This is a genomic window from Thalassovita mangrovi, from assembly GCF_009857745.1.
Lineage (GTDB): Bacteria > Pseudomonadota > Alphaproteobacteria > Rhodobacterales > Rhodobacteraceae > Thalassobius > Thalassobius mangrovi.
In genome coordinates, this window is the sequence record NZ_WWEN01000002.1 from 622,679 (window position 1) to 677,658 (window position 54,980).

Genomic DNA, 54,980 nt, shown 5'->3' on the forward strand with positions numbered 1-54,980 from the left:
ATCGCTGCCCATGACGGCAGCCTGGAGGACGTGCACGGCATCGGGCCGCGCAAGGCGGCGGCGATCCGGGCGTCTTTGTCGGCGATGCTGGCGCGGCGGTCGCGGCGCGGCGAGGAGGAACACGAGGAACCGCCCGTCGCGGCATTGCTGGAGGTCGACCGCAGTTACCGGCAGCAGGCCGGGGCGGGCAGCCTGCGGACGATCGCGCCGCGCCGGTTCAACCCCGACGGCGAGGCCTGGCTGCCGATCCTGCACGAGGAACGCGACGGCTGGGATTTCACCGCGCTTTATTCCAACACCGCGCTGGCGCATGACCTGGGGCGGACCCGCGACTGGGTGGTGATCTATTTCGCCAGGCCCGGCGGGCGCGAACATGTGCGCACGGTGGTCACCGAAACCCACGGGCCGCTGGAAGGGTCGCGCGTGGTGCGCGGCCGCGAGGCGGACTGCCGGGCGCATTATTTCGACGGCTGAGCGGGGACTGAATGTTGCGGATCATGTCCAGGATTTTCGGCAAAGACGGGCCCCGGCATGGCGCGGGAGGGCGGGAGATGCCGCAATGGGTCCTGCAAAGGAAACCGGGGCATCCGGGGTCCCCCATGACTGCGGTTTGTACCGAGCGAGACGCATTCGTGCTTCTGAAGTCTCCGGACCAGAGAACGGAGCAACCCGCGAAAGTTCTGGTCAAGATCGGCGACCACGCGGTGGCGTTTCGGGGAACGCCTGAGGCGTTGTGGCTCAGGCCGTTTCCCGACCGGCTGGAACTGGTCATCGACGAGGCCGGCGTCTGGTTCCGGCATTACCTGGAGGAATACACGGTCGCGCCGAGCAAGTTCAAAAACCGCGCCGAGCAGAGGATGTTTCTGAAGGTCCTGAAAGAGGGACTTTTTCATCAGGCCAGCATGGGGAGAGATGGCATTACGCGGCCCATTGTTCCGGTTTTCACCAAAAATTTCAGAAAGAAACTGAGGTCGGGGGCTTATATCGGTGGGTGAAGACGATTGGGTCCTGCAAAGGAAACCGGGGCATCCAGGATATCCTCTCACCGCTGTTTGTGCCGCGCGTGATGCCTTGGTGTTTCTGATGAGGCCGGACCAGAGAACGGAGGATCCTGCGAGAGTTCTGGTCAAGATCGGCGACCATGCGATGGCGTTTCGGGGAACTCCGGAGGCGCTGTGGCTTGTGACATCGGGTGACCGGCGAGAACTGGTCATCGACGAGGCCGGGGTCGGGTTCCGGCATTACCTGGAGGAGTACACGGCGGCGCCGAGCAAGTTCAGGAACCGGGCCGAGCAGCGGATGTTTCTGAAGGTCCTGGAAGAGGGCCTTTATCAGTATCATTCCCCCGATGGGAGTCATAACCGCAAACCAATCGTGCCGATTTTTACCAAGAATTTCAGGAAGAAGTTGTTGTTGGGGGCTTATATCGGTCGGTAAGCCGCGCTGGTTCTCACGCCCCCAACCACTCCCCGACCAAGGCGTCGAGCCCGGGCCAGTCGGTATAATCTTTGTCCTGGTCCAGGTCGGCCTCCGGGTCCTTCTTGCCCAGGATGCGGCGCATGGCGAAGCGGGTGAAGACGTCATACTGCGACGGCAGGTAGGCGCCCGCGATCTGTTCGACCCGGCCCGGGGTCCAGCCGGTGGCGTCCTGGAAATCGGCGAGGATCTTGTCGAGCCCGCGCCAGTCCTCGGCGTCGTGGCCGGCGGCGGCGAGCGAGACCGAGAGGAACAGCGACGGCTTTTCGCCCAGCTTTGCTGCATATTTCGCCGCGAATTCGGAGATGCCGCGCTGGTAATGGCCGACATGGATCGAGGCGGCGAGGATTGTGCGGTCGAAGCGGGACAGGTCGATGTCGTCGGCATCGTCGATCCGGGCCAGTTCGACCATGTGGCCCATATCGGCGATCCGGTCGGCGACATGGCGGGCGATCCTGCGGGTTTGGCCTTCGGTGGTGGCGTAGCTGACCAGAACTTTCATGACGTCCCTCCTGTGCAGTTCACGGGGAGGAATAACGCGGGCACGCGCCGGGCGCATTGATGCGGGTCAAATGGGGGAATTCGGAGGCCCGGCGCTATCCGGAACGAACCAGAGGGCCGCGCCCTCCCTCGGGTGGGCGCTCCGACATTTCGCAGGCAGCGCTTTATCCCGACGCCCCGGACGACGCCTGAACATGCCGCGCCATCACCAATGCGCCCTCCCAAGGGGGAGGGAGGGCGCGGCCCGGCGGCGCGATGCGCCGCTGTTCGGGCCAAATCCGCTACCGAAACAGGCCCGGCGATAAAAAAGCCCGGCACGTGGCCGGGCTTTCTCGGGTCAGCAAAGAATACGCTTGAAGGGAGCGCTCACTCGGCGGCCTGAATCTCGCCGCTTTCGATCTGTTCGCGTTCGATGGATTCGAACAGCGCCTTGAAGTTGCCTTCGCCGAAGCCGTCGTCGCCCTTGCGCTGGATGAATTCGAAGAAGATCGGCCCGATCACGGTTTTCGAGAAGATCTGCAGCAGGATCCTGGTTTCGCCGCCATCGACCACGCCTTCGCCGTCGATCAGGATGCCGTGTTTCTTCATCCGCTCGATCGGTTCGTCGTGATCATGAACCCGGGTTTTCGACAGGTCGTAATAGGCGTCGTTGGGGCCGGGCATGAACTTGATGCCGTTATCCGCGATGGCGTCGGTCGAATTGTAGATATCGTCGGACCCGACCGCGATATGCTGGATGCCTTCGCCCTTGTATTTCTTCAGATAGCTGACGATCTGGCCGGTTTCGCCGCGGTCTTCGTTGATCGGGATGCGGATGCGGCCGCAGGGCGAGGTCAGGGCGCGGGAAAACAGCCCGGTGAACTTGCCCTCGATATCGAAGAAGCGGATTTCGCGGAAGTTGAACAGGTCGCCGTAGAACTTGAACCACTTGTCCATGTTGCCCTTGAACACGTTGTGGGTCAGGTGGTCGAGGTAATAGAAACCGACGCCCTTGGGCTTCGATTGGCACAACCAGTCGAATTCTTCGTTATAGGGCGAGGTGTCGTGATACTGGTCGGTGAAATAGATCAGCGATCCGCCGATGCCCTTGATCGCGGGCCAGTCCAGCGTCTTGTCGTCCCCTTCATAGGGTTCGGCGCCCATCTTCACCGCGTGATCGAAGGCGTGCTGCGCGTCCACCACGCGCCAGCCCATCGCCGGGGCGCAGGGGCCGTGTTCCTCGACGAACTTGCTGGCGAAGCTGCCGGGTTCGTCGTTGAGGATGTAGGTGATGTCGCCCTGCTGCCAAAGTTCCACGTTCTTGGTCTTGTGCTTGGCGACCTTTGCGTAGCCCATCTTGGTGAACAACTCGCGCAGCTCATCGGCGTTGGGATGGGCGAATTCGACGAATTCGAACCCGTCGGTGCCGGCCGGGTTTTCGGGGCTGATCTTGGCTTGCGGGGCGTCGTGCGGGAAAGGTCCCATGCGCGTGTTCTCCTGTTGGGGTCATTGTTGTGTTAAAGATACAGGCAGATGGGGCGGGAATTTGCGCATTCTTCATGTGATTTCGCGGTTGCCATGCGCGTTTGTCGCATTAGTTTGAAGAAAAACGGTGAAAACGCGCATATGCTTGATGAAACGGATCAGCGGCTGCTGGCCGCGCTGCAAAAAAACGCCCACCTGACCGCGCAGGAGCTGTCGGAGATGCTGAACCTGTCGGCCAGCCAGGCCGGGCGGCGGCGGCAGCGGCTGGAGGCGGAGGGCTATATCGTCAATTACGCCGCCCGGCTGGACCCGAAGCGGCTGGGGCTGAACGTGCAGGCCTTCGTGCAGGTGCAATTGGGCACCCACGGGCCGGACCAGGCGAAAAGCTTCGCCAGCCTGATCGGGCGGCGCCCCGAGGTGATCAGCGCCTGGACCCTGACCGGCGATGCCGATTACCTGCTGCGGGTCTATTGCGCCGATCTGAGCGCGCTCAACCAGCTGATCCACGAAGTATTGCTGCCCCACCCCGCCGTGTCCCGCGTTCAAAGCCAGATCGTGATGGACCAGTTCAAACAAGACGCCCCCCTGCCGACCTGAAAGGCCGACCCTAGATCATGCACGAGTTTCTTTTTGCCGCTTCCATCTACCTTCTTGCCGCCGTGATCGCGGTGCCGCTTGCCGCCCGGCTGGGGCTGGGATCGGTGCTGGGATACCTGACGGCGGGGATCATCATCGGCCCGGTATTGGGTCTGGTGGGCGCGGAAACCCGCGACCTGCAGCATTTCGCGGAATTCGGCGTCGTCATGATGCTGTTCCTGATCGGGCTGGAACTGGAACCGCGCGCGCTGTGGGACATGCGGCACAAGCTGATCGGGCTTGGCGGGCTGCAGGTGGGGCTGACCACGGCGGCGATGATGGCGCTGTCGATGGGGCTGGGGCTGGAATGGCGCCCGGCGCTGGCGGTGGGGCTGATCTTCGCGCTGTCCTCGACCGCGATCGTGCTGCAGACCCTGTCGGAAAAGGGGCTGATGCAGACGGGCGGTGGGCGGTCGGCGTTTTCGGTCCTGCTGACGCAGGATATCGCGGTGATCCCGATGCTGGCGCTGCTGCCGCTGCTGGCGCTGTCGCCGGCGGTCAGCATCCAGCAAGACGGGTCGATCGCGCGCGGCGGCGATCACGCCGAGGAGGCGCATAACGCGCTGTCGCTGGTCGAGGGATTGCCGGGCTGGGGCGTGACGCTGGTCACGCTGGGCGCGGTGGCGGTGATCATCCTGGCGGGGATTTTCCTGACGCGGCCGCTGTTTGCCTTCATCCACCACGCGCGGCTGCGCGAGATGTATACCGCGCTGGCGCTGCTGATCGTGCTGGGGATCGCGCTGGTGATGACCTCGGTCGGGCTGTCGCCCGCGCTTGGCACCTTCCTGGCGGGGGTGGTCCTGGCCAACAGCGAATTCCGCCACGAGCTGGAAAGCGATATCGAGCCGTTCAAGGGGCTTTTACTGGGCCTGTTCTTCATCACCGTGGGCGCGGGCATCGATTTCGAGGTCTTGCTGCGCGAACCGATGGACCTGATCGGGCTGACGCTGACCGTGCTGCTGGTCAAGGGGGCGATCCTGTACCTGCTGGCACTGCTGTTCCGGCTGAAGGGGCGCAGCAAGTGGCTGTTCACCCTGTCGCTGGCGCAGGCAGGGGAATTCGGCTTCGTGCTGCTGTCCTTTTCGCGCCAGCAGGACGTGTTGCCCGGCGGGCTGGTCGACCGGCTGTCGCTGGTGGTGGCGCTGTCGATGCTGGCGACGCCCTTGTTGTTCATCATCTACGACCTGCTGTCGAAAACCATCGGCGAGGGCGACAAGCCCGACCCGGACGAGATCGACGAACAGGGGCCGGTGATCATCGCCGGGATCGGCCGGTTCGGACAGATCGTCAACCGGCTGGTGCAGTCGAGCGGGTTCAAGACGGTGGTTCTGGACCACGACATGGACACGATCCGGCTGATGCGGAAATTCGGCTTCAAGGGATTCTTCGGCGACCCGACCCGGCCCGAGCTGTTGCACGCGGCGGGGCTCAGGCAAGCGCGGGTTCTGGTGGTGGCGCTGGACGATCCGGCGGCGGCGGCGCGGCTGGTGGCGTTTGCCCGGCGCGAGAGGCCGGACCTGCATATCATCGCGCGGGCCCGCGACCGCACCCATGTGTTCCAGCTTTACGCCGCCGGGGCCAACGACATCGTGCGCGAAACCTTCGACAGCAGCTTGCGCGCCGGGCGTTACGTGCTGGAAAACATCGGGCTGACCGAGTTCGAGGCGGCGGAGGCCGAGAAGGTGTTTTACCACCACGACCGGGTGGCGATCCGCGAACTGGCGCAGGTCTGGGACCCGAAAATCCCCTCGGCGCAGAACCCGGCCTATGTGAAACGGGCGCGGCAGCTGGACAAGGACCTGGAAACCGCGCTGCTGTCGCAGCTGGAAAAGCGCGAGGCCGAAGGGGACTGACGCGCGCCCGCGCGGGCGCGCCTTTCCCGGGCCATAGCCCGGGAAAGAGGGGGCGCTGCCCCCGCCGTTGAAAATCCTTTGGATTTTCAACGACTCCCCCGGGATATTTATGAACAGAAGAAGAGCTTAGGCGTCGGAGACGCCTGCCTCGGCGAAAGTGGCCATGCCGGAATGGCAGGCGATCGCGCCTTTCAGCACGCCGATGGCGAGCGCGGCGCCCGAGCCTTCGCCGAGGCGCAGGCCGAGGGAAAGCAGCGGGTCCTTGCCGAGCTTTGCGAGCAGCGCCTGATGCGCCGCCTCGGCGCTGGCATGGCCCGCGACGCAATGATCGAGCGCACCCGCCTCGGTCGCCTGCAGGCAGGCGGCGGCGGCACAGCAGATGAAGCCGTCGAGGATCACCGGGATACGCAAGGCGCGGGCACGGGCGATGGCCCCGGCCATCGCCGCCACTTCGCGCCCGCCGAGACGGCGCAGCAGTTCGATCCCGTCGCCCTTCCCGCCATGCAGCGCGACCGCTTCGGCCACCACGCGGGTCTTGTTGGCGAGCCCCGCATCGTCGACGCCGGTGCCGCGGCCGGTCCAGTCATCCGCCGCACCGCCGTAAAGCGCATGCGCGATGGCCGCCGCCGAGGTGGTGTTGCCGATGCCCATTTCGCCGGCGACCAGCAGGTCGGTGTGCTCGCTCACCGCGTTCCAGCCGGTGAGCAGCGCCTCGGTGAGTTCAACCTCAGTCATCGCCGGGCCTTGAGTGAAATCCGCCGTCGGCGTGTCGAGCGACAACGCGTGCACCCCCAGCGAGGCGCCGAAAGCGTTCGACAGCTGGTTGATCGCGGCGCCGCCATGCTGGAAATTCAGCACCATCTGTTCGGTCACCTCTGCCGGGAAGGCCGAGACGCCCTGCGCCGTCACCCCGTGATTGCCCGCGAAGATCACCACCTGCGGCGCGGCCAGCTGCGGCCGCGGATTGCCGCGCCAGCCGGCATACCAGATCGCCAGGTCCTCCAACCGACCGAGCGCCCCCGGCGGCTTGGTCAGCTGGCCGTTGCGCGCCTCCGCGTCCTTGCGGGCGCTTTGATCGGCGGCAGGGGCTTGGGCCAGAAGCGCGCGGAAGTCGTCGAGGGTCTGGAAGGCTTGGGTCATCGTGGGGTCCTTTTTCCTTTGTTGCCTGTTTATCCCAATGTTATCGGGGGGCAAGGAATAGATTGGGCCCATTCGATGCACGAAAACGACACGGCCGGAACGGCGCTGCGGGATATGGCGGTGGCGGTGGGGTTGCTGACCCGGCTGCCGCTGCGCCTGTCCGATGGGGCTTATGCGCGCGGCGCGCGGGCCGCCTGGGCCTATCCGCTGGCCGGGGGGATTGTCGGCGCGGTGGCGGCGGTTGTGGCTGCCGTGGCGCTGTGGCTGGGGCTGTCGGTTGAACCTGCGGCTTTGCTGGTGTTGCTGGCGCTGGTGATGGTCACCGGGGCGATGCACGAGGACGGGCTGGCCGATAGCGCCGACGGGTTCTGGGGCGGCTGGACCCGCGAACGGCGGCTGGAAATCATGAAGGACAGCCATATCGGGTCCTATGGCGTGATCGCGCTGATCCTGTCGCTGGCCGCGCGCTGGTGGGGGCTGTCGGTGCTGCTGGGGCAGGACGGCGGGCTGTGGGCGCTGGTGGGCGTTGCGGCGCTGTCGCGGGCGGGGATGCCGGTGCTGATGGCTTGGTTGCCCAATGCGCGCGACGGCGGGTTGTCGAAGGCGCAGGGGCGGCCCGAGGCGCGGGTGACGCTAATCGGATGCGGCGTGGCCTTGGCGGTGGCGGTTTTGTGCACCGGCTGGGCGGCGGTCGGGCTGGCGGTTCTGGCGGCGCTGGCGGTGGCCGGGGTTGGGCTGTTGGCCAAGGCCAAGATCGGCGGGCAGACCGGGGATGTGCTGGGGGCCAGCCAGCAGGTTTGCGAAGTGGTGCTGTTGCTGGCGCTGAGCGTTTCCTGAAGGGAAGTGTGCCGGGCTGAAGCCCGGCCTACGGGCAGGCGGTGGATCATGGCTCTGCCCGGTTGAAAGCAGGCAGACCGGGCAGCGGCCGACCGCGGGTGGGCGCACATACCTGTGTGGTTGGCAGTTTATCGTGCCGCCACTTCCACCGCTTTAGTATCGCTCAGACAGTGAAGAAGCGCCCGCCCGGGGGGCGGTCGGGCGCTGCCCGGCGGCGCAGAGCGCCGCTATTCGGGCTGGATCCTGTATTCGGATCGGGCTGGCTCGTGTAATCGAGCGGATGCCCCACCCAGCCAAAGAAAAAGCCGCGTTCCCGAAGGAACGCGGCCTTTCATTTCCAGATGCCCGGCGCTTAGGCGGCGCGCGATACCAGAACGTCGTCGACCTTCTTGGCGGCGGCCACTTCATCCCCGCCCGACACGGCGGCGACTTCACGGGTCAGCCGTTCCAGAGCGGCCTCGTAGAGCTGACGCTCGGAATAGCTCTGTTCGCGCTGATCGTCGGTGCGGTGCAGGTCGCGCACCACTTCGGCGATGGCGATCAGGTCGCCCGAGTTGATCTTCTGTTCGTATTCCTGGGCGCGGCGCGACCACATGGCGCGTTTCACCTTGGCCTTGCCCTTCAGGGTCTTCATCGCCTGGCTCACCACGTCGGGGGACGACAGCGACCGCATGCCGATCTCGGTGGCCTTGTTGGTGGGAACCCGCAGGGTCATCTTGTCCTTTTCGAAGGAGATCACGAAAAGTTCCAGCTTGATGCCGGCGATTTCCTGTTCCTCGATCGACATGATCTGACCGACACCATGTGCCGGGTACACCACGTAATCGTTCGGGCTGAATTCAGATTTCTTCGTTTTGCTCATGCAATCCTTCCTCGCAAGGACGGCCGAACCGGAGCGACAAAAATCCCGGCGAGGTATCACGATACGCTCGTCTTTTGGAAAAATGGCGCAAAATAATCTCACCGCTGGCAGATGCGCGGGAAGATCAGGTCAGGCAGTCTTCGTCATGTATTTGTCTTATACCACAAAAATCGCCTTTTCGGAAGCGCCCGCATCGGGGCTCCCTGTGAATCTGGGCAGGATTCAGCCGTAAAACGGCGATTTTTTACCGAATGGACGCAATTTCGCGCCTAAACGGGCGAATCAGCCGGCTCAGTTGCCTTCGCCGGGCTTTTCCGAGAAGTATTTGTTCACCTTGTCCGGCTCGCCGTCGCGTTCTTCATAGCCCGGCAGCGGGTCTTTCTTTTCGATGATGACCGGCCAGAGTTCGGAATATTTGCGGTTGAACTCGACCCATTTTTCCATTTCCGGCTCGGTGTCCGGGCGGATCGCGTCGGCGGGGCATTCCGGTTCGCAGACGCCGCAATCGATGCATTCATCCGGGTGGATCACCAGCATGTTCTCGCCTTCATAGAAGCAGTCCACCGGGCAGACTTCCACACAGTCGGTGTATTTGCAGGCGATGCAGTTATCGATCACGACGTAAGTCATATCAGTCTCTCATCTTTACAACGTGTTGAAGGAGTTAAATCAGCCCCCCCGATCATTCAAGCTCCCGCGTGCGATCAAGGTCGATCTTTCGCCGATCGCGCTTGGTCGGACGCCCCTTGCCTTCGAAACGCGGCGCCGGCGGAACGTCGTCCTTCGGTTCGCTCAGATCGGTATAGAGCGCCTGTGCCTCGGGGGCCGGTCCGCGCCGTTCGCCGAGGGCCTCGATCCGCACCACGCGGATGGCGCTGCCCTGCGGGAAGGTCAGCACGTCCCCTGCCCCGACGGCTTGCGCAGGCTTCGACACCTTGGCGCTGTTGACCCGGACATGACCGCCCGAAACGATCTTGGCGGCGAGGCTGCGCGTTTTGAAAAAACGCGCATGCCACAGCCACTTATCCAGTCTCAGCTTCGGTTTCGCTTCGCTCACGCGGCCCCCTTGCGCCGGGGTGTCAACCGGGGTTTCAACGGGCTCAGGATTTGTCCTTCAGCCCCATCAGCGCGGCGGCGAAGGGGTTGTCCGGATCGATCGGCTTGTCCTTCTTGGGCGGCCGGGCCTCGAAGCTCTTGGCGCCTTTCGGACCGCCACGGGGCTTGCCGTCACGCGGCTTGCCCTTGCCGCGCGGCTTGCCGCCGGGCTTGGCCTGGCCACGGTCGGGCTGACCGCGCCCCTTGCCGCGATTGCGCGGCCCCTGCGACCGTCGGCCCCAGGTGAAGGTGTAGAAGACCTCGATTTCCGGCTCGCCCTCGGCGGGCTGCGATTCGGCCGCCTCGGGCGCCGCGACCGCTTCGGGAGCGGCAACCTCTTCCGGCTTCGCTTCTTCCTGCGGGGCCTCTTCCGGCGCTGCCGCTTCGGCCTCGGCCGGGGCTTCTGCCACTTCCGCTTCCGCAGCCTCTGCCGGGGCTTCCTCGGCGGCGATCGGTTTGACCTTCTCGCGCTCGCCCTTTTCGGCGTTGTAGCCCAGCCCCTGCATCAGGTCGGCGAACTGTTCCAGCGTCATGCCGGTGATCGACAGCATGTCGGGCTTGGCCTCGAAACCGCCGCGGCTGTCCTCGGCGCGCAGCAGGTCGGCCAGACGTTCCAGCATGTCGATGCGGATCGCGCGTTCGCCCGCAACGCGGTAGCCCGACATGGTGTCGTAGCCTTCCGGCGCGTGGGTGTCGGTCGGCACGGTGACCAGGCCCGGCGGCGGCGCTTCGGGGAACACGTCAAGCCCGTTGGCCAGCGACCACAGCACCAGGCGCAGACGGGTCGGCGCCGGTTTCAGCAGCAGCGGCATGAAGATGGTGAACTGGCCAAAGCGGATGCCATGCTTGCGCAGCGCGCCGCGGGCGTCCTGATCCAGCGCCTTGACCTCGTCGGCCACGGCCGCGCGCGGGATGATGCCCAAGCTTTCGACCATGCGGAAAGCGAAACCGCGCGCCAGCCCGGTCAGTTCCTCGTCCCGGCCGAGCGCCAGCAGCGGTTCGAACAGGGCCGCGATCTTGCGGTCGATGAAATGCTGCAGACGGCGCTGCACCTTCTGGGCGACGTCCGAGCCCGCTTCTTCGTCGACGAAGGCTTCGACCTGGGGTTTCAGCGGCTCGGGTCCGGGGACCAGCTTGCCCACCGCTTCGGTGCCCCACATCAGGCCGCCCTGTTCGGTGAAGTCGATTTCGGTATCGGGGGCGTTGTAGAACCGGTCGGCCCGCAGATTGAAATGCGGCGCCAAGGCCTGCATGCTGGCCTGACGCAATGTCTTGGCCTCCTGACCTGACGCGTCCTTGTCCTGACGGAAACGGAACCCTTCCAGACGACCGACGAATTCGCCTTCGACGGTCACTTCACCCTGATCATTCACTTCGGCCAAAAGGGCCTCCTTCTGTTTGAGCCGGCGCAGCAACACGGATGTGCGCCGGTCCACAAATCTTTGCGTCAGACGTTCATGCAGAGCGTCCGACAACCTGTCTTCTACCGCGCGGGTTTCGCCGCGCCAATGGCTTTCGTCATCGACCCAGCCCGATCTTTGCGCGACATATGTCCACGTGCGAATAAATGCGAGACGTTTCGACAATGTGTCAATGTCGCCATCGGTTCTATCTATCCGCTGTATCCTTTGTGCCAGCCAATCGTTGGGAACCCGCCCCTTTTCGTGCAGGAATGCGTAAATATCTTCCAGCATCGCGGCGTGTTCGGCGTGGCTGATGCCGCGGAAGTCGGGAATCCGGCAGACATCCCACAGCAATTTCACCGACGGCCCGTCGCTGGCGCGCGCCCGGATCTCGGCCACCTGGTTCAGCGCCTTGAGCGCCATCAGGTCGTCGGCGTCGCGCGATTTCATCAGCAGTTCGTGGTCGGGCGCCTTTTCCAGCGAATAGATCAGCGCCTCGACCGAACCGAATTGCAGCGCCGCGTTGCGCCAGTTCAGTTTGCGCACCGGCGCGAAGCGGTGATCCATGATGGCGCGGGCGACTTCGTCGTCCAGCGGCGGAGCTTCGCCGGTGACGCCGAAGGTGCCGTCGGACATGCCGCGCCCGGCGCGGCCGGCGATCTGGGCCAGTTCGTTGGGCATCAGGAAGCGCATCCGCCGCCCGTCGAATTTGGTCAGCGAGGAAAAGGCGACATGGTTGATGTCGAGGTTGAGCCCCATGCCGATAGCATCGGTCGCCACCAGATAATCGACATCGCCGTTCTGATACAGCGCCACCTGCGCGTTGCGGGTACGTGGGGACAGCGCGCCCATGACGACCGCCGCCCCGCCCTTCTGGCGGCGCAGCAGTTCGGCGATGGCATAGACGTCTTCGACCGAAAACCCGACGATGGCGCTGCGCGGCTTCATCCGGCTGGTTTTGCGCGACCCGGTATAGGTCAGCTGCGACATCCGTTCGCGGCGGATGAATTCGACGCCGGGGACCAGCTGCGCGATCGGGCCGCGCATCGAATCCGACCCCAGGAACAGGGTTTCATGCAGGCCGCGCGCCCGCAGCAGCCGGTCGGTGAAGACATGGCCACGTTCGGGATCAGCGCAGAGCTGGATTTCGTCGACAGCCAGGAAATCGCAGCCCATGCCCTCGGGCATCGCTTCGACCGTGCAGACCCAGTACTGGGCGCGGTCTGGCACGATGCGTTCCTCGCCGGTGACCAGCGCCACCACCGAAGGACCGCGCAATTCGACGATCTTGTCGTACACTTCACGCGCCAGCAGCCGCAGCGGCAGGCCGATGATGCCCGTGCGGTGCGCCAGCATGCGTTCGATGGCATAGGTGGTCTTACCGGTATTCGTCGGTCCGAGAACCGCCGCGATCCGGGCATTCTGGGCCATGGGCCGTTCCCCGAGTTACAACTTGCGGCCCTGCACCTGTGTTTCAAGGCGTTTCATGGCTTCCGCGGCTTCCAAGTAATGCGGGTGCATCCGTTGCACAAGGTCATAGGCGCGATAGGCCAGTTCTGGCCGGTCGAGCTGTTCCATGATCACGCCGAGGCCGAACAGCGCCTCGTAATGATTCGGGTTGAGCGTCAGCGCGTGTTCCAGATCCGACAGCGCCAGCCCGTAGCGGCCCATCTGGAACCAGACGCTGGCACGCTGATGCCAGGCTTCGGGGAAGTCCGGGGCATGATCGATCAGCGCGGTCAGGTGATCGGCGGCCATGTCCAGATCGCCGCGTTCCATCGCCTCGCGGCCGCGCTTGAGAAGCAGGTCCATCGAAGCGGAACCCGAGTTGGCCCATTTCATCTTGATCTGGCGGTCGATGCGCTTGGCCTCGGCCGGGTCGGCCTGTTCCAGCTGGGCCAGCAGATCGGCGATGCCGTCCGCCGCGTCCGGCGCCGTATCCTGCGCCCGCAGCGGCAGGGAAAACGCGACGATTGCAGCGGCTGCCGCAACGATAAGCTTTGGTCTGACCGAAACTGTGCTCATAATGAATCCCAATGTAATTCACTGCCGGGGAAATAACAGTCCCCGCGGATCACAAACCCAGGAGGATTCCCATGAGCGACAAGATTGCAGCAGCCGTCGAGGCCCTGACCGAAAAACTGGCAGGCGCGGATTTCGACGGATCGGCGAAATTCGTGATCGAGGGCGAAGGCGCGATCGTGGTCGATGGCGAAGGTGTGCGCGCAAGCGACGAGGACACCGACGTCACCCTGACCGCCGATGTCGACACGTTCGAAGCGATGATGGCCGGCGATCTGAACCCGACCTCGGCCTTCATGAGCGGCAAGCTGGCGCTGGATGGCGACATGGGCACCGCGATGAAGCTGGGTTCGGTGCTGAGCTGAGGCGAAACACGGGCTGGGAGACATGATGCAAACCGCGCCTTTCCTTTCCGACTGTATCGACGATTTCCTGCCCGGCCGGGCCTTTTGGGCGCAGACCGAAGACGGTCTGCGCATCCGGTTGGGCGTCTGGAACGAAGAGGCGGAGAAAGGCACGGTTCTGCTGTTTCCCGGCCGTACCGAATATATCGAAAAATACGCCCACACGGCGGGCGACATGGCCCGGGCGGGCTATGCCACACTGGCGGTGGACTGGCGCGGCCAGGGATTGGCCGACCGGATGCTGGACAATCCGAAGATCGGCCATGTCGGCGCTTTCAGCGATTATCAGCACGATGTGCAGGCGGCGGTCGCGGCGGCAAAGCGGCTGGAGCTGCCGAAACCGTGGTTCCTGCTGGCCCATTCGATGGGCGGCTGCATCGGGCTGCGCGCGCTGCACGAAGGCCTGCCGGTCGAAGCATCGGTGTTCAGCGCGCCGATGTGGGGGCTGCAGATCGCGCCGAGAAAACGCCCGCTGGCCTGGGTGCTGAGTTGGAGCAGCCGTTACCTTGGCACCTCGGAAAACATGGTGCCCGACACGCTGGAAGACGCCTATGTCAGTGTCGCCCCGTTCGAGGACAACACGCTGACCACCGATCCAGCCATGTGGGAGCTGATGCGCGATCAATTGGCCCAGCATCCCGAGCTGAGCCTGGCCGGACCGAGCCTGAACTGGCTTTACGGCGCGCTGAGCGAAATGCTGTGCCTGTCGCGGATGCGCTCGCCCGCGCTGCCCTGCCTGACCTATCTGGGCGGCAATGAACGCATCGTCGCACAGGACCGTATCCGCGACCGGATGACGGCCTGGCCCGGCGGCAAGCTGATGGACGTGCCCGGCGCGGAACATGAGATTCTGATGGAAGCGCCGGACATCCGGCACCGGGCCAACGCGGAAATCCAGGGGTTCTTTGACGCCGTGGCGGCGGGCAAGCCGCCCTATGGCGCCTGATCCCGGGTCACACCGCCCTTTTCCCTCCATCGCACTGTGCCTCTCGCCCGGTTCCCCTTGAGGCCCCGGCCCGCGCGGCCTATGTCTGAACCGACACGAACAAGAGGTGACCCAGATGTTCCAACTTCCCTTCCCCGTCCGCGACGCCAATGCCGGTTCCGGTGCCAAGGACCTGGGCGACCTGCCCGAATGGGACCTGAGCGATCTCTACACGTCGCAAGACGCCCCCGAGCTGAAGGCCGATCTGGACTGGCTGGAGGGCGAATGCGCCGCCTTCGCCGCCGATTACGAGGGCAAGCTGGCGGGTCTCGACGCCGCGGGCCTGCTGGAATGCGTGCAGCGCAACGAGAAGATTTCCACCAAGGCCGGCCGCGTCATGTCCTTCGCGGGCCTGCGTTATTACCAGCTGACCATCGACGCCGAGCGCGCCAAGTTCATGTCCGATTGTCAGGAAAAGATCACCAATTTCACCACGCCGCTGGTGTTCTTCACGCTGGAACTGAACCGGATCGAGGATAGCAAGCTCGACGCGATGCTGGCCGAGAATGCCGAGCTGGGCCGCTACAAGGCCGTGTTCGACCGCATCCGCGCGATGAAGCCCTATCAGCTGTCCGACGAGCTGGAAAAATTCCTGCACGATCTGGGCGTTGTCGGCGACGCCTGGGAAAAGCTGTTCGATGAAACCATCGCCGGGCTGGAATTCGAGGTCGACGGCGAGGAGCACAATATCGAGGGCACGCTGAATTACCTGACCGAACAGGACCGGTCGAAGCGTGAAGCGGCGGCACGCGAACTGGCGCGGGTGTTTGAAGAGAACATCAAGACCTTCGCGCGGGTTCACAACACCCAGGCCAAGGAAAAGGAAGTGGTCGACCGCTGGCGCAAGATGCCGACGGCGCAGACCGGCCGGCACCTGTCCAACGACGTCGAACCCGAGGTGGTCGAGGCGCTGCGCAACGCGGTGGTCGAGGCCTATCCGAAGCTGTCGCACCGCTATTACGAGCTGAAGCGCAAATGGCTGGGGTTGGACCGGATGCAGGTCTGGGACCGCAACGCGCCGCTGCCGATGGAAGTCACCAAGACCGTGGGCTGGGACGACGCCCGCGCCATCGTGATGGAAGCCTACGAAGCCTTCGATCCGCGCATGGGCGAAATCGCGCAGCCGTTCTTCGACAAGGGCTGGATCGACGCGGGCGTGAAGCCCGGCAAGGCGCCCGGCGCCTTCGCCCACCCCACCGTGACCGAGGTGCACCCCTATGTGATGCTGAACTATCTCGGTAAGCCGCGCGACGTGATGACGCTGGCGCATGAGCTAGGCCACGGTGTGCACCAGGTGCTGGCCGCCGATCAGGGCGAAATGCTGTCCTCCACCCCGCTGACGCTGGCCGAAACCGCATCGGTGTTCGGCGAGATGCTGACCTTCCGCAAGATGCTGGAAAAGGCCACTACGCAGGAAGAACGCAAGATCCTGCTGGCCGGCAAGGTCGAGGACATGATCAACACCGTGGTGCGCCAGATCGCGTTCTACGATTTCGAATGCAAGCTGCACGCGGCGCGGCGCGAGGGCGAACTGACGCCGGACGACATCAACGCGCTGTGGATGTCGGTGCAGGCGGAATCCCTGGGCGGGGCGTTCGATTTCATGGAAGGCTATGAAACCTTCTGGGCCTATATCCCGCATTTCGTCCACTCGCCCTTCTACGTCTATGCCTATGCGTTCGGCGACGGGCTGGTGAACGCGCTTTACGCGGTTTACGAGGAAAATCCCGAAGGCTTCCAGGACAAGTATTTCGACCTGCTGAAGGCGGGCGGTTCGCAGCATCACAAGGAGCTGCTGGCGCCGTTCGGGCTGGACGCCACCGACCCCAAGTTCTGGGACAAGGGCCTGTCGATGATTTCCGGCATGATCGACGAGCTGGAGGCGATGGAGGGGTGAGCATCACCCTTTGCCCCCTGCCGCCCGGGCGGCCCGACCTGATCGAGGGGCTGGACCTGCCCCCCGAACAGCATCAGTTTTCCGATCCGCCCGCGGTCGTGATGGAAAAGGCGCAGGGCAAGCGCGACGGGCATCTGATCTGCGAAAACGGCATCCCGGTGGGGTTCTTCGCGATCGAGCCCGATTACCCGCAGGCGCATGAGTTCGCCGAGCCGGGCACCATCGGGGTGCGGATGTTTTCGATCGATTACCGGTCGCAGGGGCGCGGCATCGCCAGCGCCGCCTGCCAGCTGCTGGCGGAATACCTGCCGCAGCACTACCCCTGGGCCAGCGCCGTCTACCTGACCGTCAACCACCGCAACCCGGGGGCCAAGCGGGTCTATCTGAAGGGCGGGTTCGAAGACACCGGCGAAGATTACCTCGGCGGCGCTTCGGGGCCGCAGGATATCATGCGGTTGGCGCTGTAGGGCAGCACGCAGCGGTTACGCGGACGGCCTTTGAACGCCAGTCCGCAGGCGCATACCCATCCCCGCTGAACGGCAGGACCACCCAGACCCGTACGGGTTTGGGTGGTTTGTTATGTCGGGGGCTGAAAGGCGGCCAATTACCTGAACACGAATCTTGACTCAACCGAACCACTCAGGAGAGCGTTATGTAAAATATTTTATTTCTAGATAGGTGCCACATGGCGAAAAGAATTGTATTTGCGGCCGCGCTGAGCCTGATCCTGACGGGATGTGAAGCGGCCAGAGACGAATTGTATTCACCGGACGGATTTCCCGCCCCTTATATGGACAAGGTTGCCACCGCCGTAACCCCCGAGCAGCGGGCGGACCGCTATCTGCTGGGGCTGGCCCTGCTGGCGCCGGCCGTGCTGGAAACCAGCGGCACGGGAAAAGAGATGGAAACCTCGATCTCTCTCGTGAACAGCACATATGCCAGCCTGGCGAAACTATATGAGGCGAGCAACAAGTGCTCTGATCCGAAATCGCCCGAGAAAGGCTGCACACAGAGCCGATCTGAGGAAAAGAAAAAGACGCATGTCCCCAACACATATGCCTTCGAAACCCACAGCTACGATGTGCAGAAAAAGTTCTACCGGTTGGGTAAGACGCTCATCTTGAACCTCGATCTCGATGAGACGGTGGACGAAATACTGGCATTTGATGTCACTACCATTACGAACCTTTATGAGCGCGGTAAAGAAATCGTCCCCGCCGTGCGGCGGGGCACAGCGACCTACCGGGATGCGGTCCTTATCTATGCCAGTGCCGTGGCTCAAAGTTGTAGGGTCAAACACTGTGATGATCTAACAAAACTGTTGGAGGCACAGTATTCTAAAGTCTCCAAGGCGTCAGCGACGCCCGACGGGGAACGGTATTTCCATCGGCTGCAGCGCCTCGCCCGCCAAGAGGCGGATGGCAGGGACTGGGTGCTCGGCGAGCAAAGGCGCCGCGCCTTGGTGTATCACGTCGATAAGGCCTGCGATGCGGCCTATGAATTCCAGACCATCGGCGAAGACAAAACAACGACCCCCGAAGTCTGCGGCAATGGCCAAAAACAAAATGGGTCACCAAATCAGAAAACCAGCACGGAGCGCGATAGGTTCTTGACCATTGTTCACTCTATCCCCCCGAAACCCGTTGCCCCTCAAAAGGAAGGTGAGTTGCAAGCCAACGCCCAAGGCGGCTAGGCCCTGTACCTTACTTCAACTGGCTGTCCTTGCTCCCACGCCGGTTGATGCCGCCGCGCGCCTTGTAGGTGCTGTCGCGGTCCTGCTGGCAATCGATGCAGAGCTTCACGCCCGGGATCGCGTCGCGCCGGGCCTGCGGGATTTCCTCGTCGCAATCGGCGCAATGGGTCAGGCTTTCGCCCACCGGCGCCTTGCGCGCCTGCATCCGCTTCAGCTCGTCGCTGATCGAGGCTTCGATCTGTTCGCTCACCGCGCCGTCGCGCGCCCATCCTCCGGCCATGGCATGCCTCCTTCGATCCTGAAAATGTAACGCAGAGCGCGCGCCGCGCAAGTGCCACACAAGCGCGTCCGATCCGAATAAGCCCCCTTGCAATCCCGGCCCCGCCGCTCCATATGTGGGTGGCTTACGTTTTTCTTTTTCGACCAACTGTCTCCCTTCATACGGCGCTCAGTCTTTTCGATCCAGACCGACGACGCCGGGCGGTCGCACTTACGCGGACCGCATACATCAGGAGATTACGGATATGGCCAATGGCACCGTAAAATGGTTCAACACCACCAAAGGCTTCGGCTTCATCGCACCGGAAACGGGCGGCAAGGACGTTTTCGTTCACATCTCGGCCGTCGAGCGTTCGGGCCTCACCGGCCTGGCCGATGACCAGAAAGTGACCTTCGACGTCGAAGCCGGCCGCGACGGCCGTGAATCGGCAGTGAATATCGCACTGGCCTAAGCTTTCCGATCCTATCGGAACGACGCGCGGTCCCCGAAAGGGGGCCGCGTTTTGCGTTTCAGACCGCCCCGACGTCACCCTTGGTTGAAACGCCCCTTGCCCCCTACCCTGCTGACAAACAGGGAGGGACAGGATGCGGATTTTGGGAAAATGGCTCGGGCGGCTTGCCCTGGCCGTCGTCTTCTTGGCGGCGATCGGGGTGGCCGGGTTCTGGGGCTTCGCCCCGGCGATCGTGGAAAAGGCGCGCAACAACGTGATCGCGCACGATCCCTATCCGGTGTCTGCACAGGCGCAGGCGCTGCATGATGCGTTGACCATCGGCGACTGGCACGCCGATCCGCTGCTGTGGAACCGCGACCTGACCCAACGCGGCAGCTATGGCCAGGTCGACCTGCCGCGGCTGCGCGAGGGCAATGTCGCGATCCAGGTCTTCACCGCCGTCACCAAGAGCCCGTCGGGACAGAATTACGATCACAATTCGGCCGAGGCTTTCGACAACATCACCCTGCTGGCCTTCGGGCAGCTTTGGCCGCTGCGCAGCTGGACCAGCCTGCTGGAACGCGCGCTTTATCAATCGGAAAAGCTGCACGGGTTCCAGGCTGCGGCCCCCGATCACCTGAAGATCGTCAAGAGCCGCGCCGATCTGGAGGCGGTGCTGGAGGCGCGGGCGAAGGGCGCGAAGATCACCGCCGGCATCCTGGGCATCGAGGGCGGTCACCCGCTGGAGGGCGATCTGGCCAATCTCGACAAGCTGGAGGCGGCCGGATACCGGCTGATCGGGCTGCAGCATTTCTTCGACAACGAGTTGGGCGGATCGCTGCACGGGCAAGGCAATCACGGGCTGACCGAATTCGGCCGCCAGGTGGTGGCCGAGGCCGCCAAGCGCAACATGATCGTCGACGTGGCGCATTCCAGCCCGCAGGTGGTGCGCGACGTTCTGGACATGGCCGATATCCCCATCGTACTGAGCCATTCCGGCCTGCATTCCCATTGCGAGGCCAAGCGCAACCTGCCCGACGATCTGATGCGGGGTATCGCCGCGACCGGCGGGGTGATCGGCATCGGATACTGGGCCGAAGTCGCCTGCGACGAGATCACGCCCAAGGGCATCGCCAAGATGATCGCGGCCGCCGTCGCGGCGGTGGGCGAGGATCACGTATCGCTGGGATCGGATTTCGACGGGTCGGTGGAAACCGCCTTCGACACCTCGGAATTGCCGGCGCTGACCCATGAATTGATCGCCACCGGGCTGAGCGAGGCGCAGATCACCAAGGTGATGGGCGGTAACATGCTGCGGGTGTTGCGGGCGCGACTGAACTGAGCGGCGGGGCGTTTCCCGGATCGAGAAACGCCCCCTGCCCCCCTGATCAGTTCGACGAGAACGGGAACGGCTTGTCCTCGGTTTCCGCGGTCTGGAACCGGGCCACGTCGCGCATCCAGTCGCCCAGCTTGGCGCCGAAATCGGCGATCGAGTCGTTGCGTTTGCCGGTGAACAGCAGGAAGCCAAATTGCAGCACCGCGCCGACCGCGAGGATGGTTTCGCTGATGCCGAACAGCACCGCGAAAATGATCATGAACAGCAGCCGCAGCCAGACCTTCTGCTTTTGCTCGGATTGGGTTTCGTCGGACGCGGCGGCGTCCTCGGGACCCGGTTCGTCCAGTGTCACCGGGTCTTCGCCTTCGGGGGTCTTGGAATCGTCGGTCATGTCGTTATCGCCTTTGCGTAGAACCAAAAAACTATGCGCCCGAACCTAGCACGGTTCGGGCGACATAAATTTGATCTTGGGCAAATTCGGCGGGGCCAGGCGTCAGGCGGCGCTGCTCATGCCCTTTTCCGCTGCCAGTTCGCGCATCCGCTTCTGCAGCTTCTCGAACGCGCGCACCTCGATCTGGCGGATGCGTTCGCGGCTGACGTCGTACTGGCCGCTCAGGTCCTCGAGCGTCACCGTGTCCTCGGACAGGCGGCGCTGCACCAGGATGTCGCGTTCGCGTTCGTTCAGCACGTCCATCGCTTCGGCCAGCATTTCGCGCCGCGCGTCCATCTCGTCGCGCTCGGCATAGTCGCCGGCCTGGTCGGCGCCTTCGTCTTCCAGCCAGTCCTGCCATTCCATCGTGCCGTCCTCGGACCCGATGGTGGCGTTGAGCGAGGCGTCACCGCCCGACAGGCGGCGGTTCATCGACACCACCTCGTCCTCGGTCACGCCCAGGTCATGGGCGATGCGGGCGACGTTTTCGGGGCGCAGATCGCCCTCTTCCAGCGCGCCGATGCGGGCCTTGGCCTTGCGCAGGTTGAAAAACAGCTTCTTCTGCGCCGAGGTGGTGCCGAGCTTCACCAGCGACCACGAGCGCAGGATATATTCCTGGATCGAGGCGCGGATCCACCACATCGCATAGGTCGCGAGGCGGAAACCCTTTTCGGGATCGAAGCGCTTGACCGCCTGCATCAGGCCGACATTGGCCTCGGAAATCACCTCAGCCTGGGGCAACCCGTAGCCGCGGTAACCCATGGCGATCTTGGCCGCCAGACGCAGGTGCGACGTCACCATCTTGTGGGCGGCGTCGGTATCCTGTTCCTCGACCCAGCGTTTCGCCAGCATGTATTCTTCTTCCGGCTCCAGCATCGGAAACTTGCGGATTTCCTGCAGATACCGGTTCAGGCCGCCTTCGGGGGTGGGGGCCGGGAGATTTGCATAGTTGCTCATTGTGCCCTGTCCAACTCTTATGTTTATAGTCTTAACATCCAGATAGGAAGCCGACGGCCCGCTTTCAAGACCCGCTTACAGTGTCATACGGCATATCGGCGCGGTTCTGTCGCGAAACAACAAATATGTCAGCGCCCTCACGTCCATGTGCAGTTTGTGACGGGCGGGCCTCTGGCCATTCATGCATTTTTGCATATAGTGTCGATATATTTCGATAATTCCATACATGTTACGCGTATTTTATAGACCGGGCAACATTCCTTCACCGATTTCCGGAGCCCTCCGATGACCGACGAATTACACCAGACCTTCCGAACCTATGCCCGCCCGGCCGGCGCGGCCTATCTTGTTATCATCCTGTCCGGCATCACGGCCGAAATGATGCTGCGCGGCACGCTGATCGACTGGACCAGCGCCGAGGCGACCGCCCGCGCCATTGCCAATAACCTGGGCCTGTTCCGCCTGTCCTTCGGGGCCGACATGCTGATGGCGGTCTGCGACGTGGTGCTGGCGGTGCTTCTGTACCGGATGCTGCGCCCGGTGGACGAGGTGCTGGCGCTGATGGCGATGGTGTTCCGGCTGATGCAGATGGCCATCGTGACCGGCGGCACCATGTACCTGTTCCAGGCCGATCAGGCGGTTGCCGCGGGTGGCGACATTCTGGGCCCGCTGGCGCGCCATGCCGCCGCCTATGACCTGGGGCTGCTGTTCTTCGGGGTGAACACGCTGATCACCGCGCATCTGCTGTGCCGCACCGGGTTCTTCCCGGTCTGGCTGGCCGCCGCGCTTGGCGCCTCGGGCGTGGTTTACCTGGCCGGCAGCCTGACCCGTTTCATGGCGCCCGAATTCAACGCGGCGATGGAAATGTCCTATCTGCTGCCCTTCATCGCCGAAACCGCGCTGTGCCTGTGGCTGCTGCGCGGCCCGGCCCGCAAGCTTCAGCTTGCCTGAACCCTGAGCGCGCCGATCAATGCCTGCATATCGTCGGGCATCGGCGCCTCGAACCGCATCACCTCACCGCTCACGGGATGGGTGAAGCCCAGCACCGCCGCATGCAATGCCTGACGGGGAAAGGCGCGTGCGGCGGCTGCACCTTCTACACCGACCGCCTTTTCCGACAGCTTGCGCCGCCCGCCATAGGTCTGATCGCCGATCAGCGAATGACCGGCATGGGCCATGTGGACGCGGATCTGGTGCGTCCGCCCGGTTTCCAGCCAGCATTCGACCAGCGCCGCGACCGCCGGATTGCCGAAGGGTTCGACGATGCGCACCCGGGTCACCGCATGGCGGCCGCCCTCGAACAGCACCGCCTGACGCTGGCGGTCGGTCTTGTGCCGGGCCAGATGGGTGGTGATCTTCATGATGTTGCCGGGCTCGAAACTGACGCCGCGCACCCCGCGCAGGCGCGGGTCGTAGGCATCCGGTACGCCGTAGCAGACCGCCATGTAATAGCGTTCCACCGTGTGCTTTTCGAACTGTTCGGCCAGCCCGTGATGCGCCCGGTCGGATTTCGCCACCACCAGCAGGCCGCTGGTATCCTTGTCGATCCGGTGCACGATGCCGGGGCGCTTTTCGCCGCCCACGCCGGACAGGGTATCCCCGCAATGATGCAGCAACGCGTTGACCAGCGTGCCGCCGGGCGTGCCCGGGGCGGGATGCACCACCATGCCCACCGGTTTGTTGATCACGATCAGGTCGTCGTCCTCGTACAGCACGTCGAGCGGGATATCCTCGGGCCCGATATGGCTGTCCTCGGCCTGCGGCACGGTGATATCGATCACATCGCCCTCGGCCACCTTGGCCTTGGGATCGGTCAGAACCTCGCCATCCCGCGTCACCTGCCCCGCCGCGATCAGCCGCGCCAGCCGGGTACGCGACAGCGACGCTTCTTCTGGCACATCGCGCGAAAGCGCCTTATCAAGGCGGGCGGGCGGATCGGCCTGGATCGTGACGGAAAGGCGCATGGTGGACATGGATGAAACCCCTGAACCGGAATTGCCGGCGAACCTGAAATTCCTGCGCCTGCTGGTAACGGTGCTGGCCGGAACGATGATTGTGGGCCTTCTAGTGATCATCACGCTGATTGTCATCCGGTTCCGGGACAAAAGCACCGATTTTCCCGATGCGATCACCCTGCCCGACGGGGCGCAGGCCCAGGCCTTCACCCAGACCAAGCTGTGGTACGCGGTGGTGACCGGCGACAACCGCATCCTGGTATTCAGCCGCGAGACCGGGAAACTGGTGCGGGAGATCGAGATCAAGGCGGAGTGAGGACTAGCTCCTCTGCCATGGGCAAATTGCGAAACGCCCGATGCCGGGGCAATCGGGCGCGATGTCTGAATTGAACCACTGCCGGGACAAAGCCCGGCAGGCTGGGCCCTTCGACCGGAACCGAAATCGCCCCTTCCCCGTTACTGCTGGACCGACTCGAGGTAGTAGACCAGGGACAGGATGCGGCCACGCGCGACCATCTCGGCGGTTTCGCCGCGCTGGCTGGTGGCCGAGGCCTGGAAGCGGTCGCCCCAGATCGGCATGGCGTCGCCATGAACGGGGGTCACATTCCGCCGGTCGATCATGGAAAGCGTGTATTGGAAGGGAAATGTCCCGCCGTTGCGGGCGGAAAGACCGGTCAGGTCAGGCGTTTCAATGTTCAGAACCGCCGCGACCGGCCCATCGCCCTTCGCCGACTCGCCATGGCATCCGGCGCAGGCGATCATGTATTCCTTTTCGCCCGCGCTATCCGCCGCGACCGATTGCACCCCGAACACGCTGGCAAGAACAGCCGATACGAAGACAGTCGTTTTCATTGCAATTTCCTCCACCCTTAAAATCGTTGCCTAATAATATTGTGGAAACTGTACCATCATCGCTGCGCGAGCTTTTTGACCTGCATCAAGCAGCGAATTCGTGGGGGGCTTCAGTCCGTCGCAGGCTGGCGACGACCCGATGAGGTCATGTTTCGTGCCTCGGCGCTTCGCAACGGAACGACTTCGTGGAATTTGCCGCTTGCGGTGAATTCGGGAAGCTTCCCGCTTTGCCGAACCGCCACATCGTCCAGGCCGTTATCGCGAAACACGCGTTGCACCGACGTGATGACGTCTTGAAAGACGGCCCCTGCCGCCGCCCCGTCGGTCAATTGGATGCGCAGTTCGAAGTCTTTCTCAGCGGTCTGAACCAGTTGGATACGCTGGGCATTCTCATGTTCCAGGTCGAAGACGAGCGGCGACAGCGTCACCTCGCCGACGCGCACCAGCGTCGCCTGGCGCCCTTCTACCTGGAAACTGCGAAACGGCGATCCACAGGGGCAGCTGTCTTGGTGGAAGCGAACACAGTCGCCGAGATCGTAGCGGATGAAAGGCTGAACCTCGTTGGCGAGCACCGTCAGCAGCACGGTCGCCGACAACGTGCCATCGGGAACGGGCTGCATCGCCTCGTCGACCGCTTCGAGAATGACCCAGTCTTCGTTCAGATGCTTCCGCCCGTGGCTGCATTCGAACGAAAGCGCGAGGCACTCGGTGCAGCCGTAGAAATCGGCGATGCCGTATTTCAAAGAGGGAAAAGCGCGCCCGACCCGCTCGCGAAGATCGTTCGTGAGCGTCTCGCCCCCGACACTGAAAAGCGCGGGTTCGATCCGCAGCCGCCCAGCCTCCTTTTGCCTGGCAAGGATGGTCAGCATGCTGGGATAGGTCACGATCCAGGCGACGTTCGGGATCGCATTGAGCCTGTCGACGAGCCGGTCGATCGGCTGCTCGGCCTCGACGAAGTTCAAACCCAACCCCCGCGCCAGGGCCGGGCTAAGCCGATGCACTAGTTTGTTGAAGGCGTTTCCGGCGAAGTGACCGTTGCCGCCGGTGACCGTCACCCTGACGCCGAGCTTGCGCACGTCCCCGATGAGCTTCCAATGGTAGCGTTCGAAGCGCGCCATCATGATCCCGAAGTAATACTCCACAAACGATGAGGGCAGCACGATGACCGCCGGTTCGCCTGATGTCCCGGAGGTCTGAAAGACGGCGACGTCGCCGATCGGCACACCGGCGTTCCGGATATCCCGAAGATGTTCGCGCGCCCGGTCGAGGGGCAGGGAACGAATTGTCAGCCAGTCGTCGAAGTCCCGCATGAGATCGGGTTTGCGGGTCACCGGCAAGTCATGCAGTTCGACGTCGCGCGAGGGCGGCACATCCGCGTACAGCCTGCGAAACAAGGGGGAATCGCGCCGCGCTTTTTCCACCAGGCGCCGCAGGTTGCGAAGCTGCTTGGCTTCAATGCGCTTGCGTCCGCCCCAGGCTGTCCAGCGCCCGCCGACGAAATACCCCAATGCTTTTGGAAGGCTGAAACGCATGACTTCTCGCTATGCCCGTTGGCTGTATCCGAGGTGAAAAAATTCGCCTGCTAGAGACTACAACAACGAGCTCAGCATAAAATGACCCAAGTCAAAGCGCGTCATCGCGCTGATTTGAGCCCCTGCGGCGTGCCACCACGCAAGCCCGTCACGATGGTGATCGCGTGCGGTATCAAAGCCTATCATCCCCGGTTTCAGAAATGACCGACGCGCGGGCGGCGGAGCGGCCGCGCCTGCGGGTGCCGCTGTTGGCATGCGCGCACATCACGCTTGACCGTGAAGGTGAAGACCGACAATGGTGCAGGCCATGTACGGGAACCAGACCCTCTTTGATCGACGCCGACGCCGCTCTACCCAAGCGGTGGCTCTTTGGGCTGCGCGTCGATCAGCGTCCTTCGGCATGATGACGACCTCACTGTAGGTCCCCCGGCCGAAGCACTTCCGACCCGCGTTCCTGACCCCCGCAGCCCCTGGCTTCGGGGGTTTTCTTTTGTCCGAAATCTGAACCTGAAAGGATACCACCATGAGCATTCGCGTCGGCATTGTCGGCATCAGCGGTTTTGGCGGCGGCGAAGCGCTGCGCCTGATCGCGAACCACCCGTCTTTCGAACTGGTCTACGCCGCGGGCGAAAGCAGCGCCGGCAGCCGACTGGTGGATCGTTTCCCCGGTGTGCCCGCCAGGCTTGCCGGGCTGGTGATCGAAAAGTGGGACCCTGCGGCCATGCCCGCGCTCGATGTGCTGTTCGCATCGCTGCCCACCGGGGCCTCGGCCGCGGCGCTGGCGCGCGTCCCCGAGGGGGTGAAGATCGTCGATATCGGCGGCGACCATCGCTACGCCGAGGGCTGGGCCTATGGTCTGGCCGACGTCTGGCCGGACCGGATCAAGGGCCAGACCCGTGTTGCCAATCCCGGTTGCTTTCCCGCGGCGACGCTGAACGCGCTGGCGCCGCTGCTGGCCGATCGGCTGATCGAGCCGGGCCATATCGTGATCGACGCCAAGACCGGCATCTCCGGTGCGGGACGCGGCGGCGACAGCAAGTTCGGTTATGCCGAGAGCAACGAGAACCTGCAGCCCTACGGATTGCTTGAGCACGTCCACATGCCCGAGATGGCCACGACGATCGAACGGCTGAGCGGCGGCAGCGCGGCCGGGCTGGTGTTCACCCCGCACCTGGTGCCGATGACCCGCGGCCTGCTCGCCACCATCTACTGCCGTGGCCGCGCCACGACAGGCCAGTGCCTGGATGCCGCCCGGCGCTTTTATGCCGACCGGGCTTTCGTCCGGGTGACCGACACGCCGCCGCAGACCAAATGGGCCAGCGGTTCGAACCTTTCCTTCGTCAGCTACGCGGCCGACCCGGAGCGCAACCTGGTGATCGCGATGGGCGTGGTCGACAATCTTGGCAAGGGCGCGGCCGGTCAGGCGGTGCAGAATGCCAACCTGATCTGCGGCCTGCCCGAAACCGCCGGGCTGGAGGGCGCGCCTGTCTGGCCGTAAGGGCCTGCACCGCCGGAAGGACAGAACGTTCTTCCGGCGGCAAAGCCCGGCGGCCCGGCCGCCCGTTCAGGGGATGTAATCGACCGGGGCGAAGCTTTCGGCCCGGGCGCGGGTCCAGCGCTTGAGATAGCCGAAACCGACCTCCTCTTCGCGCAGCAGGAAGCCTTCGGGCAGGTAGGGATAGACCTCTTCGCCGGTGACCATGTCGCGGTCCTTTTCGCGCATCATCAGGTGATGCGGCAGGAAATCGCCCGGGTGATCCAGCCCCGCCGCGCCGGTCATTTCCGCCAGCGCCTTCAGCGTGTTCTTGTGGAACCGGTAGACCCGTTCGGATTTGTTGGTCACGTTCAGCGCCCGCTGGCGCAGCTTGTCCTGGGTCGCCACGCCCACCGGGCAATGGTTGGTGTGGCAGGCCTGCGCCTGGATGCAGCCGACCGAGAACATGAAGCCGCGCGCCGAATTGGCCCAGTCGGCGCCAAGCGCCAGGATGCGGGCGATGTCGAAGGCGGTAACCATCTTGCCCGAGGCGCCGATCTTAAGCCGGTCGCGCAGCCCCACCCCGCGCAGGGTGTTGTGGGCGAAGGTCAGCCCCTCGACCAAGGGCATGCCCAGACGGTCGGCGAATTCCACCGGGGCGGCGCCGGTGCCGCCTTCCTTGCCGTCGATGACGATGAAATCGGGCACGATATCGGTTTCCAGCATCGCCTTGGCGATGCACATGAATTCGCGCCGGTGGCCGATGCACAGCTTGATCCCCACCGGTTTTCCGCCAGACAGATCGCGCAGTTTGCCGATGAACTGGCACAGTTCGATCGGGGTGGAAAATTCCGGATGGCTGGGCGGCGATACGCAATCGACCCCCATCGGCACGCCGCGCGCCTCGGCGATTTCCTCGGAAATCTTCGAGGCGGGCAGAACCCCGCCATGGCCGGGCTTGGCGCCCTGGCTCAGCTTCAGCTCGATCATCTTGACCTGGGGATCGCAGGCCTGTTCGCGGAACTTTTCCGGGTCGAAACGCCCCTCGGGCGTGCGGCAGCCGTAATAGCCCGAGCCGACCTGATAGACCAGGTCGCCGCCGCCCTGGCGGTGATAGCGGCTGATGCCGCCCTCGCCGGTGTCATGGGCAAAGCCGCCCTTCTTTGCGCCGGTGTTGAGCGCCAGGATCGCGTTGGCCGACAGCGCCCCGAAGCTCATCGCCGAGATGTTGTAGATCGACAGGTCATAGGGCTGCTTGCAGTCGCGGCCGCCGACATGGATGCGGAAATCGTGGTTTTCGATATGGTGCGGATTGACCGAATGGGTCAGCCACTGGAACCCGGAATCATACACCCGCTGGCGGGTGCCGAAGGGGCGCTTGTCCTCGATCCCCTTGGCGCGCTGGTAGATCAACGAACGTTCGTCGCGCGAAAACGGTTCCTCGTCCTGGTCGCTTTCGATCAGGTATTGCCGGATCTCGGGGCGGATGCCTTCGAACAGGAAACGCATATGGCCGATGATCGGGTAATTGCGCAGGATCGCGTGGCGGATCTGGGTGAGGTCGCGGATGCCCAGCAGCGTCAGCAGCGCGAACAGGACGAAGGGGATAAGGAACCAGCCGCTGAAGATCACCCCGACCAGCGACAGCAGGGTCAGAAAAACCACCAATCCAAAGATTGAATACCGTTCCATCGCCCGTGTCCTCCTCGCGCCGGCAGGATCGTTGGCCTGCCCGAAGCGCTTTCGTCAAAGCCCTGTCGTTGGGGCGACCCTAGCGCGCGGCGCGGGCGTCGGGAACCCCCGGAACGGCAGATAACGAGGATGTTTTCAGGCGCGAGGCGGCCTAGCGGTTGGCGCGCGCCAGCATCGCCACCGCGGCAAGGCCAACGAGGATCACCAGCACCGCCGCGGGCGACGCATCGCCGAGGTTTTCCAGCGACGCCTGTTCATGCACCCGGGTCGCCAGCGTGTCGAAATTGAACGGCCTGAGCAGCAGCGTCGCGGGCAATTCCTTGACGCAATCGACGAAGACCAGCAGCAGCGCCGATCCCACCGAGCCGCGAATGAGCGGCGCATAGACCTGGCCCAGCACCTGCCCCCGCGTACGGCCAAGCGAGCGCGCCGCCATCGGCAGGCTGGGCGAAATCCGCCCCATCGCGGCATCCGCGGCGCCCTGCGCGATGGCGAAGAACCGCACGCCATAGGCCAGCACCAAGGCCACCGCCGACCCGGTCAGGATCAGCCCGATGTCGAACCCGGTCAGCGCCTCGACCCCGTCGGCCAGCGCATTGTCGAAGGCCGCCAGCGGGATCAGGATGCCCACCCCCAGCACCGCGCCCGGCGCGGCATAGCCGATGGTGGTCAGCGGCAGCAGCATCCGCGGCAATTGCCGCCCAGACAGCCGCACGCCGTAAACCATGAACACCGCCGCCAGCACGGTCAGCACGGCCGCAGTGCCGCCCACCGCCACCGTGTTCCACAGCGCCGACAGCAGGTCACGGTCGGCCCAGAGCGCGGCATTGGCAATCGCGTGGTTCAGGATCACCCCGGCGGGCAACAGGAACCCCATCGCAAACGGGATCAGGCAGGCCAGCATCGCCAGCAGCCCGGCACCGGTGGGAAGCGGCGTTCGCTCAATGGTGCGGTAGCGGTTCGACATCGCGAAGAAGCGGGTCTTGGAACGGCTGAGCTTTTCCATCGACACCAGCAGGATCACCAGCACCAGCACCACGCTGGCGAGCTGCGCCGCGCCGCCCGCGTTGTTGCTTTCCAGCCAGACCGAGAAGATCCCGGCGGTCAGCGTCTGCACCGCGAAATAGTCGACGGTGCCGAAATCGTTCACAGTTTCCATCATCGCGATCGCCATGCCGGCGGCGATGGCGGGTCGCGCCAGCGGCAGCCCGACGCGGAAGAACCGGCCCAGCGCGCCTGCGCCCAGCGACATCGCCACCTCTTCGGTGGCGCGGGATTGTTCGCGAAACGCGGTGCGCGCCAGCAGGTAGATATACGGATAGAGCGCCGCCGACAGCACGATCACCGCCGCCCCCATCGAGCGGATTTCCGGGAACCAGTAATCGCGCGCGCTTTGCCATCCCATCAAGCGGCGCAGCCCAGTCTGCACCGGACCGGCATATTCCAGCAGATCGACCAGCGCGTAAGCCCCGACATAGGCCGGGATCGCCAGCGGCAGCAGCAGCAGCCATTCCAGCCAGCGCGACAGCGGAAAGCGGTAGCGCGCGATCAGCCAGGCCGCGCCGGTCCCCACCGCCCCGGCCAGCACGCCCACCGACAGCATCAGAACCACGGTGTTGCGCAGGTAGCGCGGCAGCGTGGTGGACAGAAGATGCGGCCAGATATTGTCGCTGGGATTGAAGGCGATCCACACCACCGCCGCGATCGGCAGCAGCACCAGCGCGGCGATCACCATCGCGCCCGCCGACCACGGGCTGACCCGCAGCAGCAGCGGGGTGCGGAGATATTTCGAAAGGGACGTGTCGCTCATGGCCGCTTCAATGCCCGAAACCGGTTTAACTGTCCAGAAAACACCGTATAGTTCGGCAAACCCAGATGACCACAGATAACCCAGGCCCGGAACCAAGATGCAGGTCGTACTTCACGCAGGCGCCCACAACACCGACGATGACAGGCTGACCAAATGCCTGCTGAAAAATGCCGAGGATTTCGCCAAATCCGGCATCGCGGTGCCGCCGCCGTCGCGCTATCGGCGGCTGATCCGCGACACGTTGAACGCGATGCATACCGGTAACCCAGCGCCGGATGCGCGCGATCTGCTGCTGGGGGCCTTCCTCGACGGCGATGTGCCGGACCGGCTGGTTCTTTCGAACGAAAACTTCTTCACGGTACCCAAGGGGGCGATCAACAAGGGCGTGTTCTATCCCGGCGCCGAGGACAAGCTGGCGCGCTTGTGCGAATTGTTCGAGGGCGACCAGGTCGAACTGTTCCTGGCGATCCGCGACCCCGCCACCTTCCTTCCGGCGGTCTATGCCCGGTCGCCCGATACCGATTTCCTGGACTTCATGAGCGGCGCCGATCCCCGCGACCTGCGCTGGAGCGAGTTGATCGAACGGCTGCGCGCCCGGGTGCCCGAGGTGCAGTTCACCGTCTGGTGCAACGAGGACACGCCGCTGATCTGGGCCCAGCTGATCCGCGAAATGGCCGGGCTGGAACACAACGCCAAGATCATCGGCGGTTTCGACCTGCTGTCGGAAATCATGTCCAAGGAAGGCATGAAACGGTTTCGCGCCTATCTGAAGGACCATCCCGACATGAACGAAATCCAGAAGCGCCGGGTGATCGCGGCCTTCCTGGACAAGTTCGTGATCGAGGACGAGATCGAACAGGAAGTCGACCTGCCCGGCTGGTCCGAAGACCTGGTCGAGGAACTGACCGACATCTACGACGAGGACGTGTTCACCATCTCGCGCCTGCCCGGCGTGACGATGATCGCGCCCTGACCGGTCTGCGCCGCGCCCCTTGCCGCTTGATCTTGCGCAAGGAAAGGGGCGGTTACCCGATCTAACCTCCGCCTGTGCACACGCCATTTTGCGGAGAAGGATGACCGGGATGCGATACGTCGGCAAAGGACCTCTGAGGGCGATCGCCCCCCGTCTGTTGGGCTGTTTTCTGGCGCTCAGCCTTGCCCCTGCGGCGATGGCGCAGGATACCGGGGCGGAAACGCCCGGCCTGCTGCCCGGGATGAACCGTGAAACCTTGGTCGATCCGGCCACCTTCGATATTTCGGGCGGCTGGGAATATACCAGCGAATGGGGCGCCGGGCTGATCGACATCTATCAAAGCGGCGGTTCGATCGTGCTGGAACTGGTCAGCGGATCGACCTGCGACCCGGCCGAGATGTGCACCCTGACCGGCGGCATCGAGGACAAGGCGCTGATCGTGTCGGTCACTGCCGCCGTCCCGCAGGGCGGATCGGCGACGTCCTCCTTCGTGATCTATTTCGAATCGGAAAACGTGGCCGCGGGCATGGGCACCTCGGTCTGGCGCGGCGAGGGGCATGAAATGCGATGGGATTACCTGATCAACATGCAGCGCCCCGGCACCGGTGAGGACTGAAGACGCCCAATCGCGCCCTTCCCGCCGCTTTCGGATGGCGCCGCGCCGTCATGAAAACTTCATCCGAAATGGCGTCAGGTTTCAAATGAACGTCATCTAGCGCGGCTAGTCCTGCCCCCGACCGCAATAAGGGGGACGGGATGGACGACCAGTTTGAGGATTTTTCGGAACGCCAGCGCGAGATCCTGTCGCGGGTCCGCGCCGAGGGGCACGGCACCATCGAAGCCTTTTCGCGCCAGTTCGGAGTGTCCCCGCAAACGGTCCGGCGCGACGTCAACATCCTGTGCGAAGCCGGTGTCCTGCGCCGGGTGCATGGCGGGGTGGAACCGCCGAGTTCCGGCAACCTGCTCTATTCCTCGCGCCGGGTGCTGAACGGGGCGGCCAAGCTGTTCATCGCGCGCGCCTTCGCCACCCATGTCGAAAGCGGCCAGAGCCTGGCGGTGTCGATCGGCACCACCCCGGAATTCGCGGTGCAGGCCCTGAGCGGGCTGTCGGACCTGACCATCCTGACCAACAACCTCAATATCGCCGTCAGCGCCTGCGACCGCGACAGCTGGACCCTGCAGGTGCCCGGCGGATTGGTGCGCGCCGGTGACCGCGACATCCTGGGCCCGGAAACCGAGGCGTTCTTCGACCGCTACCAGGTCGATATCGGCGTGTTCGGCGTCGCCGGCGTGGCCGAGGACGGCACGCTGCTGGATTTCACCGAAAGCGAGGTCGCCAGCCGGATGGCGATCCTGCGCAATTGCCGCCGGTCCTTCCTGCTGCTGGATCGCACCAAGTTCGGCCGCGCCGTCCATGTGCGCGGCGGCCATATCAGCGATGTCAGCCACGTGATCTGCGACGCCCCGCTGCCCGGCAAGATCGCCGGTCTGCTGGCGGGCTCCGAAACCCGGGTCACCATCGCCTCGGGGGATCGCGCATGAGCCTGACACAGACCAGCACCGGCCGGGCGATCCGGCTTGAAGGGATTTCTAAGACCTGGGGCGACACCCGTGCCCTGCATGACGTCAGCATCGACATCCCGGCGGGCAGCTTCACCGCGCTTCTGGGCCCCTCGGGCTGCGGCAAGTCCACCTTGCTGCGGATCGTGTCGGGGCTGGAACAGGCCAGCGGTGGCAGGGTTCTGATCGGCGGTCAGGATGTCAGCCAGATGCCCGCCGACAAGCGAGAATTGTCGATGGTGTTCCAGTCCTACGCGCTGTTTCCGCATCTGAGCGTGGCCGAGAACATCACCTTCGGGCTACGCACCCGCAAGGTGCCCCGCGACGAGCGCGCCAAGCGGCTGGACCGGGTGGCCGACCTGCTGGGCCTGGGCGATTACCTGTCGCGCAAGCCTGCGGAACTGTCGGGCGGCCAGCAGCAGCGGGTGGCCCTGGGCCGCGCGGTGATCGCCGAGCGCCCGGTCTGCCTGATGGACGAACCGCTGTCCAATCTCGACGCCAAGCTGCGCCAGACCATGCGCACCGAGCTGCGGGCGCTGCAGCGCGAGTTGGGCTTCACCATGATCTACGTCACCCATGACCAGGTCGAAGCCATCACCATGGCCGATCAGGTGGTGCTGATGAATGGAGGCAAGGTGGAACAGGCGGCCAGCCCGAGGGCGCTCTATGAACGCCCCGCCACCCCGTTTGCCGCCCGCTTCATCGGCACGCCGCCGATGAACGTGATCCCCGCCACCGCCTTGGGCGAGGCGGGCGCGAAGCTGCAGGCCCAGGCCGGGCGCAGGCTGCTGGCGGGGCTGCGCCCCGAGGCGCTGCATCCCTGTGCCGACAGCGCGCTGCGGCTGAGCGTCACCGGGGCGGAATATCTGGGCGCCGATGCGCTGGTGCAGGGGCGGCTGGGCGTGGCGCAGGTGGTCCTGCGCGCGCCGGGCCATGCCCTGCCCGCCCCCGGCGAAACGATCCCGCTGGCCCTGGCGCCGCGCGATCTTCACCTCTTTGACGCCGAAACCGGTGGGCGGATCCCCCCGTCCGATCCGGCGTCATTGCTTGTCCAGGCGGGAATCCCCGCCGGGCCCACCGGCGCCGCGGCGCCTTTCATCCAACATGAGGACCACTGACTATGCTCGCCAAGCTCATCAAGGGGGCCGCCGCCTCCGCAACCCTGGCCCTGGCCTCGGCGCTGCCGGCCCAGGCCGTCGACCTGCAATTTTACTTCCCGGTCGCCGTCGGCGGCGGTGCCGCCGAAACCATCGAGGCGCTGACCAATGAATACACCGCCGATCATCCCGGCGTGAATATCGACGCCGTCTATGCCGGGTCCTACCAGGACACCATCACCAAGGTGATCACTGCCGCGCGCGGCGGCAACGCCCCGCAGCTGTCGGTGGCGCTGGCGGTGGACATGTTCACCCTGATCGACGAAGACCTGATCCTGCCCTTCGACGATTTCATCAAGACCGACGAAGATCGCGCATGGCTGAATTCCTTCTACCCGGCCTTCATGGAAAACAGCCAGACCGGCGGCAAGACCTACGGCATCCCGTTCCAGCGCTCGACCCCGGTGCTGTACTGGAACAAGGCCGCCTTCGCCGAGGCCGGTCTTGACCCCGAAACCCCGCCCGCGACCTGGGAAGAAATGGTCGAGATGGGCAAGAAGCTGACCAAGAAGGACGCCAACGGCAACGTCACCCAATGGGGCGTGCGCATCCCGAGCTCGGGCTTCCCCTATTGGCTGTTCCAGGGCCTGACCACGGAAAATGACGTGATCCTGGCCAATGCCGACGGCAACAAGACCAATTTCGACGACCCCAAGGTGGTCGAGGCGCTGGAATACATGGTGTCGCTGAGCAAGGATCACGGCGTGATGGAGCCCGGCATCGTCGAATGGGGCGCCACGCCGAAAGCCTTCTTCGAGGGCCAGGCCGCGATGATGTGGACCACCACCGGCAACCTGACCAACGTGCGCAAGAACGCGCCGTTCGACTTCGGCGTCGGCATGCTGCCCGCCAACAAGCGCCGCGGCGCACCGACCGGCGGCGGCAACTTCTACCTGTTCAAGGGCACCTCGGACGAGCAGCTGTCGCAGGCCGTCGATTTCATCAAGTGGATCACCGCGCCGGAACAGTCGGCCAAGTGGACCATGGCGACCGGCTATGTCGCGCCGCGCCCGGCCACCTGGGAAACCGAGACGATGAAGCAATACGCCAAGGACTTCCCGCCTGCCCTGATCGCCCGCGACCAGCTGGAATTCGCCGTGGCCGAGCTGTCGACCTACCAGAACCAGCGCATCACCCAGATCTTCAACGATGCTCTGGCCGCCGCGATCACCGGCCAGAAGGACGCCGCCACCGCGCTGGCCGAAGCGCAGGCCAAGGCTGACGCCATCCTCGCCGACTATCGCTGAGACTGACCGGGGCGGGCCTGTCCGGGCCCGCCCCCCCTTTTTCCGACCCGAGGTTCCCGATGCAGAAACGCCAATGGATACACGGATGGTTGCTGGTGCTGCCGGCGATGGTGTTTTTGCTGCTGTTCACCCATGTCCCGGCGCTTACCACCATCTGGAACAGTTTCTTTTCCACCCCGCGCGGGCGGCGGCCCAGCCGGTTCGTGGGGCTGGACAATTACGACCGGCTGTTCGACGACCCGGTGTTCTGGAAGGTGCTGGGCAATAACCTGTGGTTCGCCCTGGGCACCATCCCCGTATCGATCGCGCTGGCCATCGTCATGGCGCTGTTCGTCAACCGCGCCTTCACCGGGCGGTCGCTGGTCAGGATGGCCTATTTCACCCCCACCGTCCTGCCGCTGATCGCGGTCGCCAATATCTGGCTGTTCTTCTACACCCCCGGTTTCGGGCTGATCGATCAGCTGCTGGGCGCGATGGGGTTCGGCCAGACCAACCTGCTGGGCAGTCCGGATACCGCGCTGGCCGCGATCATGGCGGTGACGATCTGGAAGGAAGCCGGGTTCTTCATGATCTTCTATCTCGCCGCGCTGCAATCGATCCCGCCGCAGCTGACCGAGGCCGCGCGGATCGAGGGCGCGGACGGCTGGACCATCTTCCGCCGGGTGACCTTTCCGCTGCTGATGCCCACCACCCTGTTCGTGTCGATCAACGCGGTGATCAATTCCTTCCGGCTGGTCGATCACATCTTCATCCTGACCAATGGCGGACCCGACAACGCCTCGTCGCTGCTGCTGTTCTATATCTACGAAACCTCGTTCCGCTATTGGGACACCGCCTATGGCGCCACGCTGACGGTGGTGATGCTGGCGCTGCTGTGCCTGCTGGCGATCGGGCAGTTCTTCTTCTTCGACCGCAAGGTGCATTACAAATGACGCGTTTTGACCGCTGGCTTGCCAATTCGGGCGCCATTCTGCTGGGGCTTTTGTGGATCTTGCCGCTACTTTACGCGATCTGGACGGCGGTGCACCCGGCCGAATACGAGGCGCGCTTCGTGCTGGACGCGCCGCTGACGCTGGACAATTTCGCCAAGGCCTGGGCCGCCGCGCCCTTCGCGCGCTATTTCCTCAACACCTTCACGCTGGTCACCGCGATCCTGATCGGCCAGTTCGTGCTGTGCACTCTGGCCGCCTATGCCTTCGCCCGCTACCGCTTCGCCGGGCGCGATGTGCTGTTCGCGCTGGTACTGCTGCAATTGCTGGTGATGCCCGACATCCTGATCGTCGAGAATTACAAGATGATCCGCACGCTTGGGCTGGTCGACACGATCACCGCCATCGCCCTGCCCTATATCGCCTCGGGCTTCGGGGTGTTCCTGCTGCGGCAGACCTTCATGACCGTGCCGCAGGAACTGGACGACGCCGCGCGGATCGAGGGCGCGGGGACGCTGGCGATCCTGTGGCGGGTCTATGTGCCGCTGGCCAAGCCCACCTACCTGGCCTACGGGCTGGTGTCGGTCAGCCATCACTGGAACAATTTCCTGTGGCCGCTGATCGTGACCAATTCGGTCGAAACGCGGCCGGTGACGGTGGGGCTGAGCGTCTTTTCCACCACCGATTCCGGTATCGAATGGTCGGTGATCAACGCCGCCACGCTGATGACATCGGGGCCGCTGCTGATCGCCTTCCTGCTGTTCCAGCGGCAATTCGTGCAAAGTTTCATGCGCGCCGGGATCAAGTGACTGTGACGGGCGTCGCACCGCGCCCGTCTCCACCTTATGCGCCGGGATCGCCCAGATCGGCGATGGTCATTTCCGACAGCCGCCGGGTCAGCAGGGTTTCGATTTCTTCCAGCACCAAAGCCACCTTGTGCTGCAGCGCGTGTTCCAGCGCGCAGTCGGAATGCCCTGTTTCTTCCCGGGCATCGACCAGCCGTTCGTCCAGCGCCAGGTAGATATCGGCAAGCGTGATCTGCTGTGGCGGGCGCGCCAGCCGCCAGCCGCCGGCATGGCCTTTCTCGGACGTGACCAGCCCGGCCTCGCGCAGGCGGCCAAGCACCCGGCGCACCACGACCGGGTTGGTCCCGGCATGGGCGGCGATATCGGCCGAGGTGCGAACGCGATCGGGGTCCCCGGCCATGTGACCGAGGGTGTGAAGGGCAAGTGATAGGCGGCTGTTTCGCTTCAATTCCGGGCTCCCGCATGAGTACGGATCAAGTAACAATGCCTGTTGCGAATATCTAGTAACTATTATAGTTACGTAATGCTGCGCGCGACCGTTCCCGGAGGACTAATAGATGACACAGACCCCGACGCTTTCCGCCCTCCCCCGTGCCGGTGCCCGGCAAACAACACTCGTGTCCTTCATCCCCGGCGTCGAGATCGCGCAGCTGCCGGAGGAGCTTGCCGCCATCCACCACCCCGGCGCGGCGGCGGTGCTGTGGCAACGCCAGCCGCTGGGCAGGTTCCAACGCTGGATCGACGCCCTGCCGCCCGAACAGCTGCCACGTGCGCGGATCATCCTGCGCCCCGGGGCCGTGCGCGAAGCGGTGACCCGGATCGCCGACGCCACCGGACTGCCCGCCTGCAACGAACGCACCCTGCTGATCGACGATATCGCGGCGCTGGCGGATATGTTCGGCCAGGTCATGCGCGCGCCCTTTCTGCGGCTGCGCCTCGACGTGGTGACCACCAACGCCTGCCGGAAATTCCACGTCGACGCGGTCACCGCGCGGCTGGTCTGCACCTATCGCGGCACCGGCACGCAATATGGCGTGGCGCAGAACGGCGCCGATCCCGACCCCGTGCTGACCGTGCCCACCGGCGCGCCGATCCTGCTGCGCGGCACCAAATGGCCTGAAACACCCCGTTCCGGCCTGCTGCACCGGTCGCCGCCGATCGAAGGGTCGGGCGAAACCCGGCTGTTGCTGGTGCTGGACCCGATCACCGATCCGGAAGACGAAGTATGACCGAGACACGCCTTCCCGTGACCCTGCTCACCGGTTTCCTGGGGGCGGGCAAATCCACGCTGCTGAACAAGGTGCTGGCCGATCCCGGCACCGGCCGCATCGCGGTGATCGTCAACGAATTCGGCGAGGTGGGGCTGGATCACGACCTGATCGAGGCCACCAGCGAAGAGGTGGTGCTGCTGTCGTCGGGCTGCATCTGTTGTTCGATCCGGGGCGACCTGGCGCAGACCATCGCCGATCTGATCGAACGGCGCGCGCAGGGCGATCTGGATTTCGAACGGGTGGTGATCGAAACCACCGGGCTGGCCGACCCGGCCCCGATCCAGCAGACGCTGCTGGTCGACCGGTTCCTGGCGACCCATACCTATCTGGACGGGGTGGTGACGCTTGCCGATGCGGTCAACGGGCCGAAAACGCTCGATGCGCAGTTCGAGGCCGTTTCGCAAATCGCCACGGCGGACCTGATCCTGCTCAGCAAGACCGACCTGGCGACCCCGGCGGAGGTCGCGGCCTTCAGATCCCGGCTCGCAGGGCTGAATGCCACCGCGCGGATCATCGACGTGTCAGAAGCGGCGCAGGCGCCGGGCGTCCTGTGGGGCTGTTCGGGCCTGCGGCGCGACGTGACGCCCGACGCCGCCGTTGCCTGGGTCTCGCCGCAGGCCGCGCTCAAGGCGCCTGCCGATCCGCTTGCCAATCTCTCCGGCCTGGCCGCCACGGGTCCGGCGCCGGGATTTTCGCCGCATGACGCCCGGATCAGTTCGGAATCGATCATATTGAAACAACCGATCAAGGATTCCGTGTTCGACTACTGGCTCGACACGCTGATCGCGCTTCGGGGCGCCGACATCCTGCGCGTCAAGGGTATCGTCTTCCTCGAAGGGATCGAGACACCCTTCGTCTTTCACGGCGTGCAGCATATTTTTGACCCGCCCGTCCCGTTGAAAAACTGGCACATGATCGACACCACCTCGCGGATCGTGATCATCGCCCGGGATATGTCCAGACCGGAATTGCAGCGCAGCCTGGACATGCTGCGGTCGACACAGGCGCAAAAACCCGGCGCGCCGGTCTTTCCCGGCTGGCAGGAGGTGGAGACCAGGAACTGGCCCTGAAAGCGGCCGCGCGCGGACAGGGTCGCGGCGCTACGCGGCCTCCGCCTTGCCCAGAACCAGGAACGTCATCATCCCGACCGGCGGCAGGGTTTTCTGCTCCTCGATGCTCAGGTCCTTTTCCCCCAGCACCGTTTCCATCTCGAAATCGGAATGCCAGCCGATGATGCTGGCAAGCGGCGCGGTGACTTTTTCGAGCAGGGCGAGGAACCCCCGGCTGCTCTTGAAATGGTTGGTGATCACCACCTTGCCTCCCGGCTTGCAGACGCGGGCGATCTCGGCCATCACCTTTTCCGGCTCGGGCACCACCGACAGGACATGCATGGCGACGACCGTGTCGAAGTGGTTGTCGGGGAAATCCAGTTCGCGGGCATCCATCTGGCGCAGTTCCACGGTGGCGCCCAGGTCCAGTTCCTGAACCTTCTCGCGGGCCTTGCCGAGCATTTCCTCGCTGAAATCGATTCCCGTCACCTGCAGGCCGGGTTTGTAATGCCGCAGCGAAAGCCCGGTGCCGACCCCGACCTCAAGCACCTTGCCGGACCGGGCGTTGATATAGTCGACCGCCCGACGCCTGCCTGCATTGGTGGCCGCCCCGAAGGTCCTGTCATAGATCGGGGCCCATCGGGCATACGACGCCTTTACCGCTTTTATGTCCAACCCGCTGCTCCCCTTTTTATTTTCAAGCTCTGCCTCTGTCGATCAGGCCCCAGATCACCATGACGACATAGCCGACGCAGATCACGACCAGCGTGCTCCAGGGATTGGTCACGACGGCACCGCCGACGATGGCGAAACCGACGAGGAAGAATTTCACATTGCGGCGCGAAATCTTCGTCGTCTTGAACGACCAGGTCGGTATCCGGCTGATCATCAGGAACCCGATCGCGACCATGTAGAAACAGATCACGATGCCCGGCAGGATCGGCGCATTCGCAAAGGCGAAGGACATGAACATCGGCAGCATCACCAGAAGCGCGCCCGCAGGCGACGGCACGCCGGTGAAATAAGGGCTTTCGCTGGGGGCGTCCTTAGCCTTGCCGCTGACATTGAACCGGGCCAGCCGCACCACGCAGCAGACCGTATAGGCAAGAACCGCAAGCCAGGCGGAACTGGGCATGTCTTCCAGCACCCAGAAATAGAGAACCAGCGGCGGCGCGACGCCGAAATTCAGGAAATCCGCCAGCGAGTCGAGCTCGGCGCCCATCTTGCTGTCGCTGCTCAAAAGCCGCGCCACCCGCCCGTCCAGACCGTCGAGGATGGCGGCCGCCAGGATGAGCTGAACCGCGAGCACATAATTCCCGTGGAACCCCGCGCGGATCGATGTCAGGCCCGCACAAATGGCCGTGATGGTCAGCATGTTGGGCAGCAGCTGAATCAGCGCGAGTTCGCTTGATGCTTTATCGGGACCTTTTACCATCTGGGCGCTCGTCTAACCTCTGGTATCCGCATTCAACTCGGCGATGACCGTTTCGCCCGCGATCATCGTCTGTCCGATGCTGACCATCGGAACCACCCCTTCGGGCAGATACACATCGAGCCGCGACCCGAAGCGGATCAGCCCGAACCGTTTGCCGGTCTCGGTGTCGTCGCCCGGCTTCACGAAACAGACGATGCGCCGCGCCACCAGCCCGGCGATCTGCACGACGGCCAGATCGCGGCCATCCTCCATCCGGATGCACAGGCTGTTGCGTTCGTTATCGACGCTGGCCTTGTCCAGCGACGCGTTGAAGAACTTGCCGGGGCGATAGGCGACCGCGGTGATCGTGCCGGAAATCGGGGCGCGGTTCACGTGACAGTTGAAAACGCTCATGAACACGCTGACCCGTGTCAGCGGGGTGTCGGCCATCCCGAGCTCAGTCGGCGGAACCGCCTTTTCGATCAGCGAAACGATTCCATCCGCCGGACTGACGATCAGCCCCTCGCGATCCGGCGTGACACGTTCCGGATCGCGGAAGAAATAGTAACACCAGATCGTCAGGATGACGCCGATCCAGCCGAGGATATCCGACAGAAGGAAAAGCCCGACGGTAATCGCGGCAAAGATCGCGACAAACTTGCGCCCTTCCGGATGCATCGGTTTGATGAAAGTGCCCAGCATGTTCATTGCGATCGTTCCCCGAGGTCAGTTGGACTGACTTATTATGATGTTCGTATTTGAAAGCAATGCTCCAAGGCAAATTCCGGTTTGGGCCGTCCTTGCCTCCGGAGATGTCCGCGTTTCGCAGATTGCTCCAATTCTTGCCCCTTGCAGTATGCGATAATTCGGGCGCGTTCCAGCCCCACACTGCAAATGATCCCGATGACGGCAATCCGCCGGTTTCTCTCTCGCACGAACTGGGTGCTCATGCCTCACGCCCGGCAAACGGACGCGAAATGTAACAAAAACATGTCATAAACTCAGGTTTATTTCAGGTTTTTCGTACCTGAGTTGGTTGGGCGAAAGGCGAGAAACGTGCACCACTTCCGCGACCCCCGGACAAATCCGTCCGGCAGGATACAGGTATGAAAAGGAAGACCCCGATGTCCCAAGAAAGCGAAGATCACTACATTTTCACCTTCGACGCAAACAACGCGATCACCGCGGTGATCGAAGTGGATGCGTTTGGCAACGAAGAGAACGATCCGATCGGAGCCGATGAGACCTACGAACTGATCGAAGGGCGCGTGGTGAAAACCGAGACCGACGAAGACGGGACCGAAACCACGGTCTATGAACAGGACCCGGACACCGGCCTGTGGTCCGAAGTCAGCGATTCCGAAACGGACGGCGAAGACGACGCGGCCGAAAGCGGCTACGGCATGGGCGACGGCGACCGTTATATGTTCACCTTCGACGATACCGGCACCACCGTGCTCGGTCTGAGCGAAGTGCATGACGACGGTTCCATCGAACCCGAATGGATTTCGCCGAACGAAACCTACCAGGTGTCCGGCGACTACGTGGTCGAAATCGAAACCGATCACAGCACCCAGGAATGGACGATTTTCCAACTGGAGGCTGAGACCGGCTATTACGTGGGCGTGGCCGAGGGCTATGGCGCCCTGGACATGACCGCGCTGGACGACATCGTGGCCGCCGCGGCGACCAGCACCGATTATCAGCGCGACGACAATGACGACTACTATGAGGATTCCGGCGACGACGACGAATTCCACGGCGAAGACGGCGACGATGGCGACGATTACTATCACGGGGGCGAAGGCCAGGATGGCGTCACCTATGTCGGCACCACCAACACCCAGGTCGACCTGCGGCTGACCGAAGCGCAGAACACCGGCCACGGCTATGACCTGTTCGACGGGATCGAGGACATCGAATCCGGCGAAGGCGACGACCACCTGGAAGGCAACGAGCAGCACAACCATCTGCGCGGCAACAGCGGCTCCGACTATCTGTCGGGCTGGGAAGGCGACGACTCGCTGGAAGGTGGCGAAGGCCATGACACGCTGTCCGGCGGCGACGGCAACGACTCGCTGAGCGGCGGGGATACCGAAACCGACCTGTCCGACAACATGTATGGCGGCGCAGGCAATGACACCATGGACGGCGGCTATGGCAATGACGCGATGTATGGCGGCCTGGACGACGACGACATGATCGGCTGGTTCGGGGCCGACACCATGGCGGGCAACGAGGGTCATGACCACATGAACGGTCATGCGCTGTCGGATCAGATGTTCGGCGGCGACGGCGATGACTTCCTGAACGGCGGTTACGGCCACGACCGGCTGAACGGCGGCGCCGGGGCCGACCAGTTCTTCCACCTTGGGGTCGAAGGCCACGGGTCGGACTGGATCCAGGATTACAATGCCGCCGAAGGCGACGTTCTGGTCTTCGGCAACACCGAAGCCACGGCAGACCAGTTCCAGGTCAATTTCGTCGAAACCCCCTTCGCAGGGCAGGCGGATGTCGAGGAAGCCTTCGTGATCTATCGCCCGACCGGGCAGATCATGTGGGCGCTGATCGATGGCGCCGAACAGGAACAGATCAACCTGATGATCGGCAGCGAAACCTTCGACCTGCTGGCCTGATCGAAAAAAGGGCAGCCCTTCGGGGCTGCCCTTTCCTTTCGGCGTCCGCGGCCCGGCAGATGCCAAAGGCGCAGTGCCAGATGAGATTTCTTTGTGACGGCTTGTCCCCCAGCCCCAGCAAAGAAAAAGCCCGGGGTCTTGCGCGCCCCGGGCTTTGCAACTCAGGCCATGCCGAGCGCTTCTTTGTACATTTCCAGCACCGCCTCTTCCTCGGCGATGTCGTCCTTGTCGCGCTTGCGCAGCGCGATCACCTTGCGCATCACCTTGGTGTCGTAGCCGCGGCCCTTGGCTTCGGCCATCACCTCTTTCTGCTGTTCGGCGATGTCCTTCTTTTCCATCTCCAGCCGCTCGTAGCGCTCTATAAACTGGCGCAGCTCGTCTGCGGTCACGCGATAGCTGGCGTCGATATTCGTCTCATCCATGAAGCTGCCTCCGTCTGGTTTTGTTCTTCCCTAGCGCCCTGCCCCGCTCGCCGCAAGTGGCGCCTGCCTGCGCGGCCTGCGAAATTGCGCCACGTTGCCAAGACGCCGCCGATCCGTTACGCCCGTCAAGACGCGCAATGAAGGACGGAGAAGGTGCGATGGAGGGATTGATCTGGGGCGGTGCCGCGATTTCGGTGGCCGGGCTTGCCGGTCTGCTGTGGTGCATCTTCAAGGTCGCTTCCGCGAAACGCGCCGGGCTGAGCGAAGACGAGCTGCGCGAGGCGGTCAAGCGGGTGGTGCCGATCAACATGGCGGCGCTGTTTTTGTCGGTGATCGGGCTGATGATGGTGATCCTGGGGATCTTCCTGGCCTGATCACTCCGGAATCGTGCGGCGGTTGCGGCCCAGCCGGTTCAGCACATCGAATTCCTCGCCATTGCGGACCAGCGCGGCGATACCCGGTTCGGGATCGAAGATATCCGGCGCGGCATCGGTCAAACGGCGCAGTTCCTGCAACACCGTGAACAGCCCGGCCATGTCGGCGGCTTTCATCGGGCCGCCCCGGGGACGCGGGAAACCGTGGCCCAATATCATCGCCGCATCGATGTCGGACGGGCGCAGCGCCGCGCCGCTGCGCAGCAGTTTCGCGCCCTGATTGGCCATCGCGGCGATGCAGATCAGTTCGATCTGGCGCTCGGACGGGGCCGCACCCCTGGAAGGTTCCAGCCCCAAAATGGCCGCGATATCGGGATCTTCGTGATCGCCCAGGTGTTCGTCCCAACCATAGAACCCCGCGCCCGCGCGCAGCCCGGTGCGCCCGGCATCGACCAGATTTTGCAGCGGGGCGCGGAACCCGGTGGGGTAAGCAGCGTGATCGTGCAAAAGCTCCAGCCGTTTCAGCGCCACGTCCAGCCCCAGCCGGTCCAGCGCCCGGAACACGCCGTTGGGCAGACCGAAGCGGATCAGCGCCCGGTCGACCGCATAGGGGCTGGCGCCCTGTTCCACCGCGAACCAGGCGGCCGCGCGCAACGCGCAAAGCATCGCTTCGCCCAATGTGCCGCCGCCGGTGCCGCAGCGCAGGACGGTGCGGCCCAGCCCGGTGGCGAAATCGGCGGTGGTAACGATGGTCGCGGGATCGTTCTGAAGACCGGGAATGACCTCGGCCAGCGGGGCCGATGCCGGGGCGGTGTGGAAATGCAGCCCGATCACCCGTTCGGGATGGGTGGTGACCATGGCGATATCGGCGATCGGCAACAGCGCCGAATTCGTGGCCAGAATGGCATCCTCGCCGACGACCTGATCCAGCGCGGCGAAGACCTGCGCCTTGGTCTTGGGATTTTCGGCCACCGCCTCGATCACCATACCGGCGGAGGCAAGCCGGGTCAGGTCGGTGGTCAGATCGACCTGACGGTCCAGAACGGTTTCGGCCCCCTCGCGCGGGTTCAGCGCATCGAGCACCGCGGCGATGCGCGAGCGGGCTTCCCGCAAAGCTTCGGTGCTGCGTTCGAACAGGATCACCTTGTGCCCCGCCGCCGCGGCCTGCGCCGCGATCGCGGTGCCCGAAGGCCCGCCGCCAACCACGCCAAGCGCGGCGATCCGGTGCGACCCGGCCTGCAGCCGTTCGGGGAAATTCGGCGCCCGATGGATCGCCTGATAGGCATGGCGCAGCCCCTTGGAATAGGGCGCGTCGCGGCAATCCTCCACCGCCGCCTCCTCGAAGGCCAGGCCAGCATCGAAGGGCATGATCAGGCTGGCCTCGACGCAATCGATCAGCCGGGTGTCGGGCGGGCGGTCCTGCCCGTCCAGATCGTGGCGCGCGCGTGAAATCGCCGCCTGGAACGCCGCCGGATCGGCAAACCCGTCGCGGCGGTCGCGGCTGCGGCGCAACCGCTCGGGATGCGCGGCCAGGTCGCGCGCCAGGGTTTCCGCCGCCTCCTCCGCGCCGCCCGACACGATCCGGTCGGACAGGGCTTCCAGCCCCTCGGCCTCCACCGGCACCAGCCGCGGCGCCCGGATCAGATCGAGGCTGAGCCCGGCGCCGATCAGCCGCGGCAGAAGCTGGGTCGCCCCGGCCTCGGGCAGCAGCCCCATCGCGAAACTTGGAAAGCCCAGCAGGCTGGCCCGGTCGGCCACCCGCGCATGGGCCGCCAGCGCCAATTCCAGCCCGCCGCCCAGAACCCGGCCATGCAGCGCCGCGACGACGGGTTTGCCGCTGTCTTCGACCACACGGCACAGGTCCGACAGCGTGGGTGCCTCGGGCGGGGTTTCAAGATCGGCGAAATCGACACCGGTGGAAAACCCGGCCCCGGCGCCGCGCAGCACGATGGCGATGACGGATGGATCGGCGTTGCAATCGCCGATCCGGTCGATCAGGGCGGCGCGCAGGTCGCGGGACAGCAGGTTGGCCGGACCGTTGTCCAGCGTCAGAACCGCAACGCCGTCGCGATGATCGACCTCAATCAGTTTCGCCAAGGGGCTACCTCATTCCGAAACGGCGGGTCGCAACAGGCGACACCGCCGGGATCTTCCCGGCAGTGTGGAAAGGGTTGGGTCAAAACGCAAGCCTCGGGCGGGCGCGCGACCCAAGTTATACGGGCATGTTGTCGAACATATCTTCGACCGCTTCGTCTTCGAGATCGTAATCCAGCTGCTGCAGCCGCTGCGGCACCTTGAAGCCCTTGGCCTTCATCTGTTCGACCGTGGCGTGAAGCTGCGCCTGCATTTCCTTGTGGGCGCTTTCGTCGGCCGCTTCGATTTCGGCCTCCAGCTTCTCGATCAGGTCCAGGAATTTCTGTTCAGACATGGCGGGTCCTCCTCCGGTTGCCGTGGTCGGTGATGTCTCTGAGCCGCGGCGCGCCTTAATGCGCGGCCGCGCAAGCCTTGCAAAACGGCGTCGCGGGCAGCACGTCGAGCCGGTCTGCGGAAATCTCGGCGCCGCATTGGGTGCAAAAACCGTATTCGCCGTCGCGTATGCGCTTCAGCGCCGCGCGGATGCTTCTGATCTCATCCTGCCCGGCCAGTCCCAGATGTTCCAGAACTTCTTCGCCTTCCTGTTCGATGGCGGCGTCGTCCCAGTCCTTGGCATGCGGGGTGTCCAGTTCGGATTCGATCGTATGCAACCGGCTGTCCAGTTCGGACAGGCGCTTCAGCAAAACGGCCTTGCGGTCTTCGATTTTCGTCATTTGCGCGCTCCTTGTAATTCCAACAGACGATTAAATATTTCTGGAAATGCCAGCCTTGATGCAGGTCAATATGCAAATCAGTTGAAATTACACTTGATACATATGCAGCTTTTATTATATGTTGCTATGAAACAGAGGATAGGACCATGACACCCATCGTAACCGCATTCTTCGACGAAGCCACCAACACCATTTCCTATGTCGTTCAGGATCCGAACGGGAAATCTTGCGCCGTGATCGATTCGGTTCTGGATTTCGACTATTCCTCGGGCCGCACCGACACCAAGTCGGCGGACGCGATTGTCGCCTTCGTCCAGGAAAACGACCTGCAGGTCGAATGGCTGCTGGAAAGCCACGTCCATGCCGACCACCTGTCGGCCGCGCCCTATATCCAGGAAAAGGTCGGCGGCAAGATCGGCATCGGCGATCGCATCAAGATCGTGCAGGACACCTTCGGCAAGGTGTTCAACGAAGGCACCGAATTCCAGCGTGACGGCAGCCAGTTCGACCAGCTGTTCGTCGAAGGCGACAGCTTCCATATCGGTCAGCTGCGCGGCGACGTTCTGCACACCCCGGGCCACACCCCGGCCTGCCTGACCTACGTGATCGGCGACGCGGCCTTCGTGGGCGACACGCTGTTCATGCCCGATTTCGGCACCGCGCGCTGCGACTTCCCGGGCGGGTCGTCGGAAGTGCTCTATGCCTCGATCCAGAAAATCCTGGCGCTGCCCGACGAAACCCGCATCTTCGTCGGCCACGACTACAAGGCGCCGGGCCGGGACGAATACGCGTGGGAAACCACCGTCGGCGAACAGAAGGCGAAGAACATCCATATCGGCGCTGGCAAGTCGAAAGAGGAATTCGTCGAAATGCGCGACACCCGCGACGCGACGCTGGCCATGCCCAAGCTGATCATCCCGTCGCTGCAGGTGAACATGCGCGCCGGTCAGATGCCGCCGGCAGACGAACAAGGCGACGTGTTCCTCAAGGTGCCCGTCAACAAGCTCTGAGCGCATAAACGAAAAGGAGCCCCAGCCCACCGGAGCGAATAGCGGTGGCTGGGGCTTTCTGCGCTTAAAACACTATCAACAGGAAAGGAAACGCGATGTTGGAGAATATTCCCGTCGACTGGATCTGGGGTCTGGTCGGAGGTTTGCTGATCGGGCTCGGGGGCGCGGTCTATCTGCTGGCCAATGGCCGCATCATGGGCGCCAGCGGCATTATCGGCGGTCTGGTCGACCGCAGCGGCCTGGACACCTGGAAGGAGCGCGCCGCGTTCCTGGCGGGCGTGTTCCTGCTGCCGATCCCGCTTTACCCGCTCTATCGCGCGGTCGACACCCATATCACCAGCAATATCGCGGTGATCATCGTCGCCGGCCTGCTGGTCGGCATCGGCACCCGGATCGCCAATGGCTGCACCTCGGGTCACGGGGTCTGCGGGATTTCGCGCTTTTCGCTGCGCGGCATCGTCGCCACCGTGTTCTATATCATGGCCGGCGGTATCGCCGTGATCATCTTCCGTCACATGCTGGGGTGGGTCTGATGCGTATTATCTATGCTTTCATCGCCGGCGGCCTGTTCGGCGCCGGTCTGTTCATCTCGGGCATGACCGACACCGCCAAGGTGCAGGGCTGGCTCGACGTGTTCGGCGAATGGGACCCGACGCTGGCCTTCGTGATGGGCGGGGCGATCATCCCGATGTTCTTCGCCTGGCGCATGGTGCCCGGCCGCAAGCCGCTGGTGGGCGGCAACTTCCCGACCCCGCCGGCCCCGAACCTGGGCCGCAACCTGGTCGTCGGGTCGGTTCTGTTCGGCTTCGGCTGGGGCCTGGCCGGTCTGTGCCCGGGTCCGTCGATCGCATCGCTGACCTATGGCGGCGTGAACCACTGGATCTTCGTCGCGGCGATGATGGTGGGCATGCTGTTCGCGCCCAAGGTGCGGGACGCGCTGGACCGGATGGAAAAACCGTCTGTAGACTCCCAGACCCCGGCGCAATAAGGCTGCGGTCATGGATATCAGACAAATCACCCCCCGCTATTCCGTGACGCCTCAGATCAGCGTCGAAGACCTTCCCGCGATCAAGGCAGCCGGGTTCACCCGGGTGATCTGCAACCGGCCGGACGAGGAAAATCCCCCGTCCCACCAGGCCGCGGCGATCGAAGCTGCAGCTAAGGAACAGGGGGTGGACTTCGTTGTCTTGCCCCTGACCCACCAGACCATGACGCCGGACAATATCGCCAAGCAGGCCGATCTGGCGGAAACCGCCGGTGGTCCGGTGCTGGCCTATTGCGCCTCGGGCACCCGCTCGACGGTGGCCTGGGCCCTGGGTCAGGCCGGCAAGATGTCCGCCGACGACATCCTGTTGACGACGGCCAAGGCGGGCTACATGCTCAACCAGTTGCGGCCGCAGCTGGAAGCCTGAGGACCCTCGCCTGAGACATGACGAAAGCGCCCCGGATCAAATCCGGGGCGCTTTTCGTTTGGGGATATGTGAACCACAGGCCGCCGGAAGATCGGGAGATAATGCCCCCTACTGCGCCGCCAGTTTCAGCTTGGCGGGCAGGCTGACCCGGAACGCCGCCCCGCCCTGCCCCGGCAGATAGGCGATGGCGCCACCCAGCCGCAGCATGATTTCGCGGCAGATCGCCAAGCCCAGCCCGGCGCCGCCCGCCGCCTTGTGATCGCTGACCCGGCTGAATTTCTCGAACACCATGTCCTGCGCCTGCGCCGGGATGCCCGATCCGTTATCGACGAAATCGACGATCAGGTAATTGTCGCGCTCGATCACCCGGATGGTCAGTTCAGGGTCCTGCGCGTCGCAGTATTTCTGCGCGTTGGCGATCAGGTTGATGAACACCTGCGCCAGCCGGTCGAGATCGGTTTCCATCACGATATCGTCGGAAATCCCGATCCGGCGGATGCGCAGCCCGCTGTTTTCCGCCCCGGTCGAGGCCAGCGCCTGATTGATCAGATCCTGAAGCGATCCCTCGCGGATGTTCAGGCTGACCTGGCCGTTTTCCAGCACGCTGAGATCCAGCAGGTCATCAAGCAGCCGGGTCAGCCGGATCGCTTCCTGGTGGATGATGTCGGAATATTTCGCCAGCAGGCCCTGATCCAGATCGTCGCCATCGCGCAGGATTTCCGAAAACGCCCGGATCGAGGTCATCGGCGTGCGCAATTCGTGGCTGATCTGGCTGAGGAAGGCGTCCTTTTGCAGCGAAATCTGGGTCAGCTTCTCGTTCGCCGCGCGCAGCTGCCGGGCGGTGCGGGTCAGTTCCGCCGATTTTGCCTCGAGCTGGGACGAGTATTCCATCATCTGCGCGGTCTCGTCGGCCACCGCCAGCAGGTCTTCGACCGACACGGTGGCGCGGCCCATGATCTGGCTGACCATCGCGTGGGCGGTGGCGGCGCCGACCGAGCCGGACAATTCGCGTTCCAGCTTCTGCAGGAAATCCGGCGTCGGGTCCGGCAGGTAGCCACCCAGCCCCTGTTCCACCGCCGCGCGCTGGAACAGCGCCTGCGCCTCGTCGGGGCCCAGGATGCGCTGCGCCATCACCATCAGGTCCTCGGCCTGGGCCAGCCCGCCGGACCAGCCCTGCGGGTTGCCCGAATGCTGGAACACGTTGACGAATTGCGCGCCCTGCAACCGTTCCATCGGCTGCGGGAAGCTGAGGATGGAAAACAGCACGAAGGCCCCGGTGTTGAGCGACATCGACCACAGCACCGTGTGCACCACCGGATCGATCCCTTCGATCCCGAACAGCGCCTGCGGCTTCAGCCAGCCGATCCCGAACGGCCCGTGTTCCAGCAGCCCGGCCGGCAGGAACACCCCCGGCCCGAAGCTGGGCAGCAGCAGCGAATAGGCCCAGATCAAGAAGCCCACCAACATCCCGGCCAGCGCGCCGGTATGGTTCGACCCGCGCCAGAAAATTCCCCCCATCAGCGCGGGCAGGAACTGCGCCACCCCGGCGAAGCTGATCAGCCCGATCGAGGTCAGCGCCGCGCCGCCGCCCGAGAACCGGTAATAGGCGTAGCCAAGCGCCAGCACCCCGGCGATGGAAAACCGCCGCGACACCAGCACCACGCTGCGCACGTCGCCGGAAATCACCGCGCCGCCCTTGGCGATCTTCAGCCAGATCGGCATCACGATATGGTTCGACACCATGGTCGACAGCGCGATCGCCGCCACGATCACCATCGAGGTGGCCGAGGAAAACCCGCCGAGGAAGGACAGCATCGCCAGCGACTGCTGGCCCTGGCTCAGCGGCACGGTCAGCACGAACTGGTCGGGGTTGGCCCCTTCGGGCATCACGTCGAGCCCGACAACGGCGATCGGCACCACGAACAGGCTCATGATCATCAGGTAGGTCGGAAAGGCCCAGCTGGCGGTGCGCAGGTGGTTTTCGTCCTCGTTTTCCACCACCAGCACCTGGAACATCCGCGGCAGCGTCAGGAAGGCCGCCGCCGACAGCAGGATCAGCGCCGTCCAGCGGCCGTTATCGACCTGCCAGGTGCCGATATCCGACGCGTCGATCCGCGCCAGCGTTTCCGACACGCCGCCGCCTAAGCCCCAGACCACGAAGACCCCCACCGCCACCAGCGCGAACAGCTTGACCACCGCTTCCAGCGCAATGGCCATGACGACGCCGTGGTGGCGTTCGTTGGCGTCCAGGTTGCGGGTGCCGAACAGCACGGTGAACAAGGCCAGCCCCGCCGCCACCCAAAGCGCTGTGGCGTCGCTGTCGGCCAGCTGCACCGCCTGCGGATCGATCCGCGCGAAGGAGGCGAAGGACAGCGTCACCGATTGCAGCTGCAGCGCGATATAGGGCGTGGTGCCGATCACCGCGATCATGGTGACGAAGACCGCCAGCAAAGGCGATTTGCCATAGCGCGACGAAATCAGGTCGGCGATCGAGGTGATCCGCTGGGTCCGGCCCACCCGCACCAGCTTGCGCAGCCCCCACCACCAGCCCAGCATCACCAGCGTCGGGCCGATATAGATTGTGACGAATTCCATCCCCGACCGCGCCGCGTTGCCCACCGCACCGTAGAAGGTCCAGGCGGTGCAGTAGATCGACAGCGACAGGGTATAGACCAGCGGCGAACGCAGCCAGGTCGTCCGCCCCCGCAGCGCCGCGCGTTCGGCCATGAAGGCGACCACGAAGAGCATCGCCACATAGGTCAGGCAGACCGCGATGAGAACGTTGAGCGCGCCCATTCAGCGGCCTTCTTTGCCGTCGGTTTCGACGCTGTCGTCCAGCCAGAAGGTCAATGCGAAGGTCAGCGCCACCAGCACCGCCCAGACCAGGAAGATGTAGAGGATCGCCCTGGAACTGCTGACCCCGTCTTCGCCCTGCCCCGGCCACAGCACCGGCACCGCCCAAAGCAGCGCGCCGAGAAACGGCATCAGCCGCGCCGCGTCCATCACCCGGCGCAGCCGGTAGCTGCGCCGTTCCAGGAACAGGGGCGAGCGTTCGCCGCTCATTGCGGCACCAGTTCGCGCAGCGCCTCCAGCACCTCGGCATTGGAGAAGGGTTTGGTCATGAAGCGGCTGGCGCCGATCCGTTCGGCCAATTCGCGATCCTTGGTCTGGCCGCGCGCGGTCAGCATCAGCACCGGCAGGTCGTGGGTGCGGGCGTCTTCGCGCAATTCGCTGAGGATGTCGTATCCGCTCTTGCCCGGCAGCATGACGTCGAGGATCACCAGGTCCGGCGCCTTGGCGCGGACCACATCGACGGCGTCATGGCCGTTCGAATGGGTATCAACCGCCCACCCATCGCGCGACAGAATGAAACTGATCGCTTCGATGATGTTCGGTTCATCCTCGATCACCAGGACATGTTTGCCCATGCACCGCCTCCCCACAGAGCATTATTTCAGTCTTTATCACGAAGATAAGGCCACGAGTCAAAACCCATCGGTCAGGATCGACGGTTCGCGGCGGCCGTCGCAGCCCTCGCGCGGGCAAATCCGGCAGTTCACGCCAAGCCCGTCGATCCCGTCCCGATCCTGATCGGAAGGCCCCGGCGGCACCAGCAGCATATGCGCCTGGAACAGCGGCGCATGGCCGAAATCGGGGGCCGAGACCGGTTCGGCGATGGCATAGGCCAGGAAGGCGTCGCGGCCGCGCATATCCTGCTGCACCAGCCGCCGGATCGGCAGCAGCGGCCGGCTGAGCGCCTGGAACAGCGGCCATTTAGGACAGGCGGCGCCGAAACGCGGCAGCGCGAAGCCCTCGACCGGCTTGCGGAAGACCAGCGTGCCCGACGCGTCGCAGCTGACCATGCCGACCGCCGGCACGCCCCTGGCCGGGGGCAGCGCCGCGATCCGGCGCATCGCCTGCGCCACCGACACGCCGAAGCGCCGCGCCAGCGCCGCCGGGTCGGCCCCGGTTCCGGGCAGCGCCGCCAGCGTGTCGGCCAGCGGCAGGGCGGCGGCGTCTTCGGCATAGCGTTGCAGATATTGCCGCGCCAGCGCCCGGCTGGCCGCCGATTGCAGCCGCTCGCTTTCCTGCAGAACCCCGTCGATTTCCCCCGCCCCGCCGGTTTCCAGCGCCTCGAAATGGAACCCCGCATCGGTCAGGAAGGCATCGAGTTCGTCCTGCGGCGCGGCCAGTCCGGTTTCTTCCTCGCCGCCCTCGTCGAGATAGCTCACCAGCGTCTGGGCGCTTTCGGCCAGCCGCTTGGCGTCTTCGTTGATGTTGCGCTGGAACCGGTCGCGCCATTCCCGTTCCAGTTCCGGCGTATCGGCCAGGATGCCGGCGGTCGACCGGATCGCGGTTACGGTGGACAGGACCTCGTGCAGCGCGGCGGCCAGATGCGGGTCATGGGTCAGCCGGTCGGTCAGGGTTTCGACGATCCGTTCCAGTTCCAGCACCCGGCGATGACGGCGCACCAGCAATTCGGCCCAGCCGGGAAAACGACCGGCGAAATCCTCGGGCGGTTCGCTGTCGGTGGCCGCGATTTCCCCGGCGGCGCGGGCTTCGCCCAGGGTGGCGATCAGCGCCGCCTCGGCCCCTTCGGTCAGCGCCGAGGGCTCGACGCCCAGCGCATCGGCCAGCGACAACAGCAATTTACCGCCGATTCTGCGCCGATTGTGTTCGATCAGGTTCAGATAGGATGCGGAAATACCGGCTTTTTTGGCCAAATCGGCCTGCCGCAGCCCCTGCATGAGGCGTCTTTCCCTGATACGCGTTCCGGTAAGCTGACGCTGCGGCATTTCGTTTTTCCAACCAAATCAACGCATTTCTGCGCTGCCGAATAATTTCTTTACATAGTATACTAAAGTATTGTGCATAAATTTACAAAAAAATTGTTTCG

59 protein-coding genes (1 of these 59 cut by a window edge) are annotated in these 54,980 nt (G+C 64.2%); 31 read left to right on the forward strand and 28 right to left on the reverse strand.

All coding sequences use genetic code 11. The features are described from left to right. The 3 genes in view from GR167_RS04755 to GR167_RS04765 are tightly spaced (at most 11 nt apart) and all read left to right on the forward strand, a layout consistent with a single transcriptional unit that may run on beyond the window. Nucleotides 1-474 carry the 3' portion of a helix-hairpin-helix domain-containing protein gene (locus tag GR167_RS04755; protein WP_160972287.1) on the forward strand. The gene continues 378 nt to the left of window position 1, outside the view, so 474 of the gene's 852 nt are visible here — the last part of the coding sequence; its start codon lies beyond the left edge, outside the window; the stop codon is at nt 472-474. Between the two features lie 11 nt (nt 475-485). Further along, nucleotides 486-995: a hypothetical protein gene (locus tag GR167_RS04760; protein ID WP_160972288.1), complete on the forward strand. Its 510-nt coding sequence runs from the start codon at nt 486-488 to the stop codon at nt 993-995. After that, nucleotides 988-1,437: a hypothetical protein gene (locus tag GR167_RS04765; RefSeq protein WP_160972289.1), complete on the forward strand. Its 450-nt coding sequence runs from the start codon at nt 988-990 to the stop codon at nt 1,435-1,437. The genes GR167_RS04760 and GR167_RS04765 overlap by 8 nt, the downstream gene beginning before the upstream one ends. 13 nt (nt 1,438-1,450) lie before the next feature. Here the strand turns inward: GR167_RS04765 and GR167_RS04770 are convergent, their stop codons facing one another. Continuing rightward, nucleotides 1,451-1,978, reverse strand: coding sequence for a flavodoxin domain-containing protein (locus tag GR167_RS04770; RefSeq protein WP_160972290.1), 528 nt, complete (start codon nt 1,976-1,978; stop codon nt 1,451-1,453). Between the two features lie 365 nt (nt 1,979-2,343). Beyond that, nucleotides 2,344-3,441, reverse strand: coding sequence for a 4-hydroxyphenylpyruvate dioxygenase (gene hppD, locus GR167_RS04775; RefSeq protein WP_160972291.1), 1,098 nt, complete (start codon nt 3,439-3,441; stop codon nt 2,344-2,346). A gap of 141 nt (nt 3,442-3,582) precedes the next feature. Here hppD and GR167_RS04780 point away from each other — a divergent pair, with 141 nt between their 5' ends. Both GR167_RS04780 and GR167_RS04785 read left to right on the forward strand, forming a co-directional pair. Next, complete coding sequence (locus GR167_RS04780; protein ID WP_160972292.1) at nt 3,583-4,038, forward strand: Lrp/AsnC family transcriptional regulator; 456 nt, start codon at nt 3,583-3,585, stop codon at nt 4,036-4,038. 17 nt (nt 4,039-4,055) lie between these two features. Then, nucleotides 4,056-5,930: a monovalent cation:proton antiporter-2 (CPA2) family protein gene (locus tag GR167_RS04785; RefSeq protein ID WP_160972293.1), complete on the forward strand. Its 1,875-nt coding sequence runs from the start codon at nt 4,056-4,058 to the stop codon at nt 5,928-5,930. Nucleotides 5,931-6,056: 126 nt separating this feature from the next. On the opposite strand, the gene cobT is transcribed toward GR167_RS04785, so the two are convergent. Next, on the reverse strand, nt 6,057-7,070 hold the full coding sequence (gene cobT, locus GR167_RS04790) for a nicotinate-nucleotide--dimethylbenzimidazole phosphoribosyltransferase (protein ID WP_160972294.1): 1,014 nt from the start codon (nt 7,068-7,070) through the stop codon (nt 6,057-6,059). A gap of 75 nt (nt 7,071-7,145) precedes the next feature. Here cobT and cobS point away from each other — a divergent pair, with 75 nt between their 5' ends. Further along, nucleotides 7,146-7,907 (forward strand): adenosylcobinamide-GDP ribazoletransferase, encoded by a 762-nt coding sequence (gene cobS, locus GR167_RS04795; RefSeq protein WP_160972295.1) that lies wholly within the window; start codon nt 7,146-7,148, stop codon nt 7,905-7,907. A gap of 352 nt (nt 7,908-8,259) precedes the next feature. Here the strand turns inward: cobS and GR167_RS04800 are convergent, their stop codons facing one another. From GR167_RS04800 to GR167_RS04820, 5 genes are all read right to left on the reverse strand, one after another. Further along, nucleotides 8,260-8,769 carry a CarD family transcriptional regulator gene (locus GR167_RS04800; RefSeq protein WP_160972296.1) on the reverse strand — a complete coding sequence of 170 codons (510 nt, stop codon included), beginning with the start codon at nt 8,767-8,769 and terminating at the stop codon, nt 8,260-8,262. A gap of 291 nt (nt 8,770-9,060) precedes the next feature. Continuing rightward, nucleotides 9,061-9,399: a ferredoxin FdxA gene (gene fdxA, locus GR167_RS04805; RefSeq protein WP_160972297.1), complete on the reverse strand. Its 339-nt coding sequence runs from the start codon at nt 9,397-9,399 to the stop codon at nt 9,061-9,063. A gap of 52 nt (nt 9,400-9,451) precedes the next feature. Further along, the gene (locus GR167_RS04810) at nt 9,452-9,826 is read right to left on the reverse strand and encodes an RNA-binding S4 domain-containing protein (protein WP_160972298.1); all 375 of its coding nucleotides are present in this window, start codon (nt 9,824-9,826) and stop codon (nt 9,452-9,454) included. A 43-nt stretch (nt 9,827-9,869) separates the two neighbouring features. After that, the gene (locus GR167_RS04815; protein ID WP_160972299.1) at nt 9,870-12,698 is read right to left on the reverse strand and encodes a helicase-related protein; all 2,829 of its coding nucleotides are present in this window, start codon (nt 12,696-12,698) and stop codon (nt 9,870-9,872) included. Between the two features lie 15 nt (nt 12,699-12,713). After that, on the reverse strand, nt 12,714-13,292 hold the full coding sequence (locus GR167_RS04820; protein WP_160972300.1) for a tetratricopeptide repeat protein: 579 nt from the start codon (nt 13,290-13,292) through the stop codon (nt 12,714-12,716). Nucleotides 13,293-13,363: 71 nt separating this feature from the next. Between GR167_RS04820 and GR167_RS04825 the strand changes: the two genes are divergently transcribed. The 5 genes from GR167_RS04825 to GR167_RS04845 all read left to right on the forward strand — a co-directional run bounded on the left by GR167_RS04825 (nt 13,364) and on the right by GR167_RS04845 (nt 18,268). Then, on the forward strand, nt 13,364-13,654 hold the full coding sequence (locus GR167_RS04825) for an SCP2 sterol-binding domain-containing protein (RefSeq protein WP_160972301.1): 291 nt from the start codon (nt 13,364-13,366) through the stop codon (nt 13,652-13,654). Nucleotides 13,655-13,679: 25 nt separating this feature from the next. Then, nucleotides 13,680-14,639, forward strand: a complete 960-nt coding sequence (locus GR167_RS04830) for an alpha/beta fold hydrolase (RefSeq protein ID WP_235915839.1) — start codon at nt 13,680-13,682, stop codon at nt 14,637-14,639. A gap of 115 nt (nt 14,640-14,754) precedes the next feature. Then, nucleotides 14,755-16,575, forward strand: a complete 1,821-nt coding sequence (locus GR167_RS04835; protein WP_160972303.1) for a M3 family oligoendopeptidase — start codon at nt 14,755-14,757, stop codon at nt 16,573-16,575. Further along, a complete protein-coding gene (locus GR167_RS04840; protein ID WP_160972304.1) occupies nt 16,572-17,042 on the forward strand; it encodes a GNAT family N-acetyltransferase in 471 nt (156 codons plus the stop codon). The genes GR167_RS04835 and GR167_RS04840 overlap by 4 nt, the downstream gene beginning before the upstream one ends. A gap of 218 nt (nt 17,043-17,260) precedes the next feature. After that, entirely contained in the window at nt 17,261-18,268 is a 1,008-nt protein-coding gene (locus GR167_RS04845) for a hypothetical protein (protein WP_160972305.1), read from the forward strand. Between the two features lie 10 nt (nt 18,269-18,278). Here GR167_RS04845 and GR167_RS04850 read toward each other — a convergent pair whose 3' ends face one another. After that, nucleotides 18,279-18,548 carry a DksA/TraR family C4-type zinc finger protein gene (locus tag GR167_RS04850; RefSeq protein ID WP_160972306.1) on the reverse strand — a complete coding sequence of 90 codons (270 nt, stop codon included), beginning with the start codon at nt 18,546-18,548 and terminating at the stop codon, nt 18,279-18,281. A gap of 244 nt (nt 18,549-18,792) precedes the next feature. Between GR167_RS04850 and GR167_RS04855 the strand changes: the two genes are divergently transcribed. Further along, entirely contained in the window at nt 18,793-18,999 is a 207-nt protein-coding gene (locus GR167_RS04855; protein ID WP_160972307.1) for a cold-shock protein, read from the forward strand. Between the two features lie 133 nt (nt 19,000-19,132). After that, nucleotides 19,133-20,320, forward strand: a complete 1,188-nt coding sequence (locus tag GR167_RS04860; protein ID WP_160972308.1) for a dipeptidase — start codon at nt 19,133-19,135, stop codon at nt 20,318-20,320. Nucleotides 20,321-20,366: 46 nt separating this feature from the next. On the opposite strand, the gene GR167_RS04865 is transcribed toward GR167_RS04860, so the two are convergent. Both GR167_RS04865 and rpoH read right to left on the reverse strand, forming a co-directional pair. Beyond that, nucleotides 20,367-20,705, reverse strand: a complete 339-nt coding sequence (locus tag GR167_RS04865; RefSeq protein WP_160972309.1) for a DUF4389 domain-containing protein — start codon at nt 20,703-20,705, stop codon at nt 20,367-20,369. A 102-nt stretch (nt 20,706-20,807) separates the two neighbouring features. Then, nucleotides 20,808-21,701 carry an RNA polymerase sigma factor RpoH gene (gene rpoH / locus GR167_RS04870; RefSeq protein ID WP_160972310.1) on the reverse strand — a complete coding sequence of 298 codons (894 nt, stop codon included), beginning with the start codon at nt 21,699-21,701 and terminating at the stop codon, nt 20,808-20,810. Between the two features lie 285 nt (nt 21,702-21,986). On the opposite strand from rpoH, the gene GR167_RS04875 reads away from it, so the two are divergent. Then, nucleotides 21,987-22,652 carry a DUF4386 domain-containing protein gene (locus GR167_RS04875; protein ID WP_160972311.1) on the forward strand — a complete coding sequence of 222 codons (666 nt, stop codon included), beginning with the start codon at nt 21,987-21,989 and terminating at the stop codon, nt 22,650-22,652. Here the strand turns inward: GR167_RS04875 and GR167_RS04880 are convergent. After that, nucleotides 22,640-23,674, reverse strand: coding sequence for an RluA family pseudouridine synthase (locus GR167_RS04880; protein WP_160972312.1), 1,035 nt, complete (start codon nt 23,672-23,674; stop codon nt 22,640-22,642). The two genes, GR167_RS04875 and GR167_RS04880, sit on opposite strands and share 13 nt — an antisense overlap. Here GR167_RS04880 and GR167_RS04885 point away from each other — a divergent pair. After that, nucleotides 23,664-23,972: a DUF6476 family protein gene (locus GR167_RS04885; RefSeq protein WP_235915840.1), complete on the forward strand. Its 309-nt coding sequence runs from the start codon at nt 23,664-23,666 to the stop codon at nt 23,970-23,972. The two genes, GR167_RS04880 and GR167_RS04885, sit on opposite strands and share 11 nt — an antisense overlap. A gap of 140 nt (nt 23,973-24,112) precedes the next feature. On the opposite strand, the gene GR167_RS04890 is transcribed toward GR167_RS04885, so the two are convergent. Together GR167_RS04890 and GR167_RS04895 are read right to left on the reverse strand one after the other, a co-directional pair. Beyond that, nucleotides 24,113-24,508: a c-type cytochrome gene (locus GR167_RS04890; protein ID WP_160972313.1), complete on the reverse strand. Its 396-nt coding sequence runs from the start codon at nt 24,506-24,508 to the stop codon at nt 24,113-24,115. A 110-nt stretch (nt 24,509-24,618) separates the two neighbouring features. Beyond that, nucleotides 24,619-26,040: a phenylacetate--CoA ligase family protein gene (locus tag GR167_RS04895; RefSeq protein ID WP_235915841.1), complete on the reverse strand. Its 1,422-nt coding sequence runs from the start codon at nt 26,038-26,040 to the stop codon at nt 24,619-24,621. Nucleotides 26,041-26,563: 523 nt separating this feature from the next. Between GR167_RS04895 and argC the strand changes: the two genes are divergently transcribed. Beyond that, nucleotides 26,564-27,538: an N-acetyl-gamma-glutamyl-phosphate reductase gene (gene argC / locus GR167_RS04900; RefSeq protein ID WP_160972314.1), complete on the forward strand. Its 975-nt coding sequence runs from the start codon at nt 26,564-26,566 to the stop codon at nt 27,536-27,538. Between the two features lie 66 nt (nt 27,539-27,604). Here argC and GR167_RS04905 read toward each other — a convergent pair whose 3' ends face one another. Further along, nucleotides 27,605-29,206 carry an FMN-binding glutamate synthase family protein gene (locus GR167_RS04905; RefSeq protein ID WP_160972315.1) on the reverse strand — a complete coding sequence of 534 codons (1,602 nt, stop codon included), beginning with the start codon at nt 29,204-29,206 and terminating at the stop codon, nt 27,605-27,607. Between the two features lie 151 nt (nt 29,207-29,357). Beyond that, nucleotides 29,358-31,016, reverse strand: coding sequence for an ABC transporter permease (locus tag GR167_RS04910; RefSeq protein WP_235915842.1), 1,659 nt, complete (start codon nt 31,014-31,016; stop codon nt 29,358-29,360). Between the two features lie 97 nt (nt 31,017-31,113). Here GR167_RS04910 and GR167_RS04915 point away from each other — a divergent pair, with 97 nt between their 5' ends. The 7 genes from GR167_RS04915 (at nt 31,114) to GR167_RS04945 (ending at nt 37,691) form a co-directional block, all read left to right on the forward strand. Further along, entirely contained in the window at nt 31,114-31,989 is an 876-nt protein-coding gene (locus GR167_RS04915; protein WP_160972316.1) for a hypothetical protein, read from the forward strand. 109 nt (nt 31,990-32,098) lie between these two features. Next, on the forward strand, nt 32,099-32,605 hold the full coding sequence (locus GR167_RS04920) for a hypothetical protein (RefSeq protein WP_160972317.1): 507 nt from the start codon (nt 32,099-32,101) through the stop codon (nt 32,603-32,605). A gap of 140 nt (nt 32,606-32,745) precedes the next feature. Beyond that, nucleotides 32,746-33,531 (forward strand): DeoR/GlpR family DNA-binding transcription regulator, encoded by a 786-nt coding sequence (locus GR167_RS04925; RefSeq protein ID WP_160972318.1) that lies wholly within the window; start codon nt 32,746-32,748, stop codon nt 33,529-33,531. Continuing rightward, nucleotides 33,528-34,667, forward strand: coding sequence for an ABC transporter ATP-binding protein (locus GR167_RS04930; RefSeq protein ID WP_212769827.1), 1,140 nt, complete (start codon nt 33,528-33,530; stop codon nt 34,665-34,667). The genes GR167_RS04925 and GR167_RS04930 overlap by 4 nt, the downstream gene beginning before the upstream one ends. 2 nt (nt 34,668-34,669) lie before the next feature. Beyond that, nucleotides 34,670-35,953: an ABC transporter substrate-binding protein gene (locus tag GR167_RS04935; RefSeq protein WP_160972319.1), complete on the forward strand. Its 1,284-nt coding sequence runs from the start codon at nt 34,670-34,672 to the stop codon at nt 35,951-35,953. Between the two features lie 59 nt (nt 35,954-36,012). Then, on the forward strand, nt 36,013-36,885 hold the full coding sequence (locus GR167_RS04940; protein WP_160972320.1) for a carbohydrate ABC transporter permease: 873 nt from the start codon (nt 36,013-36,015) through the stop codon (nt 36,883-36,885). After that, nucleotides 36,882-37,691, forward strand: coding sequence for a carbohydrate ABC transporter permease (locus tag GR167_RS04945; protein ID WP_160972321.1), 810 nt, complete (start codon nt 36,882-36,884; stop codon nt 37,689-37,691). Before GR167_RS04940 ends, GR167_RS04945 begins: the two co-directional genes overlap by 4 nt. Before the next feature lie 34 nt (nt 37,692-37,725). Here GR167_RS04945 and GR167_RS04950 read toward each other — a convergent pair whose 3' ends face one another. Further along, nucleotides 37,726-38,136 carry an RrF2 family transcriptional regulator gene (locus tag GR167_RS04950; protein ID WP_160972322.1) on the reverse strand — a complete coding sequence of 137 codons (411 nt, stop codon included), beginning with the start codon at nt 38,134-38,136 and terminating at the stop codon, nt 37,726-37,728. A 109-nt stretch (nt 38,137-38,245) separates the two neighbouring features. Here GR167_RS04950 and GR167_RS04955 point away from each other — a divergent pair, with 109 nt between their 5' ends. Both GR167_RS04955 and GR167_RS04960 read left to right on the forward strand, forming a co-directional pair. After that, nucleotides 38,246-38,917, forward strand: coding sequence for a DUF1826 domain-containing protein (locus GR167_RS04955; RefSeq protein WP_160972323.1), 672 nt, complete (start codon nt 38,246-38,248; stop codon nt 38,915-38,917). After that, on the forward strand, nt 38,914-40,029 hold the full coding sequence (locus tag GR167_RS04960) for a CobW family GTP-binding protein (protein WP_160972324.1): 1,116 nt from the start codon (nt 38,914-38,916) through the stop codon (nt 40,027-40,029). Before GR167_RS04955 ends, GR167_RS04960 begins: the two co-directional genes overlap by 4 nt. A 30-nt stretch (nt 40,030-40,059) precedes the next feature. On the opposite strand, the gene GR167_RS04965 is transcribed toward GR167_RS04960, so the two are convergent. Genes GR167_RS04965 through GR167_RS04975 form a run of 3 tightly spaced genes read right to left on the reverse strand, consistent with a single transcriptional unit; the run spans nt 40,060 to nt 42,130 of the window. Then, nucleotides 40,060-40,683, reverse strand: a complete 624-nt coding sequence (locus GR167_RS04965; RefSeq protein ID WP_160972325.1) for a class I SAM-dependent methyltransferase — start codon at nt 40,681-40,683, stop codon at nt 40,060-40,062. 22 nt (nt 40,684-40,705) lie between these two features. After that, nucleotides 40,706-41,443, reverse strand: coding sequence for a CDP-diacylglycerol--serine O-phosphatidyltransferase (gene pssA, locus GR167_RS04970; RefSeq protein WP_160972326.1), 738 nt, complete (start codon nt 41,441-41,443; stop codon nt 40,706-40,708). Nucleotides 41,444-41,455: 12 nt separating this feature from the next. Further along, nucleotides 41,456-42,130 (reverse strand): phosphatidylserine decarboxylase, encoded by a 675-nt coding sequence (locus GR167_RS04975; RefSeq protein ID WP_160972327.1) that lies wholly within the window; start codon nt 42,128-42,130, stop codon nt 41,456-41,458. Nucleotides 42,131-42,546: 416 nt separating this feature from the next. Here GR167_RS04975 and GR167_RS04980 point away from each other — a divergent pair, with 416 nt between their 5' ends. After that, nucleotides 42,547-44,058, forward strand: a complete 1,512-nt coding sequence (locus tag GR167_RS04980) for a calcium-binding protein (RefSeq protein WP_160972328.1) — start codon at nt 42,547-42,549, stop codon at nt 44,056-44,058. Nucleotides 44,059-44,219: 161 nt separating this feature from the next. On the opposite strand, the gene GR167_RS04985 is transcribed toward GR167_RS04980, so the two are convergent. Further along, nucleotides 44,220-44,480: a DUF2312 domain-containing protein gene (locus tag GR167_RS04985; protein WP_160972329.1), complete on the reverse strand. Its 261-nt coding sequence runs from the start codon at nt 44,478-44,480 to the stop codon at nt 44,220-44,222. 158 nt (nt 44,481-44,638) lie between these two features. Between GR167_RS04985 and GR167_RS04990 the strand changes: the two genes are divergently transcribed. Further along, on the forward strand, nt 44,639-44,854 hold the full coding sequence (locus GR167_RS04990) for a hypothetical protein (protein ID WP_160972650.1): 216 nt from the start codon (nt 44,639-44,641) through the stop codon (nt 44,852-44,854). Here GR167_RS04990 and GR167_RS04995 read toward each other — a convergent pair whose 3' ends face one another. From GR167_RS04995 to GR167_RS05005, 3 genes are all read right to left on the reverse strand, one after another. Beyond that, nucleotides 44,855-46,951: a 3-hydroxyacyl-CoA dehydrogenase NAD-binding domain-containing protein gene (locus GR167_RS04995; protein ID WP_160972330.1), complete on the reverse strand. Its 2,097-nt coding sequence runs from the start codon at nt 46,949-46,951 to the stop codon at nt 44,855-44,857. 115 nt (nt 46,952-47,066) lie between these two features. Next, a complete protein-coding gene (locus GR167_RS05000; RefSeq protein WP_160972331.1) occupies nt 47,067-47,282 on the reverse strand; it encodes a hypothetical protein in 216 nt (71 codons plus the stop codon). Nucleotides 47,283-47,337: 55 nt separating this feature from the next. Beyond that, nucleotides 47,338-47,661 (reverse strand): TraR/DksA family transcriptional regulator, encoded by a 324-nt coding sequence (locus GR167_RS05005; protein WP_160972332.1) that lies wholly within the window; start codon nt 47,659-47,661, stop codon nt 47,338-47,340. A 146-nt stretch (nt 47,662-47,807) separates the two neighbouring features. On the opposite strand from GR167_RS05005, the gene GR167_RS05010 reads away from it, so the two are divergent. From GR167_RS05010 to GR167_RS05025, 4 genes are all read left to right on the forward strand, one after another. Beyond that, complete coding sequence (locus GR167_RS05010) at nt 47,808-48,671, forward strand: MBL fold metallo-hydrolase (RefSeq protein ID WP_160972333.1); 864 nt, start codon at nt 47,808-47,810, stop codon at nt 48,669-48,671. Nucleotides 48,672-48,778: 107 nt separating this feature from the next. Beyond that, nucleotides 48,779-49,204: a YeeE/YedE family protein gene (locus GR167_RS05015; protein ID WP_160972651.1), complete on the forward strand. Its 426-nt coding sequence runs from the start codon at nt 48,779-48,781 to the stop codon at nt 49,202-49,204. Next, nucleotides 49,204-49,659: a YeeE/YedE family protein gene (locus tag GR167_RS05020; protein WP_160972334.1), complete on the forward strand. Its 456-nt coding sequence runs from the start codon at nt 49,204-49,206 to the stop codon at nt 49,657-49,659. Before GR167_RS05015 ends, GR167_RS05020 begins: the two co-directional genes overlap by 1 nt. Before the next feature lie 10 nt (nt 49,660-49,669). Continuing rightward, nucleotides 49,670-50,083: a protein tyrosine phosphatase family protein gene (locus tag GR167_RS05025; protein ID WP_160972335.1), complete on the forward strand. Its 414-nt coding sequence runs from the start codon at nt 49,670-49,672 to the stop codon at nt 50,081-50,083. A 108-nt stretch (nt 50,084-50,191) separates the two neighbouring features. Here the strand turns inward: GR167_RS05025 and GR167_RS05030 are convergent, their stop codons facing one another. The 4 genes from GR167_RS05030 to GR167_RS05045 are packed head-to-tail and all read right to left on the reverse strand — an operon-like array spanning nt 50,192 to nt 54,879. After that, nucleotides 50,192-52,879, reverse strand: a complete 2,688-nt coding sequence (locus GR167_RS05030) for an ATP-binding protein (RefSeq protein WP_160972336.1) — start codon at nt 52,877-52,879, stop codon at nt 50,192-50,194. Then, nucleotides 52,880-53,146 carry a hypothetical protein gene (locus tag GR167_RS05035; protein ID WP_160972337.1) on the reverse strand — a complete coding sequence of 89 codons (267 nt, stop codon included), beginning with the start codon at nt 53,144-53,146 and terminating at the stop codon, nt 52,880-52,882. Continuing rightward, a complete protein-coding gene (locus GR167_RS05040) occupies nt 53,143-53,511 on the reverse strand; it encodes a response regulator transcription factor (protein ID WP_160972338.1) in 369 nt (122 codons plus the stop codon). The genes GR167_RS05035 and GR167_RS05040 overlap by 4 nt, the downstream gene beginning before the upstream one ends. Nucleotides 53,512-53,568: 57 nt before the next feature. Further along, nucleotides 53,569-54,879: a helix-turn-helix transcriptional regulator gene (locus GR167_RS05045; RefSeq protein ID WP_160972339.1), complete on the reverse strand. Its 1,311-nt coding sequence runs from the start codon at nt 54,877-54,879 to the stop codon at nt 53,569-53,571. Nucleotides 54,880-54,980: the final 101 nt, after the last annotated feature.

Coding starts and splice junctions, on each gene's coding strand:
- GR167_RS04865 (WP_160972309.1), bottom strand. CDS start 20,705: ATGACCGACGATTCCAAGACCCCCGAAGGCGAAGACCCGGTGACACTG.
- GR167_RS04855 (WP_160972307.1), top strand. CDS start 18,793: ATGGCCAATGGCACCGTAAAATGGTTCAACACCACCAAAGGCTTCGGC.
- GR167_RS04770 (WP_160972290.1), bottom strand. CDS start 1,978: ATGAAAGTTCTGGTCAGCTACGCCACCACCGAAGGCCAAACCCGCAGG.
- GR167_RS05025 (WP_160972335.1), top strand. CDS start 49,670: ATGGATATCAGACAAATCACCCCCCGCTATTCCGTGACGCCTCAGATC.
- GR167_RS04920 (WP_160972317.1), top strand. CDS start 32,099: ATGCGATACGTCGGCAAAGGACCTCTGAGGGCGATCGCCCCCCGTCTG.
- GR167_RS04930 (WP_212769827.1), top strand. CDS start 33,528: ATGAGCCTGACACAGACCAGCACCGGCCGGGCGATCCGGCTTGAAGGG.
- GR167_RS04785 (WP_160972293.1), top strand. CDS start 4,056: ATGCACGAGTTTCTTTTTGCCGCTTCCATCTACCTTCTTGCCGCCGTG.
- GR167_RS04860 (WP_160972308.1), top strand. CDS start 19,133: ATGCGGATTTTGGGAAAATGGCTCGGGCGGCTTGCCCTGGCCGTCGTC.
- GR167_RS04945 (WP_160972321.1), top strand. CDS start 36,882: ATGACGCGTTTTGACCGCTGGCTTGCCAATTCGGGCGCCATTCTGCTG.
- GR167_RS04800 (WP_160972296.1), bottom strand. CDS start 8,769: ATGAGCAAAACGAAGAAATCTGAATTCAGCCCGAACGATTACGTGGTG.
- GR167_RS04820 (WP_160972300.1), bottom strand. CDS start 13,292: ATGAGCACAGTTTCGGTCAGACCAAAGCTTATCGTTGCGGCAGCCGCT.
- GR167_RS04935 (WP_160972319.1), top strand. CDS start 34,670: ATGCTCGCCAAGCTCATCAAGGGGGCCGCCGCCTCCGCAACCCTGGCC.
- argC (WP_160972314.1), top strand. CDS start 26,564: ATGAGCATTCGCGTCGGCATTGTCGGCATCAGCGGTTTTGGCGGCGGC.
- GR167_RS04890 (WP_160972313.1), bottom strand. CDS start 24,508: ATGAAAACGACTGTCTTCGTATCGGCTGTTCTTGCCAGCGTGTTCGGG.
- fdxA (WP_160972297.1), bottom strand. CDS start 9,399: ATGACTTACGTCGTGATCGATAACTGCATCGCCTGCAAATACACCGAC.
- GR167_RS04845 (WP_160972305.1), top strand. CDS start 17,261: ATGGCGAAAAGAATTGTATTTGCGGCCGCGCTGAGCCTGATCCTGACG.
- hppD (WP_160972291.1), bottom strand. CDS start 3,441: ATGGGACCTTTCCCGCACGACGCCCCGCAAGCCAAGATCAGCCCCGAA.
- GR167_RS04825 (WP_160972301.1), top strand. CDS start 13,364: ATGAGCGACAAGATTGCAGCAGCCGTCGAGGCCCTGACCGAAAAACTG.
- GR167_RS05035 (WP_160972337.1), bottom strand. CDS start 53,146: ATGAGCGGCGAACGCTCGCCCCTGTTCCTGGAACGGCGCAGCTACCGG.
- GR167_RS05010 (WP_160972333.1), top strand. CDS start 47,808: ATGACACCCATCGTAACCGCATTCTTCGACGAAGCCACCAACACCATT.
- pssA (WP_160972326.1), bottom strand. CDS start 41,443: ATGGTAAAAGGTCCCGATAAAGCATCAAGCGAACTCGCGCTGATTCAG.
- GR167_RS04910 (WP_235915842.1), bottom strand. CDS start 31,016: ATGAGCGACACGTCCCTTTCGAAATATCTCCGCACCCCGCTGCTGCTG.
- GR167_RS04875 (WP_160972311.1), top strand. CDS start 21,987: ATGACCGACGAATTACACCAGACCTTCCGAACCTATGCCCGCCCGGCC.
- GR167_RS04815 (WP_160972299.1), bottom strand. CDS start 12,698: ATGGCCCAGAATGCCCGGATCGCGGCGGTTCTCGGACCGACGAATACC.
- GR167_RS04905 (WP_160972315.1), bottom strand. CDS start 29,206: ATGGAACGGTATTCAATCTTTGGATTGGTGGTTTTTCTGACCCTGCTG.
- GR167_RS04850 (WP_160972306.1), bottom strand. CDS start 18,548: ATGGCCGGAGGATGGGCGCGCGACGGCGCGGTGAGCGAACAGATCGAA.
- GR167_RS04830 (WP_235915839.1), top strand. CDS start 13,680: ATGCAAACCGCGCCTTTCCTTTCCGACTGTATCGACGATTTCCTGCCC.
- GR167_RS04940 (WP_160972320.1), top strand. CDS start 36,013: ATGCAGAAACGCCAATGGATACACGGATGGTTGCTGGTGCTGCCGGCG.
- GR167_RS04880 (WP_160972312.1), bottom strand. CDS start 23,674: ATGTCCACCATGCGCCTTTCCGTCACGATCCAGGCCGATCCGCCCGCC.
- GR167_RS05020 (WP_160972334.1), top strand. CDS start 49,204: ATGCGTATTATCTATGCTTTCATCGCCGGCGGCCTGTTCGGCGCCGGT.
- GR167_RS04780 (WP_160972292.1), top strand. CDS start 3,583: ATGCTTGATGAAACGGATCAGCGGCTGCTGGCCGCGCTGCAAAAAAAC.
- GR167_RS04990 (WP_160972650.1), top strand. CDS start 44,639: ATGGAGGGATTGATCTGGGGCGGTGCCGCGATTTCGGTGGCCGGGCTT.
- GR167_RS04835 (WP_160972303.1), top strand. CDS start 14,755: ATGTTCCAACTTCCCTTCCCCGTCCGCGACGCCAATGCCGGTTCCGGT.
- GR167_RS05005 (WP_160972332.1), bottom strand. CDS start 47,661: ATGACGAAAATCGAAGACCGCAAGGCCGTTTTGCTGAAGCGCCTGTCC.
- cobS (WP_160972295.1), top strand. CDS start 7,146: ATGCACGAAAACGACACGGCCGGAACGGCGCTGCGGGATATGGCGGTG.
- GR167_RS05040 (WP_160972338.1), bottom strand. CDS start 53,511: ATGGGCAAACATGTCCTGGTGATCGAGGATGAACCGAACATCATCGAA.
- GR167_RS04925 (WP_160972318.1), top strand. CDS start 32,746: ATGGACGACCAGTTTGAGGATTTTTCGGAACGCCAGCGCGAGATCCTG.
- GR167_RS05045 (WP_160972339.1), bottom strand. CDS start 54,879: ATGCCGCAGCGTCAGCTTACCGGAACGCGTATCAGGGAAAGACGCCTC.
- GR167_RS04915 (WP_160972316.1), top strand. CDS start 31,114: ATGCAGGTCGTACTTCACGCAGGCGCCCACAACACCGACGATGACAGG.
- GR167_RS04985 (WP_160972329.1), bottom strand. CDS start 44,480: ATGGATGAGACGAATATCGACGCCAGCTATCGCGTGACCGCAGACGAG.
- GR167_RS04885 (WP_235915840.1), top strand. CDS start 23,664: ATGGTGGACATGGATGAAACCCCTGAACCGGAATTGCCGGCGAACCTG.
- GR167_RS04975 (WP_160972327.1), bottom strand. CDS start 42,130: ATGAACATGCTGGGCACTTTCATCAAACCGATGCATCCGGAAGGGCGC.
- GR167_RS04955 (WP_160972323.1), top strand. CDS start 38,246: ATGACACAGACCCCGACGCTTTCCGCCCTCCCCCGTGCCGGTGCCCGG.
- cobT (WP_160972294.1), bottom strand. CDS start 7,070: ATGACCCAAGCCTTCCAGACCCTCGACGACTTCCGCGCGCTTCTGGCC.
- GR167_RS05030 (WP_160972336.1), bottom strand. CDS start 52,879: ATGGGCGCGCTCAACGTTCTCATCGCGGTCTGCCTGACCTATGTGGCG.
- rpoH (WP_160972310.1), bottom strand. CDS start 21,701: ATGAGCAACTATGCAAATCTCCCGGCCCCCACCCCCGAAGGCGGCCTG.
- GR167_RS05000 (WP_160972331.1), bottom strand. CDS start 47,282: ATGTCTGAACAGAAATTCCTGGACCTGATCGAGAAGCTGGAGGCCGAA.
- GR167_RS04980 (WP_160972328.1), top strand. CDS start 42,547: ATGTCCCAAGAAAGCGAAGATCACTACATTTTCACCTTCGACGCAAAC.
- GR167_RS04895 (WP_235915841.1), bottom strand. CDS start 26,040: ATGCGTTTCAGCCTTCCAAAAGCATTGGGGTATTTCGTCGGCGGGCGC.
- GR167_RS04960 (WP_160972324.1), top strand. CDS start 38,914: ATGACCGAGACACGCCTTCCCGTGACCCTGCTCACCGGTTTCCTGGGG.
- GR167_RS04760 (WP_160972288.1), top strand. CDS start 486: ATGTTGCGGATCATGTCCAGGATTTTCGGCAAAGACGGGCCCCGGCAT.